Origin of the sequence: Muricoccus nepalensis (assembly GCF_006438825.1) — a bacterium.
GTDB lineage: Bacteria > Pseudomonadota > Alphaproteobacteria > Acetobacterales > Acetobacteraceae > Roseomonas > Roseomonas nepalensis.
This window is the reverse complement of the sequence record NZ_RCZP01000009.1, coordinates 113,240-166,263: the sequence shown is the minus strand read 5'-3', so window position 1 is coordinate 166,263 and position 53,024 is coordinate 113,240. Positions and strand designations below refer to the sequence as shown.

General features: G+C 74.6%; 57 protein-coding genes (2 of these 57 running past the window's edge). 23 read left to right on the top strand and 34 right to left on the bottom strand.

Annotated features, from left to right (window positions below):
• Positions 1-1,467 carry the 5' portion of a gamma-glutamyltransferase family protein gene (locus tag EAH89_RS12260; RefSeq protein ID WP_161993559.1) on the bottom strand. It extends 219 nt beyond the left edge of the window, so only the first 1,467 of its 1,686 coding nucleotides appear in the window; its start codon is at positions 1,465-1,467; its stop codon lies off the left edge, out of view.
• Positions 1,468-1,581: 114 nt separating this feature from the next.
• Here EAH89_RS12260 and mutM point away from each other — a divergent pair, with 114 nt between their 5' ends.
• From mutM to EAH89_RS12235, 5 genes are all read left to right on the top strand, one after another.
• A complete protein-coding gene (mutM, locus tag EAH89_RS12255) occupies positions 1,582-2,475 on the top strand; it encodes a bifunctional DNA-formamidopyrimidine glycosylase/DNA-(apurinic or apyrimidinic site) lyase (RefSeq protein ID WP_140883356.1) in 894 nt (297 codons plus the stop codon).
• A 110-nt stretch (positions 2,476-2,585) separates the two neighbouring features.
• On the top strand, positions 2,586-3,203 hold the full coding sequence (locus EAH89_RS12250) for a MarR family winged helix-turn-helix transcriptional regulator (protein ID WP_241666990.1): 618 nt from the start codon (positions 2,586-2,588) through the stop codon (positions 3,201-3,203).
• Position 3,204: 1 nt separating this feature from the next.
• A complete protein-coding gene (mdlC, locus tag EAH89_RS12245) occupies positions 3,205-4,818 on the top strand; it encodes a benzoylformate decarboxylase (RefSeq protein ID WP_140883353.1) in 1,614 nt (537 codons plus the stop codon).
• 18 nt (positions 4,819-4,836) lie between these two features.
• Positions 4,837-6,345 carry an aldehyde dehydrogenase gene (locus EAH89_RS12240; RefSeq protein ID WP_140883351.1) on the top strand — a complete coding sequence of 503 codons (1,509 nt, stop codon included), beginning with the start codon at positions 4,837-4,839 and terminating at the stop codon, positions 6,343-6,345.
• A 13-nt stretch (positions 6,346-6,358) separates the two neighbouring features.
• Positions 6,359-7,342, top strand: coding sequence for a Bug family tripartite tricarboxylate transporter substrate binding protein (locus EAH89_RS12235; protein ID WP_140883348.1), 984 nt, complete (start codon positions 6,359-6,361; stop codon positions 7,340-7,342).
• A gap of 9 nt (positions 7,343-7,351) precedes the next feature.
• Here EAH89_RS12235 and EAH89_RS12230 read toward each other — a convergent pair whose 3' ends face one another.
• From EAH89_RS12230 to EAH89_RS12220, 3 genes are all read right to left on the bottom strand, one after another.
• Positions 7,352-7,921, bottom strand: coding sequence for a histidine phosphatase family protein (locus EAH89_RS12230; RefSeq protein ID WP_140883346.1), 570 nt, complete (start codon positions 7,919-7,921; stop codon positions 7,352-7,354).
• An 80-nt stretch (positions 7,922-8,001) separates the two neighbouring features.
• Positions 8,002-8,628, bottom strand: a complete 627-nt coding sequence (locus tag EAH89_RS12225; RefSeq protein ID WP_140883343.1) for a glutathione S-transferase family protein — start codon at positions 8,626-8,628, stop codon at positions 8,002-8,004.
• Positions 8,629-8,746: 118 nt separating this feature from the next.
• A complete protein-coding gene (locus tag EAH89_RS12220) occupies positions 8,747-9,139 on the bottom strand; it encodes a hypothetical protein (RefSeq protein ID WP_140883341.1) in 393 nt (130 codons plus the stop codon).
• A gap of 121 nt (positions 9,140-9,260) precedes the next feature.
• Here EAH89_RS12220 and EAH89_RS12215 point away from each other — a divergent pair, with 121 nt between their 5' ends.
• Entirely contained in the window at positions 9,261-10,034 is a 774-nt protein-coding gene (locus EAH89_RS12215) for a helix-turn-helix domain-containing protein (RefSeq protein WP_140883339.1), read from the top strand.
• Here EAH89_RS12215 and EAH89_RS12210 read toward each other — a convergent pair.
• From EAH89_RS12210 to lgt, 5 genes are all read right to left on the bottom strand, one after another.
• Positions 10,031-10,963, bottom strand: a complete 933-nt coding sequence (locus EAH89_RS12210) for a ribose-phosphate pyrophosphokinase (protein ID WP_140883338.1) — start codon at positions 10,961-10,963, stop codon at positions 10,031-10,033. The two genes, EAH89_RS12215 and EAH89_RS12210, sit on opposite strands and share 4 nt — an antisense overlap.
• Before the next feature lie 191 nt (positions 10,964-11,154).
• Complete coding sequence (locus tag EAH89_RS12205) at positions 11,155-12,183, bottom strand: hypothetical protein (protein ID WP_140883336.1); 1,029 nt, start codon at positions 12,181-12,183, stop codon at positions 11,155-11,157.
• Between the two features lie 143 nt (positions 12,184-12,326).
• Positions 12,327-13,103, bottom strand: a complete 777-nt coding sequence (gene pgeF / locus EAH89_RS12200; protein ID WP_140883334.1) for a peptidoglycan editing factor PgeF — start codon at positions 13,101-13,103, stop codon at positions 12,327-12,329.
• Complete coding sequence (locus tag EAH89_RS12195; protein WP_140883417.1) at positions 13,100-14,065, bottom strand: class I SAM-dependent methyltransferase; 966 nt, start codon at positions 14,063-14,065, stop codon at positions 13,100-13,102. The genes pgeF and EAH89_RS12195 overlap by 4 nt, the downstream gene beginning before the upstream one ends.
• Positions 14,066-14,103: 38 nt before the next feature.
• Entirely contained in the window at positions 14,104-14,913 is an 810-nt protein-coding gene (gene lgt / locus EAH89_RS12190) for a prolipoprotein diacylglyceryl transferase (protein WP_140883332.1), read from the bottom strand.
• Between the two features lie 235 nt (positions 14,914-15,148).
• Here lgt and EAH89_RS12185 point away from each other — a divergent pair, with 235 nt between their 5' ends.
• From EAH89_RS12185 to EAH89_RS12160, 6 genes are all read left to right on the top strand, one after another.
• Complete coding sequence (locus tag EAH89_RS12185; RefSeq protein WP_140883330.1) at positions 15,149-16,144, top strand: TerC family protein; 996 nt, start codon at positions 15,149-15,151, stop codon at positions 16,142-16,144.
• A gap of 100 nt (positions 16,145-16,244) precedes the next feature.
• Entirely contained in the window at positions 16,245-16,652 is a 408-nt protein-coding gene (locus EAH89_RS12180) for an accessory factor UbiK family protein (protein WP_140883328.1), read from the top strand.
• 126 nt (positions 16,653-16,778) lie between these two features.
• Positions 16,779-17,282, top strand: coding sequence for a type III secretion system chaperone family protein (locus EAH89_RS12175; RefSeq protein ID WP_140883326.1), 504 nt, complete (start codon positions 16,779-16,781; stop codon positions 17,280-17,282).
• Between the two features lie 51 nt (positions 17,283-17,333).
• Entirely contained in the window at positions 17,334-18,146 is an 813-nt protein-coding gene (gene proC / locus EAH89_RS12170; protein ID WP_140883324.1) for a pyrroline-5-carboxylate reductase, read from the top strand.
• Between the two features lie 69 nt (positions 18,147-18,215).
• Complete coding sequence (locus EAH89_RS31960; protein ID WP_194152325.1) at positions 18,216-19,178, top strand: hypothetical protein; 963 nt, start codon at positions 18,216-18,218, stop codon at positions 19,176-19,178.
• 86 nt (positions 19,179-19,264) lie between these two features.
• The gene (locus EAH89_RS12160; RefSeq protein ID WP_140883322.1) at positions 19,265-19,699 is read left to right on the top strand and encodes a phasin family protein; all 435 of its coding nucleotides are present in this window, start codon (positions 19,265-19,267) and stop codon (positions 19,697-19,699) included.
• Positions 19,700-19,706: 7 nt separating this feature from the next.
• Here EAH89_RS12160 and EAH89_RS12155 read toward each other — a convergent pair whose 3' ends face one another.
• Positions 19,707-19,955, bottom strand: coding sequence for a DUF4169 family protein (locus EAH89_RS12155; protein ID WP_338325530.1), 249 nt, complete (start codon positions 19,953-19,955; stop codon positions 19,707-19,709).
• Positions 19,956-19,958: 3 nt separating this feature from the next.
• Between EAH89_RS12155 and EAH89_RS12150 the strand changes: the two genes are divergently transcribed.
• Positions 19,959-20,621 (top strand): dienelactone hydrolase family protein, encoded by a 663-nt coding sequence (locus tag EAH89_RS12150; protein ID WP_140883320.1) that lies wholly within the window; start codon positions 19,959-19,961, stop codon positions 20,619-20,621.
• A gap of 9 nt (positions 20,622-20,630) precedes the next feature.
• Complete coding sequence (locus EAH89_RS12145; protein WP_140883318.1) at positions 20,631-20,819, top strand: hypothetical protein; 189 nt, start codon at positions 20,631-20,633, stop codon at positions 20,817-20,819.
• 6 nt (positions 20,820-20,825) lie between these two features.
• On the opposite strand, the gene EAH89_RS12140 is transcribed toward EAH89_RS12145, so the two are convergent.
• From EAH89_RS12140 to petA, 4 genes are all read right to left on the bottom strand, one after another.
• Positions 20,826-21,710, bottom strand: a complete 885-nt coding sequence (locus EAH89_RS12140; protein WP_140883315.1) for an S-methyl-5'-thioadenosine phosphorylase — start codon at positions 21,708-21,710, stop codon at positions 20,826-20,828.
• A gap of 154 nt (positions 21,711-21,864) precedes the next feature.
• Complete coding sequence (locus tag EAH89_RS12135) at positions 21,865-22,644, bottom strand: cytochrome c1 (protein WP_140883313.1); 780 nt, start codon at positions 22,642-22,644, stop codon at positions 21,865-21,867.
• Positions 22,644-23,921 (bottom strand): cytochrome b, encoded by a 1,278-nt coding sequence (locus EAH89_RS12130; RefSeq protein WP_140883310.1) that lies wholly within the window; start codon positions 23,919-23,921, stop codon positions 22,644-22,646. The genes EAH89_RS12135 and EAH89_RS12130 overlap by 1 nt, the downstream gene beginning before the upstream one ends.
• A 12-nt stretch (positions 23,922-23,933) precedes the next feature.
• A complete protein-coding gene (gene petA, locus EAH89_RS12125) occupies positions 23,934-24,542 on the bottom strand; it encodes a ubiquinol-cytochrome c reductase iron-sulfur subunit (RefSeq protein WP_140883308.1) in 609 nt (202 codons plus the stop codon).
• 331 nt (positions 24,543-24,873) lie between these two features.
• Between petA and hemF the strand changes: the two genes are divergently transcribed.
• Positions 24,874-25,734: an oxygen-dependent coproporphyrinogen oxidase gene (gene hemF / locus EAH89_RS12120; protein ID WP_140883412.1), complete on the top strand. Its 861-nt coding sequence runs from the start codon at positions 24,874-24,876 to the stop codon at positions 25,732-25,734.
• A gap of 46 nt (positions 25,735-25,780) precedes the next feature.
• On the opposite strand, the gene EAH89_RS12115 is transcribed toward hemF, so the two are convergent.
• A complete protein-coding gene (locus tag EAH89_RS12115; protein WP_140883306.1) occupies positions 25,781-25,999 on the bottom strand; it encodes a hypothetical protein in 219 nt (72 codons plus the stop codon).
• Between the two features lie 2 nt (positions 26,000-26,001).
• The gene (locus EAH89_RS12110; protein ID WP_140883303.1) at positions 26,002-26,202 is read right to left on the bottom strand and encodes a hypothetical protein; all 201 of its coding nucleotides are present in this window, start codon (positions 26,200-26,202) and stop codon (positions 26,002-26,004) included.
• A gap of 103 nt (positions 26,203-26,305) precedes the next feature.
• Between EAH89_RS12110 and EAH89_RS12105 the strand changes: the two genes are divergently transcribed.
• Positions 26,306-26,968, top strand: a complete 663-nt coding sequence (locus EAH89_RS12105) for a tyrosine-protein phosphatase (RefSeq protein WP_140883410.1) — start codon at positions 26,306-26,308, stop codon at positions 26,966-26,968.
• A gap of 31 nt (positions 26,969-26,999) precedes the next feature.
• Here the strand turns inward: EAH89_RS12105 and EAH89_RS12100 are convergent, their stop codons facing one another.
• The 5 genes from EAH89_RS12100 to EAH89_RS12080 are packed head-to-tail and all read right to left on the bottom strand — an operon-like array spanning position 27,000 to position 31,439.
• On the bottom strand, positions 27,000-27,515 hold the full coding sequence (locus EAH89_RS12100; protein ID WP_140883301.1) for a HutD/Ves family protein: 516 nt from the start codon (positions 27,513-27,515) through the stop codon (positions 27,000-27,002).
• 9 nt (positions 27,516-27,524) lie between these two features.
• The gene (locus EAH89_RS12095) at positions 27,525-29,318 is read right to left on the bottom strand and encodes an ABC transporter ATP-binding protein (protein ID WP_140883298.1); all 1,794 of its coding nucleotides are present in this window, start codon (positions 29,316-29,318) and stop codon (positions 27,525-27,527) included.
• Between the two features lie 47 nt (positions 29,319-29,365).
• The gene (locus EAH89_RS12090; protein WP_140883296.1) at positions 29,366-29,779 is read right to left on the bottom strand and encodes a DoxX family protein; all 414 of its coding nucleotides are present in this window, start codon (positions 29,777-29,779) and stop codon (positions 29,366-29,368) included.
• Between the two features lie 44 nt (positions 29,780-29,823).
• On the bottom strand, positions 29,824-31,140 hold the full coding sequence (locus EAH89_RS12085) for a CCA tRNA nucleotidyltransferase (protein WP_194152324.1): 1,317 nt from the start codon (positions 31,138-31,140) through the stop codon (positions 29,824-29,826).
• A complete protein-coding gene (locus EAH89_RS12080) occupies positions 31,137-31,439 on the bottom strand; it encodes a hypothetical protein (RefSeq protein WP_140883294.1) in 303 nt (100 codons plus the stop codon). Before EAH89_RS12080 ends, EAH89_RS12085 begins: the two co-directional genes overlap by 4 nt.
• A gap of 141 nt (positions 31,440-31,580) precedes the next feature.
• On the opposite strand from EAH89_RS12080, the gene EAH89_RS33060 reads away from it, so the two are divergent.
• Together EAH89_RS33060 and EAH89_RS12070 are read left to right on the top strand one after the other, a co-directional pair.
• Positions 31,581-32,036, top strand: a complete 456-nt coding sequence (locus EAH89_RS33060) for an opioid growth factor receptor-related protein (protein ID WP_140883292.1) — start codon at positions 31,581-31,583, stop codon at positions 32,034-32,036.
• A 69-nt stretch (positions 32,037-32,105) separates the two neighbouring features.
• The gene (locus EAH89_RS12070) at positions 32,106-33,608 is read left to right on the top strand and encodes a protein adenylyltransferase SelO (protein WP_140883290.1); all 1,503 of its coding nucleotides are present in this window, start codon (positions 32,106-32,108) and stop codon (positions 33,606-33,608) included.
• A 4-nt stretch (positions 33,609-33,612) separates the two neighbouring features.
• Here the strand turns inward: EAH89_RS12070 and EAH89_RS12065 are convergent, their stop codons facing one another.
• The 7 genes from EAH89_RS12065 to EAH89_RS12035 are packed head-to-tail and all read right to left on the bottom strand — an operon-like array spanning position 33,613 to position 41,326.
• A complete protein-coding gene (locus EAH89_RS12065; RefSeq protein WP_241666989.1) occupies positions 33,613-34,581 on the bottom strand; it encodes a Bug family tripartite tricarboxylate transporter substrate binding protein in 969 nt (322 codons plus the stop codon).
• 60 nt (positions 34,582-34,641) lie between these two features.
• Positions 34,642-35,634, bottom strand: a complete 993-nt coding sequence (locus EAH89_RS12060) for a 3-hydroxybutyryl-CoA dehydrogenase (protein WP_140883288.1) — start codon at positions 35,632-35,634, stop codon at positions 34,642-34,644.
• On the bottom strand, positions 35,624-36,733 hold the full coding sequence (locus EAH89_RS12055; protein ID WP_140883286.1) for an NAD/NADP-dependent octopine/nopaline dehydrogenase family protein: 1,110 nt from the start codon (positions 36,731-36,733) through the stop codon (positions 35,624-35,626). The genes EAH89_RS12060 and EAH89_RS12055 overlap by 11 nt, the downstream gene beginning before the upstream one ends.
• Positions 36,730-38,205: a class I adenylate-forming enzyme family protein gene (locus tag EAH89_RS12050; RefSeq protein ID WP_140883285.1), complete on the bottom strand. Its 1,476-nt coding sequence runs from the start codon at positions 38,203-38,205 to the stop codon at positions 36,730-36,732. Before EAH89_RS12050 ends, EAH89_RS12055 begins: the two co-directional genes overlap by 4 nt.
• Entirely contained in the window at positions 38,202-39,470 is a 1,269-nt protein-coding gene (locus tag EAH89_RS12045; protein ID WP_140883283.1) for an acyl-CoA dehydrogenase family protein, read from the bottom strand. The genes EAH89_RS12050 and EAH89_RS12045 overlap by 4 nt, the downstream gene beginning before the upstream one ends.
• Positions 39,470-40,219 carry an alpha/beta fold hydrolase gene (locus EAH89_RS12040; protein WP_140883281.1) on the bottom strand — a complete coding sequence of 250 codons (750 nt, stop codon included), beginning with the start codon at positions 40,217-40,219 and terminating at the stop codon, positions 39,470-39,472. The genes EAH89_RS12045 and EAH89_RS12040 overlap by 1 nt, the downstream gene beginning before the upstream one ends.
• Positions 40,220-40,279: 60 nt before the next feature.
• Positions 40,280-41,326, bottom strand: coding sequence for a M29 family metallopeptidase (locus EAH89_RS12035; RefSeq protein WP_140883279.1), 1,047 nt, complete (start codon positions 41,324-41,326; stop codon positions 40,280-40,282).
• Positions 41,327-41,407: 81 nt separating this feature from the next.
• Between EAH89_RS12035 and EAH89_RS12030 the strand changes: the two genes are divergently transcribed.
• Entirely contained in the window at positions 41,408-41,827 is a 420-nt protein-coding gene (locus EAH89_RS12030) for a MarR family winged helix-turn-helix transcriptional regulator (RefSeq protein ID WP_140883277.1), read from the top strand.
• Here the strand turns inward: EAH89_RS12030 and EAH89_RS12025 are convergent, their stop codons facing one another.
• The gene (locus tag EAH89_RS12025) at positions 41,828-42,589 is read right to left on the bottom strand and encodes a 3-oxoacyl-ACP reductase (RefSeq protein WP_140883276.1); all 762 of its coding nucleotides are present in this window, start codon (positions 42,587-42,589) and stop codon (positions 41,828-41,830) included.
• Positions 42,586-44,262 (bottom strand): electron transfer flavoprotein-ubiquinone oxidoreductase, encoded by a 1,677-nt coding sequence (locus EAH89_RS12020; RefSeq protein WP_140883403.1) that lies wholly within the window; start codon positions 44,260-44,262, stop codon positions 42,586-42,588. Before EAH89_RS12020 ends, EAH89_RS12025 begins: the two co-directional genes overlap by 4 nt.
• A 118-nt stretch (positions 44,263-44,380) precedes the next feature.
• Here EAH89_RS12020 and EAH89_RS12015 point away from each other — a divergent pair, with 118 nt between their 5' ends.
• The gene (locus EAH89_RS12015) at positions 44,381-45,211 is read left to right on the top strand and encodes a uracil-DNA glycosylase (protein ID WP_140883274.1); all 831 of its coding nucleotides are present in this window, start codon (positions 44,381-44,383) and stop codon (positions 45,209-45,211) included.
• A gap of 346 nt (positions 45,212-45,557) precedes the next feature.
• Positions 45,558-47,615, top strand: a complete 2,058-nt coding sequence (locus EAH89_RS12010) for a lytic transglycosylase domain-containing protein (protein WP_241666988.1) — start codon at positions 45,558-45,560, stop codon at positions 47,613-47,615.
• Positions 47,616-47,639: 24 nt separating this feature from the next.
• Here EAH89_RS12010 and EAH89_RS12005 read toward each other — a convergent pair whose 3' ends face one another.
• The 3 genes from EAH89_RS12005 to EAH89_RS11995 form a co-directional block, all read right to left on the bottom strand.
• Entirely contained in the window at positions 47,640-48,611 is a 972-nt protein-coding gene (locus EAH89_RS12005) for a Bug family tripartite tricarboxylate transporter substrate binding protein (protein ID WP_140883272.1), read from the bottom strand.
• Between the two features lie 36 nt (positions 48,612-48,647).
• On the bottom strand, positions 48,648-50,099 hold the full coding sequence (locus EAH89_RS12000; RefSeq protein ID WP_241666987.1) for an FAD-binding oxidoreductase: 1,452 nt from the start codon (positions 50,097-50,099) through the stop codon (positions 48,648-48,650).
• A 110-nt stretch (positions 50,100-50,209) separates the two neighbouring features.
• Positions 50,210-50,668, bottom strand: a complete 459-nt coding sequence (locus EAH89_RS11995; RefSeq protein ID WP_140883270.1) for a MarR family winged helix-turn-helix transcriptional regulator — start codon at positions 50,666-50,668, stop codon at positions 50,210-50,212.
• Positions 50,669-50,865: 197 nt separating this feature from the next.
• On the opposite strand from EAH89_RS11995, the gene EAH89_RS11990 reads away from it, so the two are divergent.
• A complete protein-coding gene (locus tag EAH89_RS11990; protein ID WP_140883268.1) occupies positions 50,866-51,588 on the top strand; it encodes a class II aldolase/adducin family protein in 723 nt (240 codons plus the stop codon).
• A gap of 14 nt (positions 51,589-51,602) precedes the next feature.
• Positions 51,603-52,565 carry a Bug family tripartite tricarboxylate transporter substrate binding protein gene (locus EAH89_RS11985; RefSeq protein WP_140883266.1) on the top strand — a complete coding sequence of 321 codons (963 nt, stop codon included), beginning with the start codon at positions 51,603-51,605 and terminating at the stop codon, positions 52,563-52,565.
• Positions 52,566-52,588: 23 nt separating this feature from the next.
• Here EAH89_RS11985 and gtdA read toward each other — a convergent pair whose 3' ends face one another.
• A protein-coding gene (gene gtdA, locus EAH89_RS11980; RefSeq protein ID WP_140883264.1) for a gentisate 1,2-dioxygenase crosses the window boundary here: on the bottom strand, positions 52,589-53,024 show its 3' portion. 638 nt of this gene lie beyond the right edge of the window; only the last 436 of its 1,074 coding nucleotides appear in the window; its start codon lies beyond the right edge, outside the window; it ends in the stop codon at positions 52,589-52,591.

Below are 53,024 nucleotides of genomic sequence, written 5' to 3'. Positions count from 1 at the left end.
GGCGTCGGCGCCCCAGGCGAGGACCTCCACCACCGCGACGGCCACGGAATCGACGATCCGCGCGCCGCCCCCGGCGCCGACCACCAGCTCCGGCGCGCCGTCGGGGCCGAGGACGATGGTGGGGGCCATGGTGGTGACCGGGCGCTTGCCGCCGGCCATGGCGTTGAAGGCGGGGGCCTCGGCCGGGCCGGGGTTGGCCGCGAAGTTGGTGAGGCCGTTGTTGAGGGTGATGCCGGCGGCCAGGCGCTCCGCCCCGAAGTTGAGGTTGTTGGTCGTGGTGAAGGAGACCGCGTTGCCCGCCGCGTCCACGACGGCGACGTGGGAGGTGCCGGCCAGCGCCAGGGGGTCGGAGGCGGCGGGCAGGGCGCCGTGGCGCTCGAGGGGGTTGCCGGCGGGCGCCTCGGCCATGGCGCGGGCGGGGTCGACCAGGCCGGCGCGCGCGGCGAGGTAGGCGGGCGCGACGAGGGGGCCGGTGGGCACGGGCACGCGGTCGGGATCGCCCATCCAGCGGCGCCGGTCGGCGGTGGCGAGGCGGCTGGCCTCGAGGATCAGGTGGGCGGCCCCCGGCGAGTCCGGCGCGAGGCGGGAGATGCCGAGGCGGTCGAGCATCCCGAGCTGCTGCTGCACGGCGACGCCGCCGGAGGAGGGGGGCGCGGCCGAGCAGATCGCGCGGCCGAAGGCCGTGGCGCAGACGGGGTCGCGCCGCTTCGCCTCGTAGCCGGCGAGGTCCCCCTCGGTCATCCAGCCGGGCACGGGCTCGCGCGCGGTCGCCTCCAGCACGGCGCGGGCGAGCGGGCCGGCGTAGAGGGCTTCGGGGCCGTGCTCGGCGAGCGCGCGCAGGGCGGCGGCCTGGGCGGGGTTGCGCAGGGGGGTGCCGACCGGGAGGGGCTGGCCGTCCGGCCTGAGGAACAGCGCGCGGATCTCGGGGTCGCGGGCGAGTTCCACCGCGCGGGCGGCGAGGACGCGGTGGAGGGTGGGCGGCATGGGGAAGCCCTCCTCCGCCGCGCGGATGGCGGGGGCGAGGAGGTCGCGCCAGGGCAGGCGGCCGTGGTCGGCCCGGACGAGGGCGAGCATCCGCAGCGTGCCGGGCACGCCCACCGCGCGGCCCGAGCGCGCGACCGTCGCCGCGCCCACGCGGGTGCCGTCGGCGGCCTCCACCAGGCGGGCGGTGGCGGCCGCGGGCGCCGAGGCGATGCCCTCGTAGCCCGCGAGGCGGCGCGTCGCCGCGTCCCAGTGGAGCAGCAGGGCGCCGCCGAGGAGGCCGGTGGCGTTGGGCTCGACCACCGAGAGGACGGCCTGCACGGCGACGGCGGCGTCGGCCGCGCTGCCGCCCGCGCGGAGGATGCCGAGCCCGGCCTCGGCCGCCAGCGGGTGGGCGGCGGCCACCATCCGGCGGGCGGGCCCCTCGGCGGCGCGCGCGGCGAGGCCGAGGGCGAGGAGGGCGGCGAGCAGGAGGGCGGGGCGCATCGGGAGGGCTCCGGGGCCGAAAGGGGCGGCCATGGTTCCCCCGAATCGGGGAGGGGTCCAGCGGTCCCCTCCCCCGCCATCGTTCCCGCGCGGCGGCCGCCCTATATCCCCGCCATGCCCGAACTGCCCGAAGTCGAGACCGTGATGCGCGGCCTTTCCGCCGTGCTCACCGGCCGCACCATCGCCCGCGCCGAGACCCGCCGCGCCGGGCTGCGCTGGCCCTTTCCCGAGAACCTCGCCGAGCGCCTGGGGGGCCGGCGGGTGGAGGGGTTCCGGCGGCGGGGGAAGTACATGCTGATGCGGCTGTCGGAGGGGGAATCCGCGCTCATCCACCTCGGCATGTCCGGGCGGATGGTGGCGCGGCCGCCCGGCGAGGGACCGGTGCCGCGGATCGCGCCGCAGGGCGCCTTCTCGGACGCGCGGGGGTCGGGCGACGGGCTGGCGCACGAGCACCTGATGATGGAGACCGAGGACGGCTGGCGGGTCGGCTTCCAGGACCCGCGGCGCTTCGGCTGCCTCGACCTCGTGCCGACCGCGGCGGAGGACGGGCACCGGCTCCTGCAGGGCATGGGGCCGGAGCCGTTGGACGAGGGCTTCGACGCCGCTTCCCTCTCCCGCGCGCTCAAGGGCCGGGCCACGCCGATCAAGGCCGCGCTGCTCGACCAGGGCGTGGTGGCGGGGCTGGGGAACATCTACGTGGCCGAGGCGCTGTTCCGCGCGGGCATCTCGCCGCGCCGCCTGGCGGGCACGGTGGCCGGCGCGCGGGCCGCGCGGCTGGTGCCGGCGATCAAGGCGGTGCTGGGCGAGGCGATCGAAGCGGGCGGGTCCTCGCTGCGGGACTACGTGCGGAGCGACGGCGAGATCGGGCGCTTCCAGGACCGCTTCGAGGTCTATGATCGGTTCGGCCAGCCCTGCCCGCGCTGCCCGGGGCCGCCGGCCTGCGCGGGGGTGGCGCGGATCGTCCAGGCCGGGCGCAGCAGCTTCTTCTGCCCGCGCACGCAACGCTGAGGGGGCGCTGAAGGCGCCCGCCCGGGCCTTGCGGCGGCATCGTTGGATAACCTACCGTCCGCCCCGAGCGGCGCGCGTTCCACGACGCGCCGCCAGGAGGATCCGATCCCTTGTCCCAGACCTCGCGGGCAAGTCCCGGGCGTGCCGCGCCGCCGCGGCCGCGGCAGGGCGCCGCCTTCCTCGCGCGGCCGCCCGCGCCGGAGGCGGAGCGGCCGCCCCGGCCATCGCCCTCCGCCGGGGAGGCGGCGCGCGCCGCCCGCGGCGCGGTGAGCCTCGGCCCGCTCGGCGACACCATCGGCTTTCACCTGCGGCTGGCGCAGGAGGCCTCCTTCGCGGCCTTCGCGCGGCGCAGCGCGGGGGCGTGCCGGGGCGGGCAGCCCGCGGCGGCGCTCAAGCCCGGCCGCTTCGCCATGCTGGCGATGATCCACGAGAACCCCGGCCTGTCGCAGACCGCGCTCGGCGCCGCGGTGGGGCGGGACAAGTCCACCCTCACCCCCGCGCTGGTGGAGCTCGAGCGGCGCGGGCTGGTGCGGCGGGACCGGGGGGCGGACCGGCGGAGCTACGCCCTCTCCCTCACCCCCGCCGGCGAGGCCGCGCTGGACGCGCTCGGCCGCCACGCGGCGCTGCACGACCGGCTTCTCGACCGCCTGGTGGGCGCGGAGAACCGCGACGCCTTCCTCGACACGCTGCGCCGCCTGATCGCGGGGCTGGACACGGAGCGGCACTGACATGGACGTCAACGCGACCCCGGCCCGCGTGACCGTGCGGGAGGCGGTCTTCGACCTCCTGCGCGGCCTCGGCATGACGACGGTCTTCGGCAACCCGGGCTCGACGGAGCTGCCCTTCCTCGACCGCTGGCCCGCCGACTTCCGCTACGTGCTCGGCCTGCAGGAAGCGAGCGTGGTGGGGATGGCGGACGGCTACGCGCGCGCCACGGGGCGCTGCGCCTTCGTCAACCTGCACTCGGCGGCGGGCGTCGGGCACGCACTGGGCAACGTGTTCACGGCGCTGCGCAACGGCGCGCCGATGGTGATCACGGCGGGGCAGCAGACGCGGTCGCTGCTGCCGAACTTTCCCTTCCTGGGCGCGACCGAGGCGGCGGGCTTCCCCAAGCCCTACGTGAAGTTCTCGGTCGAGCCCGCGCGGGCGGAGGACGTGCCGGCGGCGATCGCGCAGGCGCACCGGATCGCGATGCAGCGCCCCTACGGCCCGACCTTCGTCTCCATCCCCTCGGACGACTGGGCGGCGGCCTGCCGGCCGGTGGCCGCGCGCGCCTGGTTCCCGGACGCGGCGCCCGACCCGGCGGCGCTGGAGGAGGCGGCGCGCGCCCTCGACGCCGCGCGGCGCCCGGTGCTGGTGGTCGGGCCCGAGGTGGACGCGGAGGGGGCGGGGCCGGCGATGGTAGCGCTGGCCGAGCGGATCGGCGCGCCGGTCTGGACGAGCCCGTTCTCCTCCCGCCTCTCCTTCCCGGAGGACCACCCGCTGTTTGCCGGGCACCTGCACGCCTCGCCGTCGCAGGTCTCGGACGCGCTGATCGGGCACGACCTGGTGCTGGTGGTGGGGGCGCCGGTCTTCACCTTCCACGTGCCCGGGGAATGCGCGCTGTTCTCCGCGGGGATCCCGATCCTCCAGATGACGACCGATCCGGAGACGGCGGCGTCCGCGCCTGTCGGCACGGCGATCCTGGGGGCGCTGCGGCTCGGGCTGCCGTCGCTGGCGGGGCTGCTGCGCGGCGAGCCGCGCCCCCCGCCCGCCCCCCGCGCGCGCCCGGCGCCGCCCGAGCCGAGCAGCCCGGTCGGCGCGGCCTACGCGCTGCACCGGTTGCACGCGGCGATGCCGCGGGACGCGATCCTGGTGGAGGAGGCGCCCTCGCACCGCCCGACGATGCACGCGACGATGCCGAGGCGCGACTGGGGCTCCTTCTTCACCATGGCGAGCGGCGGGCTTGGCTACGGGCTGCCGGGCGCGGTGGGCGTGGCGCTGGCGCATCGCGGGCGGCGCGTGGTGTGCCTCATCGGCGACGGATCCTTCATGTACTCGCCCCAGGCCGTCTGGACGGCGGTGCAGGAGCGGCTGCCGCTGGCCATCGTCGTGATGAACAACGCGGGCTACGGCGCCATGCGCTCCTTCTCGCGCGTGCTGCAGGTGCGGGACGCGCCGGGGATCGACCTGCCCGGGCTCGACTTCGTGGCGATGGCGCGCGGCATGGGCTGCCCGGGCCGGCAGGCGGGGACGCCGGAGGAGTTGGAGGACGCGCTGGCCGAGGCGATGGCCGCCGCGGGGCCGATGCTGGTGGAGGTCGCCATCGATCCCGTCATCCCGTCGCTCTACGACAAGAAATAAGAACCGCAGGAGACAGCCATGCTGGACGTGCCGCTGATCATCGGCGAGGGCGACCGCCCCGCGACGGGCTCGGCCACCTTCGAGCGCCGCAACCCCGTGACCGGGGAGGTCGCGACCCGCGCCGCCGCCGCGACGGTGGCCGATGCCGAGGCCGCCTGCAACGCGGCGGCCGCCGCCTTCCCCGCCTGGTCTGCGATGGGCCCGGGCGCGCGGCGTGGCGTGCTGCTGAAGGCCGCCGATGCCCTAGCCGCGAAGGCGCCCGAGTTCATCCGGCTGATGGCCGACGAGATCGGCGCGACGGCGGGCTGGGCGGGGTTCAACGTGCATCTCGCGGCCGGCATGCTGCGCGAGGCGGCGGCGATGACGACGCAGACGACGGGCGAGGTGATCCCCTCCGACAAGCCCGGCTGCCTCGCGATGTCGATCCGCGCGCCGGTCGGCGTGGTGCTGGGGATGGCGCCCTGGAACGCGCCGGTCATCCTCGGCGTGCGCGCGCTGGCCCTGCCGCTGGCCTGCGGCAACACGGTGGTGCTGAAGGCGAGCGAGCTCTGCCCCGGCACGCACAGCCTCATCGCGCAGGCGCTGCGCGAGGGCGGCGTGCCGCCGGGCGTGGTGAACGTGGTGACGCATTCGGCCGAGGACGCGCCCGCGGTGGTGGAGGCGATGATCGCGCACCGGGCGGTGCGGCGAATCAACTTCACCGGCTCCACCAAGGTGGGGCGGATCGTCGCGATGCACGCCGCGCGGCACCTCAAGCCCGTGCTGCTGGAGCTCGGCGGCAAGGCGCCGATGATCGTGCTGGAGGACGCGGATTTGGACGAGGCCGTGAAGGCCGCGGCCTTCGGCGGCTTCATGAACCAGGGCCAAATCTGCATGTCGACCGAGCGGCTGGTCGTGGTGGAGAGCGTGGCGGACGAGTTCGTGCGACGGCTGGCCGACTTCGTGGCGGCGCTGCCGGTGGGCGACCCGCGCGGGGGCAACGTGTTCCTCGGCTCGGTGGTGGACGAGGCCTCCGCCGTGAAGGTGGAGCGGATGATCCTGGACGCGACCTCCAAGGGCGCGGTGCTGCACGGGGGCGGCGCGCGGCAGGGCACGATCATGCCCGCCGCGATCGTCGACCGCGTGACGCCGTCGATGGACCTCTACGCGGAGGAGTCCTTCGGGCCGGTCGTGGCCATGATCCGCGTGGCGGACGCGGAGGAGGCGCTGCGGGTCGCCAACGACACGGAGTACGGGCTCTCGGCCGCGATCTTCACGCGCGACGTGGCGCGCGGGATCGCGCTGGCCCAGCGGATCGAGAGCGGCATCTGCCACGTCAACGGGCCGACCGTGCACGACGAGGCGCAGATGCCCTTCGGCGGCACCAAGTCCTCCGGCTACGGCCGCTTCGGCGGGCGCGCGGGAATCGCGGAGTTCACGGAGCTGCGCTGGATCACGGTGGAGACGCGGCCGGGGCAGTACCCCTTCCCGCCCGCGGCCGCGAAGGGTGCCGGGACGCCGCCCGCCGCCACGCCCGGCGCGCATTGAGGGGCGCGGGACCATGACCGGCATCCTCAACCGCCGCGCGGCGCTCGGCCTTGGCGCGGCGGCCCTGGCCGCGCCCGCCGCCCGCGCGCAGGGCGGCGGCTACCCGAACAAGCCCGTCCGGATCCTCGTGCCCTTCCCGCCGGGCGGGCTGGTGGACCTGCTGGCGCGCTCCGTCTCGCAGTCGCTGGCCGCGCGGCTCGGGCAGCCCTTCGTGGTGGAGAACCGCACGGGGGCGGGCGGCAACATCGGCGCCGACCTCGCGGCCAAGGCGGCGCCGGACGGCTACACGCTGCTCGCCTCCTCCATGGGGCCGCTGGCGGTGAACCAGTTCATCTACCCCTCCATGCCCTACGACACGAACACGGCCTTCGCGCCGATCACGCTGCTGGCGACGACGCCGAAGGTGGTCTGCGTCGCCAACGCGCGGCCCTGGCGGAACCTGGGCGCGCTGGTGGCGGCGGCGAAGGAGAGGCCGGGGCAGCTCACCGCGGGCTCGGCGGGGGCGGGCAGCAGCCTTCACCTGGCGCTGGAGCTCTTCAAGGGCGCGACGGGGACGGACATCCAGCACGTCCCCTACCGGGGCGCGGCGCCGGCGGTGACGGACCTCGTCTCGGGCAACATCGACCTCGTCATCGACAACGTGCCGAACATCCTGCCGCAGATCCGGGGCGGCGGCGTGCGCGCGCTGGCCGTCGCGACGGAGGCGCGGCTGCCGCAGCTGCCGGACGTGCCGACGACGGCGGAGGCGGGGGTGCCGGGCTTCCTCTTCGGCACGGCCTTCGGCATGGCGGCGCCGGCGGGCACGCCGGACGCGGTCGTCGCGGTGGTGGCGGAGGCGGTGGCCGCGGCGCTGCGCGACCCCGCGATCGGCGGGCGCCTGGCCGAGCAGGGCACCATCCTCGGCGGCACGGGGCCCCAAGCCTTCGCGGCGCTGATCGAGCAGGAGAAGCGGACGCTGGAGCCGGTGATCCGGCGGGCCAACATCCGCGCGGACTAGGGGCGGCCGCTACGCGCCCAGCTCGGCGGGGGTGAGGCGCCATCCCCCCTCGCCCTCCGGCGGCTCCACCCAGAGCGGCAGGGCGTTAGGCGTGCGGATGTTCGCGGGCAGGCCGGCGGCCTGGCGGAAGGCGCGCCAGAGGGCGCCGTGGGCCACCACCAGCACGGGGCCGGGCCGGGCGGTCGCGCGGTTGATGGCGGCGACCGCGCGGGCGCGGAGGTCGGCGAAGGGCTCGGCGCCCTCGGGGGTCGCGCGGCCGGCGACCCAGTCGTCGAACCAGTCGGACATCTCCTTGCCCTCCTGCACGCCGAAGCCGCACTCCACCAGGCCCTCGTCGAAGGTGATGGGCAGGTTCAGCCGGGCGGCCACGACCTCCGCCGTCACACGGGCGCGGCCGAGGGTGCTGGAATGGATGGTGCGGATGCCGCGCCCCACCAGCGCCTCCGCCGCGCGCCCGGCCTGGGCGAGGCCCACGGGGTTCAGCGGGATGTCCACCTGGCCCTGGGAGAGCATGCGGGCGTTCCAGTCGGTCTCGCCGTGGCGGAGGAACCAGAAGGGGATCGGGTTAGGGTCGGTCATGGGGCCTCGGGACGGGCCGGGGATGGCCCCAGCCCCTCCTCTCGTTGGAGTGTGCTCTGGACGCGCGGGGGCCTTCGGCCTCAGGCCGGCATGCCTTCCTGCTCCAGCACCCGCTTCACCGCCGGGCGCTCCAGCATCGCCTTCAGGTGGCGGTCGAGCTTCGGCGGCAGCGGCTTGCCGACGCGCTTGGCCTGCCAGTACTCGACGAAGAAGAGGGCGGCGTCGGCGACCGAGTAGCCTTCGGGCAGCACCCAGGTGTCGCCGGCCCAGTTCTTCTCGACGAGGTTGAAGAACTTCTCGGCGTTCTGCTGGGCCTGCTCGATCACCTGCGGGTGGTCCTCCTCGCGGACGGAGAAGTTCCCCGGGCGGAACTGGCGGGTGAAGGCGTTGGGGTGGATGGTGCCCGTGACGTAGTCGATCGCCTCCAGCGCGCGGGCCTGGGCGGCGGGGTCGCGGGGCATCAGGTTGGCCTCGGGGTTGCTGCCGGCGAGGTAGAGGGCGATGGCCGGCCACTCCGTCAACGCCCGTCCCTCCCCGTCGAGCTCCAGCGCGGGCACCTTCGACTTCGGGTTCACCGCCTGGAACTCGGGCTTGTGCTGCGCGCCCTCCTTCAGGGCGACGGGCGCCAGCTCGTAGGGCTTGCCGATCTCCTCGAGGATGACGTGGATGCCCATGGAGCAGGCGCCGGGGGCGAAATAGAGCTTCATCTGGCGGGTTCCTCAGCCTTTGCGGGGGCGGAGGGTGGCCCAATCGGCGGCGGGGCAGAAGGGGGGGGCGGGCGGCTTGCCGCCGCGCCCCGGGAATGCGTGGCGCTCAGGCCGGCCCTCAGGCCGGCAGGGGGGCGGCCCCGCGCAGCCCCGCGGCCTGGAGCCCCGCGAAGGCGAGGACCGCCAGCGCCTGGGCGAGGACGAAAGCGGTGCCGAGCGCGTTGGGCGAGACCCAGCCGAGGGCGAGGATCGCGACGCTCTCGACGGTCCAGAGCAGGTTGATGGCGACGACGGCGCGCACGAGCCCGCGCGGCGGCGCGGCGTGGCGGCCGAGCCAGAGGACGAAGGCGGTGTAGGGGATCAGCACCGCGCCCGCCGCGCGCAGCAGGCCCGGTGGCAGGAGGGTGAGCTCGGCCAGCGGGCTGGCCGCGAGCAGCATCAGCGCGCCGGTGGCGCCGCTCGCCGCCGCGTCGAGCAGCAGGGCGCGGCGGAGGAAGGGGGAGGCGTTCATGGGGTGGCTCCGGTCGGCCGGCGGGAGTGCCGGTGGGCGGACCCTGGTCCCGCGGCGGGCGGCGGGTCGATGACCTCGGAGGTCATGGAAGCGGCGCGCGGCGCGGCGATAGGCTCCCCCCATGAGCACGCGCCTGGCCCCGATCGGCGACCACCTCCGCAGCTGGCGGCAGCGCCGGCGCATGAGCCAGATGGACCTGGCGCTGGAGGCGGAGATCTCCACCCGGCATCTCAGCTGCCTCGAGACCGGGCGGGCCATGCCGAGCCGCGGGATGGTGCTGCGCCTGGCCGAGCAGCTCGAGGTGCCGCTGCGGGAGAGGAACCTCTGGCTGGCCTCCGCCGGATTCGCGCCGGCCTATCCCGAGCGGCCGCTGGAGGACCCCTCGATGCGGCCGGCGCGGGCGGCGGTGGAGGCGGTGCTCGCGGCCCACGCGCCGAACCCGGCGCTGGCGGTGGACCGGCACTGGAACCTCGTCTCGGCCAACGCCTCCGTCCCGCCGCTGATCGCGGGGGCGGACGCGTCGCTGCTGGTGCCGCCGGTGAACGTGATGCGGCTGGCGCTGCACCCGGCCGGGCTCGCGCCGCGGATCGGGGACTTCGGCGCGGTGCGCGCGCATTTCCTCGCGCGGCTGGCGCGGCAGGCGACGGTCTCGGGGGATCCGGCGCTGGCGGAGCTGCTGCGGGAGCTGCGCGGCTATCCCGCGCCGGCCGGGAGTGCGGAGGAGCCGGAGGCGCTCGCCCTGCCCTTCCGGCTGCGCGTGGGGGAGGCGGAGCTGTCCTTCCTCACGACCACGATGGTCTTCGGCACGGCGCACGAGGTCTCGCTGTCCGAGCTGACGGTCGAGACCTTTTTCCCGATGGACGAGGCGACGCGGGAGGCGCTGCGGCGCCTCTAGTTGAACAGCGTGGAGACCGAGGATTCCTCGCTGATCCGGCGCATGGCCTCGGCCAGCAGCGGCGCGATGGTGAGCTGCTTGATGTTGGACGAGATGCGGACCGCCTCCGTCGCCTGGATGCTGTCCGTGGTGATCATGTGCTGGATGGGCGCCGCGCCGATTCGCGCGACCGCGCCGCCCGAGAGCACGCCGTGGGTGACGTAGACCGAGGCGGAGCGCGCGCCGTTCTTCAGCAGGGCGTCGGCCGCGTTGCAGAGGGTGCCGCCCGAGTCGACGATGTCGTCCACGAGAATGCAGTCGCGGCCGTCCACGTCGCCGATGACGTTCATCACCTCCGACACGCCGGCGCGCGGGCGGCGCTTGTCGATGATGGCGAGGTCCGTGTGCAGGCGCGTCGCGATGGCGCGCGCGCGGACGACGCCGCCGACATCGGGCGAGACGACCATGAGGTCGCGGCCCTTGAAGCGCTCCTGGATGTCGCGCGCGAAGAGGGGGGCGGCGAAGAGGTTGTCGACGGGGATGTCGAAGAAGCCCTGGATCTGCCCCGCGTGGAGGTCGAGCGTCAGCACGCGGTCCGCGCCGGCCTGGGTGATGAGGTTTGCGACGAGCTTGGCCGAGATCGGCGTGCGGGGGCCGGACTTACGGTCCTGCCGGGCGTAGCCGAAATAGGGGATCACCGCCGTGATGCGGCGCGCGGAGGAGCGGCGCAGCGCGTCGAGCGTGATCAGCAGCTCCATCAGGTTGTCGTTCGCCGGGTAGCTCGTGGACTGGATGACGAAGACGTCCTCGCCCCGGATGTTCTCCTGGATCTCGACGAAGATCTCGAGGTCCGCGAAGCGGCGGACGGAGGCCTGGGTGAGCGGCAGGTTGAGGGCCGCGGCGACCGCCTCGGCGAGGGGGCGGTTGCTGTTGCAGGCGAGGATCTTCATCCGCGTGGAATCTCCGGGCGCGCCGTGGGCGGGCCTGGCGAGCCCACGGTTGGGCAGGTCAGCGGCCGGGCGGCGTGGGGCGGCCGGGGGATAGCAACCGGCCGCCGCCAAGTCCATGCCGGCCGAACGATCACGGCCCCCGCCGGGCGCATGCCAGGGTGACGCGCCGCACGACGGCGTGACCGGCGGGGCTAGGGCGCGACGGTGCGGGCGCGGGCGGGCGGGCGGGCCCGCGGCGGGGCGGGCGCGGCGGCGGGGATGGCGGGCGCGGCCCCGGTGCCGGCGGATTCGAGCGGCGGCGCCTCCCCTCCCGCAGCGGCGGGCGCCTCGCCGCGCCGGGTCGCGGCCTCGCCCAGGCCGCCGGCGTTGGCGATGATGTCCCGCACCGCCACCGAGGCCTCCTCCGCCACGACGTAGGCGACGTCGCCCCAGAGGCCGTTCAGGCTGCCCGTCGGCACCTCGTTGAGCTGCAGCGCGCGGCCGAGGTCGTGGCCGTCGCGGCGGGAGACCTTCCAGAGGATCTCCACGCGCTGCTTGCGGTCCGGCGCCGGGGCCATGGTGACCTCGCCCGAGACGGCAAAGGCGGCGCCCTCCGCGCCGTCCTGCACGACGAGCCCCTTGGTGGCCAGGAAGTCGCGCATGCGGGTGGCGAGCGCCTGGTTGCCGTCCCCGGGGGCGCCGCGGACGCCGGTGAAGCGCAGGCGGGGCGGGCCGCCGGCGCCGTTGAAGGCGACGGTCTCGGAGGCGCGGCGGGCCGCCTCGCCGCGGGAGAGGAGGCCGGCGACGACGGGGGCGTCGCGGGCGGCAACCTCGCGCAGCAGGGCGGGCTCGGACTGGCTCCAGTCGGCCAAGCCGACCGGGGCGCCGCGGGCCTGGCCGAGCACGCGGCCGTCGGCGTCGCGGATGGCGTAGCCGGGCACCACCCCCTGGCCCTCGCGGTCGGCGGTGATGTCGAGGCGCCAGTCGAGCGGGGCCGGCGGGCCGGCCACGGCCGGGACCTCGGCGGCCTCCAGCGCCTCCGACATGGCGACGGCGAGGTCGCTCGAGGCCAGGTCCGGGAGGAGGGCGGCGGTGGGGGACGGCACGGCGATCCGGTAGGCCGGCGGCGCGGCCAGGCGGCGCCCCTCCGCGCCCGGGTTGCCGCGGAAGGGCTGCGGCAGGGGGCCGCAGGCCGCGAGCGCGGACAGGGCCACCAGCAGGACGGCAAGGGACCTCAGCACGGGTCGCACGCGCTCAGCCCAGCACGCAGGAGGCGACCAGCGTCAGGAAGGCGAGCACGAGGAAGATGAAGAGGTAGGGCATGGGGCGCCCTTATCGCGAAGGCGGCGGCGCGGCGCCAGCGGGGATGCGGGGAAGCGTCCCCCTACCCCGGCAGGGCGATGGCCGAGAGCTGGTGGCCGATGGGGCCGCCGCCCTCCAGCGTGCGGCGCCGGTGGGAGAAGAAGCGGCCCTCGTCGGGCAGGGTGTCCTCCGGCAGGGCCTCGGCGGCGACGCCCGCGGCGCGGAGGCGGGCGAGGATGAGGCCGGCCATGTCGAACTGCCAGTGGCCCTCGCGCGCGCCGGGGGCGAGGAAGCGCTCGCCCGCGGGGTCGGCGGCCAGCAGGGCCTCGCGGAGGTCGGCGCCCACCTCGTAGCTCGGCTGGCGGATGCAGGGGCCGAGCGCGGCGGCGATGCCGGACCGGCGGGCGCCGAGGCCCTCCATGGCGTCGATGGTCGCCTCCAGCACGCCGGCCAGGGCGCCGCGCCAGCCGGCGTGGCAGGCCCCGACCACGCCCGCCCGCGCGTCCGCGAAGAGGACGGGGCCGCAATCGGCGGTGATGATGCCGAGGGTGACGCCGGGGCGGTTGGTCACGGCGCCGTCGGCGCGGGGGCGGGACTCGTGGGGGATGGGGGCCTCGACCACCGCCACCGCGGTGCCGTGGACCTGGTAGAGGCCCGAGAGGGAGGCGGGCTCGGTGCCGATCGCCCGCATGGCGCGCGCGCGGTTCTCCTGCACGGCCCCGGGGTCGTCCGTGCCGGAGAGGGAGCAGTTGAGGCTCGCGTAGCGGCCGGTGGAGACGCCGCCGCGGCGGGTGAAGAATCCGTGGGGCAGGCCGGCCAGGGAGGGGGCAGCGAGGAACTCGGCGGTGGGTTCGGTCATGCGGCCTCGAAGCCGGGCGGGGTGGGAAGGGCGGGGTGGCAGAGGGCGAGGGCCTTGAAGAGGCGGCCCATGGCCTCGGGCGCGGTGAGGCGCGTCGCGGCCTCGAGGTGGCGGGCGCCGCGGCCGGGGTCGGAGGCCGCGAGGGCGGCGGCGCGGCTGTGCAGGCCGAGGCGCGTGAGCAGGACCCCCTGCGGCACCGGCCCGTGGGCGGCGGCGCCGGCCGCGCGCGCCGCCGCGGCGAGGGCGGCGAAATCGACATGGGCGGTGAGGTCGGCGGTGCCGGGATCGGCGAGCGGGTCGGCGGCGGCGTGGCCGCGGATGGCCTGGAGGCTGCTGCCGGGGGCGCTCCGCTCCGGCCCGTAGTCGATGAGGAGGGCGGCGCCGCCGCTCGCAGCCAGGCGGGCGCCGAGGGTGGCGGCCAGGGCGAGGGCGGGCTCGTTCACCTCGCGGACTTCGCCCTCCTCGCCCTCGTCCGGCAGCGGGGCGTCCGGCGCGGGGCGCTCGGCGAAGGCGCCGCCGGCGACGAAGCGCTCCGCCCAGGCGCCGCCGCGGCGGACGAACTGGCGGATGGGCAGGGCGTCGAGAAACTCGTTGGCGAGCAGGATCAGCGGGCCGTCGGGCAGCGCCGCCACGTTGTCGTGCCAGGTGGCCTCGGGCAGGCGGGCGCGCTGGGCCTCGCGGAGCAGGGGCGAGGTCTCGACGAGGTGCAGCCGGGCGGCGCGGGCGAAGTCCGGCACCATGGCGCTGATGGCGCGGAGCGCGTCGGCCATCAGCGTGCCGCGGCCCGGCCCGGCCTCGGCGAGGAGGACGGGGTCGGGGCTTCCCATCAGCGTCCAGGTGACGGCGGCCCAGAGGCCGAGGCATTCCCCGAAGGCCTGGGTGATCTCGGGGGCGGTGGTGAAGTCGCCCGCCGCGCCGAAGGGGTCGCGCCCCGCGTAGTAGGCGGCGTTGGCGCGCGCCATGAAGGCGTCGAGGCGCTCCGCCCCCTCCCCGGCCTCGCTCAAGCGGCGGGCGCCTCGGCCACGCGGCGGCTGCGGGCCATCAGCCAGGCGCCGGCGAGGACCATGGGCAGGGAGAGGAGCTGGCCCATGGTGGCGCCGGCGAAGAGGAAGCCGAGCTGCGGGTCGGGCTGGCGGAAGAACTCGCCGGTGATGCGGGCGATGCCGTAGCCCGCGAGGAAGGCGCCCGAGGTGAAGCCGGGGCGGGCGCGGAGCGCGGGGGTGCGGATGATCCATTGCAGCACGACGAGGAGGATCACCCCCTCCATCGCCGCCTGGTAGAGCTGCGAGGGGTGGCGGGGCTCGGGCCCGGCATGGGGGAAGATCATCCCCCAGGGCACGTCGGTGGGGCGGCCCCAGAGCTCGCCGTTGATGAAGTTGGCGAGGCGGCCGAGGCCGAGGCCGATGGGGACGACGCTGGTGATGCGGTCCGCGAAGGGGAGCAGCGGCAGCCGGTTGCGGTGCGCGAACCAGGCGATGGCGACGATGACGCCCAGCGCCCCGCCGTGGAAGGACATGCCGCCGTGCCAGAGGTAGAGGACCTCCCAGGGGGCGGTGACGAGGATGTCCGGCCGGTAGAACAGCACGTAGCCGAGCCGCCCGCCGAGGATGATGCCGAGCGTCGCCCAGGTGACGAAGTCGTCCATCGCCTCGGGCGTGCCGGCCACGGGCGGGCGCGTCACGAGGCGGCGGGCGACCTGCCAGGCGATGACGATGCCGGCGATGTAGGCGAGCGCGTACCAGCGGATGACGACCGGCCCGATGGCGATGGCGACCGGGTCGAAGGCGGGGAAGAGGAGGGCGGGGATCATGCTTCGGCTTCGGACGGGGGCCCGGCGCGGGGCCGCGCGGGGTGGGGGCGGTATAGGCCCGAACCCCGCCGGCGGGAAATGGCGGGCGGCGCGTTGCGGCGGGTCTTGAAACGATGCCGGCGCCGGGCCAGTTCACCCGGCGACCCCTGATCCGGGCCCCTCTGGCGAGAGCAGCCGGCTGCATCGCGATGTCGGATCACTCTTCGGCTGAACAGCCGGCAAAGGAGTGACCCGCGTGGAATCCGCCCTTCTCTTCGCCGACTGGCTCGGCACCCCCGCCTGGATGTGGCTCGCCTTCCTCGGACTGGTGGCCGGGCTCCTCGCCTTCGACCTCGGCGTCCTGCACCGCGACAGCCGCGAGATCGGCGTGCGGGAGAGCCTGATGCTCTCCGCCCTCTACATCGCGCTCGGCCTCGGCTTCGGCGGCTGGGTCTGGTGGGCGCTGGGATCCGAGCCCGGGCTGAACTACCTGACGGGCTTCGTGGTCGAGAAGACGCTCGCGATGGACAACGTCTTCGTCATCGCGATGATCTTCTCCTTCTTCGCGGTGCCGCGCGCCCACCAGCACCGGGTGCTGTTCTGGGGCATTCTCGGCGTCATCGCGCTGCGCGCGGTCATGATCGGGCTCGGCGCGGCGCTGGTCACGAACTTCTCCTGGGTGCTCTACGTCTTCGCGGCCTTCCTGGTGGCGACGGGCGTGAAGATGCTGCTCTTCGCGGAGACGGAGCGGCCGGTGGGCGAGAACCCGCTCGTGCGCCTGATGAAGCGCCGCCTGAACGTGACCGAGGAGCACCACGGCGAGCGCTTCTTCGTGCGCCGGCCGCACCCCGTGACCGGGCGGCCCGCGCTGTTTGCCACGCCGCTCTTCATGGCGCTGGTGATGATCGAGGTGGCGGACGTGATCTTCGCGGTCGATTCCGTGCCGGCGATCTTCGCCATCACGACCGACCCCTTCATCGTCTACACCTCCAACATCTTCGCCATCCTCGGGCTGCGCGCGCTCTACTTCGCGCTGGCCGCGATGATCCACCGCTTCGCCTACCTGAAGGTCGCGCTGTCGGTCGTGCTGATCTTCATCGGATCGAAGATCTTCGTCGCGGACCTGCTGGGCATCGGGAAGATCCCGCCGGCGGTCTCGCTGGGGGTCACCTTCGGCATCCTCGCCGCGGGCGTCGCCTACAGCCTGTGGCGGACGCGGCCGGGCGCGGCGCCGGGGGAGGCCGCGCGCTAGGCCGGCGCGCCCTCGGCGGCTCCCCGCGGAAAAATGGGCGGGGGACTACGCCGGGGGGGCCGCCGGGGCCATGTTGGGGGGAGAGCGGCAGGAGGTTGGCATGCAGGACGGTGGACAGGGCTCCTCGGGTCCCGGCGGGTCGGGGAGCGGTTTCGGGGGCGGGTTCGGCGGCGGCGGCCTCGGGGGCGGTCCCGGCGGGCGGGGCAAGTTCTTCGACGACCTCGCGGGCATGGCCGGCGGCGCCTTTTCCGTGCTCTCGGGCCTGCGCGCCGAGATCGAGAGCGCGGTGCAGGCCCAGGTCGAGGCGCTGACCGCGCGGCTGAACCTCGTCAAGCGCGAGGAGCTGGACGCGGCGCTGGAGGTGGCCCGGCGGGCGCGTGAGCAGGCCGAGGAGCTGGCCGTGCGGGTGGCGGCGCTGGAGGCCCGGATGAACACCGCCCCCGCGGACGCGACGCCCTTCGAGACGGGCGCGGGCACCGATCCGACGGAGGCCGGCGGGGGGATCTGAGATCCCCCTTGAAGCCTTCGGGGTTGTCGCGGCGTTCGGCATCGCAGTATCAACCTGTTGGGGCTGGCCCGACCGATTCGCTACCAGACTCGGAGGGTCTGTCCGTCTCGGATAGGAGGTGACGCCATGTCAGCCACCCTCGCTGCCACCCGGGACAGGGCCGCCAACCCGCTCGACGTCGTCGAGCAGATCGTGGCCGCCAACGAATGGGCCTTCGATCGCCGCTCCGACGGCGAGATGGCCGCGGAAGCCCCGGGCAAGTGGTGCGACTACGGCCTTCACTTCGCCTGGTCCACCGAGATCAGCGCCATGCACTTCACCTGCGCCTTCGACATGAAGGTGCCCCCCCACGCCCGCGGGCGCCTGCACGAGCTGCTGGCGCTGGCGAACGAGAAGCTCTGGATCGGGCATTTCGGGCTCGAGGGCGAGGAGGGCGTGCCGGTCTTCCGCCACGCGGTGCTTCTCCGCGGCGCCCGGGCGGCGAGCGTCGAGAGCCTCGAGGACATGGTGGACATCGCGCTTACCGAGTGCGAGCGCTTCTTCCCCGCCTTCCAGTTCGTGCTCTGGGGCGGCAAGCCGCCGGCCGAGGCGCTGGCGGCGGCCATGCTGGACTGCGTCGGCGAAGCCTGAAACCCTCGGGCGGGCCCGCCTCCTGGCGGGCACTCCCTGAGGAATTGCCCGATGTCGTCTGATCTCCTGCCGCCCGTCCTGCTCGTCGGCTGCGGCAAGATGGGGGGCGCGCTGCTCCACGGCTGGCTGGAGCGCGGCCTGTCCCACGCGGTGGTGGTCGAGCCGCACAAGCTCTCGACCGAGGCCTTTGCCCACCGGGTCGAGGTGGTGCCGGACGCCGGGGCCATCCCCCACGCCTTCGTGCCCGAGGCCGTCGTCTTCGCCACCAAGCCGCAGCAGGCGGAGGCGGTGCTGCCCTCCTACAAGCCCTTCGCGCGCGGGGGGGCGCTGTTCCTCTCGATCATGGCGGGCAAGACGATCTCGGGCCTGGACGCGATGCTGGACGGCGCGGCGGTGGTGCGGGCCATGCCGAACACGCCGGCCGCTATCGGCCAGGGCTTCACCGTCGCCTGCGCCGGGCGGCGGGTGACCGCGGGGCAGAGGGCGCTGGCGGACCGGCTGCTGGCGGCCACGGGGGAGGTCGCCTGGGTGGAGGCGGAGAGCCTGATCGACCCGGTGACGGCGGTCTCGGGCGGGGGGCCGGCCTACGTGTTCCTGCTGACGGAGCTTCTCGAGCGGGCCGCGGCGGAGCAGGGCGTGCCGCCCGACCTCGCGCGGCGCATGGCGCGGGCGACCGTCATCGGCTCGGGCGCGCTGCTGGGGCGGAGCGCGGAGGACGCGGCGGTGCTGCGGCAGAACGTGACCTCCCCCAAGGGGACGACGGAGCGGGCGCTGGCGGTGCTGATGGCCGAGCGCGCCTGGCCTGCCCTGGTGCCGGAGGCGATCGACGCCGCGACGAAGCGCTCCCGCGAGCTGGCGGGCTAGGGGCCGCCGCGCGGCGGAAGCCGCGCGGGATCATCCCATGAGGTTGATAGCCCGGGGGAACGCGCCATCTTGGCCACGATGAGCACGCGCGACGCCCCCTCCCCGGCCCTTCTCGATGCCTTCTGGCGCGTGGTCGCGCGGGAGGGATGGCACGGCACCACCTTCGCCCGGATCGCGGCCGAGAGCGGGGAGACGCTGTCCGACCTCCGCGGCCGCTACCCGACGCCGGTGGACCTGCTGCGCGCCCACGCCCGGGTGGTGGACCAGGCGGTGCTGGAGGGCACGGTGCCCGGCCAGCACGGCTTCGGCAGCGCGCGGGACCGGATCTTCGACCTGCTGATGCGCCGCCTGGACGCGCTGGCGCCGCACCGGGAGGGGGTGCTGCGGATGCAGCGCGACCTCATGCGCGACCCGATCTCGGCCCTGCTGCTCTCGCCCATCCTCATGGCCTCCATGGCCTGGACGCTGGAGGGGGCGGGGATCTCCACCGCGGGCGTCGCGGGGGCGCTGCGGGTGCAGGGGCTGGCGGGCGTCTGGATCGCGACGGCCCGCGCCTGGGAGGGCGACGAGAGCGTCGACCTCGGCACGACCATGGCCGCCCTCGACCGCGCGCTGGACCGGGCGGAGAGCCTGGCCCGCACGCTGCGCCTGACGGACGAGGAGGCCGAGCCGCCCGCGGACGCCATGCCGATGGAGCGCTACGAGGAGCCGCCGATCGGCGACACCGGCATGATGGTGGCGGAGGCGGCCACGGGGTTGGACGCCGGCACGTCGCCGGATGCCGGCCTCCCGGACGCAGACCCGTTGGACGCGGACCTCTCGGACACGGGCGTGGCGGGGTCCGACCCCGCGGACGCGGGCCTGGCGGGCTCGGGCCTGTCGGATTCCACCCTCGCCGAGACCGACCTGGCGGAGCCCGGCCCGGCGGCGGATGGCCCGAAGGCCGCACCGGCAACCGAGGCGCCCGGCGAGGGCGCGCGCCCGGCGAAGGCGAACGGCAAGGGCGGGGCGGGCAAGTCGTCCCTCGCCTGAGGGCGGGCGCGCGGCCCTGCGGTTGCGCTTGCAGCCGCAGGGCATGACGCCCAGGATGATCAGAGGCTCACATTGGAGGAAAATCCATGTCCGATCGTCCCACCCTTCCCGCGGAGATGGACCCGATGCGCATGCTCGCCGAGATGAAGGTGCCGATGGTGGACGTGCAGGCCCTCGCCGCTGCCCAGCGCCGCAACCTCGAGGCGCTGTCCACGGCCAACCGCGTGGCGCTGGAGGGCGCGCAGGCGATCGCGCGGCGGCACATGGAGATCCTCCAGCAGTCCATGACCGAGATGACCGACGCCGTGCGGGGCGTCTCCTCCGCCGGCAACGATCCGTCCACGCGGGCGGCGCAGCAGGCCGAGATGGTGAAGGCCACCTACGAGCGCGCGGTCGGCAACATGAAGGAGCTGGCCGACCTCATCCAGAAGTCCAACGCCGAGGCGCTGACGGTGCTGAACCGCCGCTTCTCGGAGGCGATGGATGAGGTGCGTGGCATGGTGACGAAGAAGGGGGCCTGAGCGGGCCTCAGCCCGGCTCCTCCGGGGCCGGCTTCCCGGTTGCCGGCCCGTCCAGGCGGGCGCCGTCGAGCAGGACGTTGCGCTCCCGCTCCGCCGCCGCGTCCCGCGCGCGCTCGGCCTTCGTGCGGCCGTGGGCGGCGCGGTTGGCGGCGGCCTTCTCCCCGGCGGCGGCTCGGTCGCGGGCCTTCCGGGCGCGGTTCAGGTTGACGATCTCGGCCATGCGGCCAGGATAGCCCTCCCCCAGGACCGGAGCCATCCCATGCGCATCGAGTTGACCGCGGCCGATGGCCATCGCCTCTCCGCCTGGCGGGCCGGGCCGTCCGACGCGAAGCGGGCGCTGGTGGTGATCCAGGAGATCTTCGGGGTCAACGCGCATATGCGGCGGCTGTCGGACCACCTGGGCAGCCTCGGCTGGGCGGTGGTGACGCCGGCGCTGTTCGACCGGGCCGAGCGGGACGTGGAGCTTGGCTACGAGGCGCCGGACCGGGAGCGGGGCATGGCGCTGCGCAAGCGGGTGAGCGACGAGGCCGTGATGCTCGACGTGGAGGCCGCCGCCGCGGCCCTGCCGCCGGAGGCGTCGCGGGGGATCATCGGCTACTGCTGGGGCGGGACCATCGCCTGGTGGGGGGCGACGCGCTCCTCGAGCTTTGGCGCGGCCGTCGGCTACTACGGCGGCGGCATCGCCGGCACGCGGGGCGAGGCGCCGCGCTGCCCGGTGCAGCTGCATTTCGGCGAGAAGGACGGCGGCATCCCGCTTTCCGACGTCGAGTTGGTGCGGCAGGCGCAGCCGGGGGTGGAGGTGCATGTCTACCCCGGCGCCGGGCACGGCTTCGCCTGCGAGGACCGTTCGAGCTATGATCCCGCGGCCACCGCGCTGGCCGAGGAGAGGGCGCTCGCCTTCCTCGCCGCGCATCTCCGCTAAAGGGAACGCATGCTCCGGTCGGTCCTCGCCGTCGTCGTCTTTCTTGCCCTGCTCTCGGCGATCCCTTGGTTCTGGCCGGACGGCTTCTCGGAGCCGCCCTTGCTCATGATTGCCCTGCTCGGGGTCGCCGCCCTGGTGGCGCTGCTGGCCGGCGGCGGGCGGCGGCGCAAGGGATGGGGCACGGCCGCCGGCGGCTGAGGCCGGTCAGGCCGCCAGCACGCGGCCGGCGACGGCATCGAGCTTCGCCATGAGGGCGGGGTCGCGCTTCTCGGGCGGGGTGACGAGGGCGGCGTCGAGCGCGCGGTCGCAGCCGGCGGGGCAAGGGCCGCGGGGCTTGCCGAGCATCGGCACCACGGCGCGGACAAGGCTCTTCGCACGGTCGGCGTTCTCGAGCAGCACCTTCACCACGGCGTCCACGGTGACGTGGTCGTGGCCGGGGTGCCAGCAGTCGAAATCGGTCACCATGGCGACGGTCGCGTAGCAGAGCTCCGCCTCCCGGGCGAGCTTCGCCTCGGGCATGTTGGTCATGCCGATCACGTCGCAGCCCCAGGCGCGGTAGAGCTCGCTCTCGGCGCGGGTGGAGAACTGCGGGCCCTCCATCACGAGGTAGGTGCCGCCGCGCTTGTGGTTGAGCGACAGGCCGCGCGCCGCCTCCTCCAGCGCGTCGCCGAGGCGCGGGCAGAGGGGGTGGGCCATGGAGACGTGCGCCACGCAGCCCGTCTCGAAGAAGGACTTCTTGCGGGCGAAGGTGCGGTCGATGAACTGGTCGGCGATGACGAAGGTGCCGGGCGGCAGGTCGGCGTTGAGGCTGCCGACGGCCGAGAGGGAGAGGATCTCGGTGCAGCCCGCGCGCTTCATGGCGTCGATGTTGGCGCGGTAGTTCAGCTCGCTCGGCGGCACACGGTGGCCGCGGCCGTGGCGGGGGAGGAAGACGCAGGAGACGCCGTCCAGCGTCCCGAAGAGGAGCTCGTCGGAGGGCTCGCCCCAGGGGCTCTCCACCCGCTGCCAGCGGCGGTCCTCCAGCCCCTCGATGTCGTAGAGGCCGGAGCCGCCGATAAGGCCGATGACGGGGGTGATCGTGTCGGGCATGACGCGCTCCGCGTGACGAGGTGGCGTGGGGGCGCCCGCTCTAGCCGAGGCGCCGCCGCGGGAACAGGGCGGGCGCCCTGAACGAGAAAGGGCCCCGCCCCGGTCTCGCCGGTGCGGGGCCCCCTTCAGGCTTGCGGCCGGTGGCCGGGCCGGATCAGTGCAGGTCGGCCCAGATCTTGCGCTTCACGGCGTAGGCGAGGCCGCCGAGGATGGTCAGGAAGATCACCATCCGCACGCCCATGGCGCGGCGCTGCTCGAGCTCGGGCTCGGCCGCCCAGGAGAGGAAGGTGACGACGTCGGTCGCCATCTGGTCGATGGTCCCCTTCGTGCCGTCGACGTACTCGACCTGCCCCTCGGTGTTCAGCGGCGCGGCCATCGCGATCTGATGGCCTGGGAAGTACTTGTTGTAGTTCATGCCCTCGGCGACGGTCACGCCGGGCGGTGGGTCCTCGTAGCCAGTCAGCAGAGCGTGGATGTAGTCGGCCCCACCCTCGCGCGCCTTGACCATCACGGACAGGTCGGGCGGGAGCGCGCCGTTGTTGGCGGCGCGCGCGGCGGCGTCGTTCGCGAAGGGGCGGCGGAAGCGGTCCGAAGCGCGGGCGGGGCGCTCGAACATCTCGCCGTTGTCGTTCGGGCCGTCCTGCACCTGGAACTGGGAGGCGATGGCCGCGATCTGCGCCGCGCTCAGGCCGATGCCGGCGAGGTGGCGGTAGGAGAGCTGGCGCATCGAGTGGCAGTTCGAGCAGACCTCCTTGTAGACCTGGAAGCCCCGCTGGGCGGAGGCGCGGTCGAAGGTGCCGAAGGGTCCCTCGAAGGAGAACTTGGTGTCCGGCAGGTGGATCACCTCGTGCTCCTGCGCGGAGGCGACGGCGGGCGCGAGGAGGAGGGCGGCCGCAACGGTGGCCGCCTTAACGCTGGTCAACAGGGGGCGCATCACGCCTTCTCCATCGGCTTGGCCGTTGCGCCGGCCGGCAGTGGGCCGCCGCCGCGATGCTTCAGCACGGCGCGGCTGATGCTCTCGGGCAGGGTCAGGGGTCGCTCGAACTTCGCCAGCAGGGGCAGGATCACCAGGAAGTAGGCGAAGTAGTAGGTCGTCGCGATCTGCGCGATCAGGATGTAGGGCTGCTCGGCCGGCTTGCCGCCCGCCCACATCAGCACGAAGAAGTTCGCGGTGAAGAGGAGGAAGGCGATCTTCCCGATCGGGCGGAAGCGCATGGAGCGCACCGGCGAGGAGTCCAGCCAGGGGAGGAAGAACAGCACCACCAGCGCGCCGCCCATCATCGCGACGCCGCCGAGCTTGTTCGGGACCGCGCGGAGGATCGCGTAGAAGGGCAGGAAGTACCACTCCGGCACGATGTGCGCGGGCGTCACCAGCGGGTTCGCCGGGATGTAGTTGTCGGGGTGGCCGAGCATGTTCGGCGCGAAGAAGACCAGCAGCGCGAAGACGAGCAGGTAGACGACGATGCCGATGCTGTCCTTCGACGTGTAGTAGGGGTGGAAGGGGATCGTGTCCTGCGGGCCCTTCGGCTCGATGCCGAGCGGGTTGTTCGAGCCCGTGATGTGCAGCGCGGTGATGTGGAGGAAGACCACGCCCGTGATCACGAAGGGCAGGAGGAAGTGGAGCGAGAAGAAGCGGTTGAGCGTGGGGTTGTCGACCGAGAAGCCGCCCCAGAGCCAGGTCACGATGCTGTTGCCGACCACGGGGATGGCCGAGAACAGGTTGGTGATGACGGTCGCGCCCCAGAAGGACATCTGGCCCCAGGGGAGCACGTAGCCCATGAAGGCGGTGGCCATCATCAGGATGAAGATGACGACGCCGATCATGAAGAGCAGCTCGCGCGGGGTCTTGTAGGAACCGTAGAAGAGGTTCCGCCAGATGTGGATGTAGACCACGATGAAGAACATCGAGGCGCCGTTGGCGTGGATGTAGCGCAGCAGCCAGCCATAGTTCACGTCGCGCATGATGCGCTCGACGGAGTCGAAGGCGAGCCCCGTGTTGGCGGCGTACTGCATGGACAGGACCACGCCGGTCGCGATCATGATCGCGAGGCTGATCATGGCGAGCGCGCCGAAGTTCCAGAAGTAGTTAAAGTTACGCGGCGTCGGGAAGGTGCCGTACTCCCGTTGCACCATGGAGATGACGGGAAGCCGCTGGTCGACCCAGCGGAGGACGGGGTTCTTGACGTCGGACTCGTGAAGGCCCTCGGGCATTTTCGTGGTTCCTCAGCCGATCCGGATCTTGGTGTCGGAGGTGAAGGCGTAATCAGGGAGCGCGAGGTTCGCCGGCGCGGGGCCGTGGCGGACGCGCCCGGAGGTGTCGTACTGGCTGCCGTGGCAGGGGCAGAACCAACCGCCGTACTCGCCGCGGTTGTCGGTCGGCTTCTGGCCCAGCGGCACGCAGCCCAGATGGGTGCAGATGCCGATGACCACCAGCCACTGGTCCTTGCCCGGCTTCACGCGGGACTGGTCCGTCGCGGGGTCGATCAGGCGGTTCTGCGGGACGGCGCGGGCCTCCTCGATCTCCTTGGCCGTGCGGTGGCGCACGAAGACCGGCTTGCCGCGCCACATGGCCGTGATGGCCTGGCCCTCGGCGATGGGGGCGAGCTCCACCTCGGTGCTGGCGAGCGCCAGCACGTCTGCGCTGGGGTTCATCGAGGTGATGAAGGGCCAGGCGACCACGCCGACTCCGACCGCCGCGAAGGAGCCGGCGGCAAGTTTCAGGAAGTCCCGGCGGGGCGGGCCTTCCTCGTGGTGGGTGCCGACCGGGTCGGCCTGACGCGGGCCCGCTTCGGAGGGGCTCGTCTTGGGCGGGGAAGCCAGCACATCGGCCATTCGATCGCTCGTCCTGTTCTCCGTCCCCTCCCGCGCGCCGCACCGGGTCGCCTGGGGGTCGGTTGCACTGTCTCTGGCGCTTCCGGGGCCCGGACGCGGGGTCCGGGCCGGATGGCCGCGCGAGGCGGGGCGCGCGCGCGGGTGCGCGGTGCCAAGCCGGTTCTCTGGCCATATAAAGGTTGGGAACGCAGAGTGGCAACGGCGCGACCCGCACCGCAACACGACGATGAAGCAGATGACACGCAGCACAGACCCCATCGCGCCCGAACAGGCCACCCCGCAGGCTCCGGGGAGGGCGCCCGGACACGCCGCCGACGCCGGCTTCAACCCCATGGCCGGGCCCGCCCGGGCCTGGTTCGAGGGGCTGCGGGACCGGCTCTGCGCCGCCTTCGAGGCGATCGAGGACGAGGGGGGCACGGGGCCGCACGGCGGGATGGCGCCGGGCCGCTTCGTCCGCACCCCCTGGGAGCGGCCGGAGGGTGGGGGCGGTGTCATGTCCGTCATGAAGGGGCGCGTCTTCGAGAAGGTGGGGGTGAACGTCTCCACGGTCTGGGGCGAATTCAGCCCGGAGTTCCGGCGCCAGATACCGGGCGCGGAGGAGGATCCGCGCTTCCTCGCCACGGGGGTCTCGCTGGTGGCGCACATGCGCTCCCCCCGCGTGCCCGCGGCGCACATGAACACGCGCTTCATCACGACGCGGCGGAGCTGGTTCGGGGGCGGGGGCGACCTGACGCCGATGTTCCCCCATTCCCCGGAGGCGCAGGAGGACGCGGCCGGCTTCCACGCCGCCTACCGAGCGGCCTGCGAGCGGCACGACCCCGGCTACTACCCGCGCTTCAAGGCCTGGTGCGACGAGTACTTCTTCCTGCCGCACCGGGGGGAGCCGCGGGGGCTGGGCGGCATCTTCTACGACTGGCTGGGCCGGGACGAGCCCGACGGCGTGCGGCTGGAGGACCACTTCGCCTTCACCCGGGACGTGGGAGGGGCCTTCCTCGAGTCCTACCCGGCGATCGTGCGCCGGCGCATGGGCGAGCCCTGGACGGAGGCGGAGCGCGAGGCGCAGCTCATCCGCCGCGGGCGCTACGTGGAGTTCAACCTTCTCCACGACCGCGGCACCCTCTTCGGGCTGAAGACCGGCGGCAACGTGGAGGCGATCCTCATGTCGATGCCGCCCGAGGTGCGCTGGCCCTGAGGGACGGCCGCGGGGCCGGGGCGGCGGACCGCCCCGGCCGGTGACGTCAGCGGCCGGTCCGGTCGCCCTTGAGCGTCTCGTCGTGCGTGTGGTGGCTGTCGCGCTCGCCGCCGCCGCCGGAGACGCCGCTCTTGCCGCTGTTGGTGGGCGCGCCCGGCTCGGTGTGGCCCTTCTCCCGGTGGGCGTGCCCGTGGCTGCTGCCCTGGTGGCTGCTGCCGGGCCCGCCGGCCGAGCGGTCGGTGGATTCCTCGTTTCCCTTCGGCATGATCAACGGTCCTGCTGGTAGCCCTGGTGGTGGGTGTTGATCCCGGTGCTGCCCTGCTGGCCCTGCTGGCCGGGATCGAACTTGCCGCGGTTGTCGGCGGTGTTGCGGGCGTCCTTGGGGTTCACCTCGCCCTCGCCGGGGGTGTTGCCGCCGTGCGGTGCCTGGTTGGCGGGCGGAACTGGCGGCAGATGGGCTTTCGACATGGCGGGCCTCCTCGTTCTTCGGTGGGGAATGCTAACGCGGGGCCGGAGGGGGATGTTTCCCCCGAGATTGCCGCGGCCCCCCTGCCCGCCCTATCTCCGCGCCATGCCGCAGGACCTGACGACACCGGCCGGCCGCCGGGCCGCGCTGGTGAACAGCCTTTTCATCGATCACGCGATCCTCCGGCAGGGCTGGCGGAACTGGGGCGTGGTCGCGCCGGGGCGGCTCTACCGCTCGAACCACCCCTCCCCCTGGCAGCTGCGCGACGCGGCGCGGCGGCTGGGGCTGCGGACGGTGATCAACCTGCGGGGGGAGCGGGTGGACTGCGGCTCGGACGCCCTCTCGCGGGCCGAGGCAGCGCGGCTGGGCCTTGCCCATGTGGACGCCCCCTTCGAGAGCCGCGGCGCCCCGCACCGGGACCGGCTGCTGCGCTTGGCTGGGATCTTCGAGGGGATGGCGGAGCCGGCGCTCATCCACTGCAAGTCGGGCGCGGACCGGACGGGGCTGGCGGCGGGGGTCTTCCTGATCCTCCAGGGCGGGACGAGCGCGGCGGCGCTGGCGCAGCTCCACTGGCGGCACGGGCATGTCAGCGCGTCCCGCACGGGCATCCTGGACGCCTTCTTCCGCCTCTACGCGCGGGAGGCGGAGGGGCGGGCGCCCTTCCTCGACTGGGTCAGGGACGGCTACGACGAGGCGGGGCTGCGCGCGGCCTTCCGCAGCAAGGCCTGGGCGGACCGGGTGGTGGACGGGGTGCTGCGGCGGGAGTGAGGGGCGGCGCCTCCCGAGGGCCGCCCGCCCCTCAGAGATCCACCAGGATCGCGATCCCCGGCCCCTCGATGGCCGCCGCGCCCGGGTGCAGCATCGTGTCGCCGGCCTCGAGGCGTTCCCCGCCGGCCATCAAGCTGCCCGCGGCGCAGAAGACGGCGGCGCACCGGGGGGTGGCGTGCACCGCGTGGCCCGCGGCGAGGCTGCGGACGGCCACGCGGGCCTCGTGGCCGCGGCGGGCCATGACGTTGAAGGCGCGGGCGGGGCCGCCGCCCATGCGGCAGAAGGTCGGGACGTCGCCGGGGAAGCCCGCGGGCACCCAGGGAAGGCAGGCCAGCGGCGGGCGGCCTTCGAGCTCCAGGGTGACGCCCGCGCCGCCGAGGAGGGTGAAGATCCGGTCGGTGTCGGGGAAGCGGGAGAAGGCGGCGTCGCCGGCCAGGTCGGCGACGGTGATCAGCCAGCCCTCCCCCGCCGCGATGTCGCGGGTGATGCCGAGGCCGTTGGGCCAGGGGCGGGGCTCTAGGTCGGCGGCGCGGATGACGGTCGGCATGGCGTCCTCTCAGGCGGGGGCGAAGGCCTGGGCGCGGACCAGGCCGGCGTAGAGGCCGCCCGCGTCCAGCAGCGCGGCGTGGGTGCCGGATTCGGCGACGCGGCCGGCCTCCATCACCACGATCAGGTCGGCGTCGCGTACGGTGGAGAGGCGGTGGGCGACGACGAGGGTGGTGCGGCCGGCGCGGAGCGTGGCCAGCGCCGCCTGGACGGCGGCCTCGCTGGTCGTGTCAAGGGCGCTGGTCGCCTCGTCCAGCAGCAGCACGCGGGGGTTCCGCAGCAGGGCGCGGGCGAGGGAGATGCGCTGGCGCTGGCCGCCCGAGAGGCGGGCGCCGCCGGGGCCGAGGACGGTGCCGTAGCCCTGGGGGAGGTCGAGGATGAAGTCGTGCGCGGCGGCGGCGCGGGCGGCGGCCACCACCTCGGCCTCGGTGGCGCCGGGGCGGCCGCAGGCGATATTGGCGTGCGCCGTGTCGTCGAAGACTGTCGCGTCCTGGCCGACATAGGCAATGGCGTCGCGCAGGCTCTCGAGCGAGACCTCGCGGAGGTCGGCGCCGTCGATCGTCACCCGGCCCCGGCCAGGGTCGTAGAGCCGGGGGACGAGGGCCAGCGCCGTGGACTTGCCGGCGCCCGACGGGCCGACGAGGGCGACCGTGCGGCCGGGCTCGGCGGCGAAGGTGACGCCGTGCAGCGCGCCGCGGTCGGCCTCGTAGGCGAAGTGGACCCCCTCGAAGGCGATGCGGCCGCGGCCGGGGGGCAGGGGCGGGGCGCCGGGGGGGCTGGTGATGCGGCGCGGCGCGTCGATCACCGCGTTCACGCGGGAGAGGCCGGCCAGCCCCTCCTGGAGGGCGGCGTTGAGGCTGCCAAGCGCGCGCACGGGGCGGGCCGCGATGAGGAGGGCGGCGACGAAGCCCGTGAACTCGCCCACCGTCCCCTCCCCCTGCGCCACGCGCCAGCCGACGACCGCGAGGATGGCCGCGACGGCGACGCCGCCGATGGCCTCCAGCATGGGGTCGAGGCTCGCGCGGGTGCGGGCGATGGAGAGAAGGCTGGCGCGGAGGTTGGCGAAGAGGCGGGCGGCGCGCGTCTCCTCGGCCTCCTCCAGCCGGTAGGTGCGGACGACGCGGGCGGCGGCGAAGCTCTCGGTGAGGCTCGCCGCGGCCTCGCCCACCTTCTCCTGCATGCCGCCCGAGGCGCGGCGGATGCGCTTGCCGAGGCGCAGGATGGGCACGACCGCGAGCGGGTAGAGCGCCGCCGCGATGAGCGACATCTTCCAGTCGAGCCAGACCATGGAGGCGACGAGGCCGACCACCGTCAGCACGTCGGCGATGGCGTTGATGGCCTTCGTCAGCGCCTCCCGGATGGCTGCGGCGTCGGCGGTGAAGCGGGCGGCGTGGCGGGCGGGGGCGTCGTGGGCGACCATGGCGAGGTCGGCCCGTGTGAGGGCGCGGAAGAGGCGGTTCTGCAGCCCCTCGATCACGCGCAGCACGGTGGACTGGATGGAGACGGCCTGGCCGTACTGCGCCAGCGCCTTGGCGGCGGTGAGCAGCACGATGGCGGGGGGGATGGCCCAGACGATCTGGAGGCCGCCGTCGGCGCCGGGCTTGGCGAAGAGGTCGAAGGCCTGCTGGATCATCACGGGGTAGAGGGCCGTGAGCCCCGCGACGAGGGCGGTGCAGAGGAGGGCGAGGGCGATCCGGCGCGGGTGGCGGCGCAGCTCCTCGCGCCAGAGGCGGCCGAGAAGCGCGCGCGCCGCCTCGGGGTCGAGGCGGCGCTTGCCGGGTTGGTTGGTCCGGGGATTGGCCATGGCGGGCGGTTACAGCACCCGCCGCGCCAGGGCCAGGAGGCTCCGCGTCAGAGGCGGTCGGTCGCGTCCGGGTCGCGGGCGGCGTCCACGCTCCAGGGGCCGGGGCCGGCGAAGAAGATGTAGAAGAAGACGAAGCAGTAGAGGATCGCCGCGTCGCCGCCGTTCAGCGTGGGCCAGAGGTTCCGCGGGAAGTGGAACTGCCAGTAGGCCACCGCCATCTCGCCGGCGAGGAGGAAGGCGACGGGGCGCGTGAAGACGCCGAGGAGCAGGAGGAGGCCGCCGACGAGCTCGATCACGGCGCCAATGCCGTACTGGGAGAGCAGCGGCGGCAGGTTGCCGCCCGCCGGCGGGCCGGGGAAGGCGAAGAGCTTCTGCGAGCCGTGCAGCAGGAAGATGAAGGCCGCGACGATCCGCAGGATCGAGAGGACGCGCGGGGCCCAGAGGGCGAGGTTCGCGTTCATGCCGTTGGTTCCGAAGACGTGTGATCGATCCGTAAACCGATCCGTCAGCCCTCCGGAAGGGCCTTGCCGTGAATGTCGCCCATCAGTTCCGCCAATCGGGCGCGGCAGGCCGGGCCGTCGGCGGTGCAGCCGCCCTCCATCCACCAGGCGCGCACCGCGGCCAGGAGGCGGCCCAGGGCGGGGCCGGGGGGCACCCCCAGGGCCAGGGCGTCGCGGCCCAGGAGGGGGAAGACGGGGCCGGGCATGGCTTGCAGCCGGGCGCGCAGCCGGTCCCAGGCGGCGTCGTCCGGGCCCTGCCAGGACCAGGCGCGGTTGACGGCCTGGCGGTGCCAGGCGGCGTCCAGCAGGCGGTCGCGCGGCTGCTCGGCCAGCAGGCGGCGGAGGGCGTCGTCGCCGGGGCCGCCGGCCGCGACCTCGGGCTGCAGGGGGAGGAGGTCGTGGCCGGCGCGGTAGCGGGCGACGAGGCGGGCGACCTCCTCGTTCGAGGCCTTGAGGCGGCGCGCCGCGGCGGCGGCCCCGTGGGTGAGGAGCGCGTCGAAGCGGAGCATCGGGTCCGCGGGGGCGCCGATCGCCGCCAGCGCCCGGAGGTGGCGGGCGGCGCCGAGCGAATCGGGGCCGAGGATGGCGGGGAGGACCCCGGTCTCCTCCATCAGCGCCACGGCGCCGGCCGGGTCGGGCGCGGCGAGGAGGCGCTTGAGCTCGCTCCAGACGCGCTCGGCCGAGAGGCGGGCGAGGCTCGGCACGGCGTCGCGGATGGCGGCGATGGCGGCGGGGTCGGGCTCGCCCCGCCCGTAGCGGGCCTGGAAGCGGAAGTAGCGGAGGGCGCGGAGATGGTCCTCGGCGAGGCGGGTCGCGGGGTCGCCCACGAAGCGGACGCGGCCGGCGGCGAGATCCTCCCGGCCGCCGAAGTAGTCCCAGAGGTCGCCCCCGGCGGAGAGGGAGAGGGCGTTGATGGTGAAGTCCCGCCGCGCGGCGTCCTCGCGCCAGTCGGTGGTCCATTCCACCACCGCGTGGCGGCCGTCGGTCACGACGTCGCGGCGGAGGCTGGTGACCTCCACGGGCTGGCCGTGGAGGACGGCGGTGACGGTGCCGTGGGCGAGGCCGGTCTCGTGCACGCGCAGCCCCGCGGCGGCGAGGCGGGCGGCGATCTCCTCTGGCGGGAAGGGGGCGGCGACGTCCACGTCCGCCACCGGGCGGCTGGCGAGCGCGTCGCGCACCGCCCCGCCCACCGCGCGGCCGCCGGGCAGGGCCGCGAGCACGGCCGCGGGGGCGGGGTCGGCGAGGAAGGCGGGCGGGTCGATCCGCGCCGCGGGGGGATCGGCGGCGGGGCGGCCCGGCGGGGCGGGGTCGGGCGCGCTCACCGCCGCGGCGGCCCCGGCTCGGGGGCCCGGAGGGTGGGCCAGGCGCCGGTGGAGCGCTCCTCGCCGGCGTGGCCGGGGGCGATGCCCTCCGAGGTCACGCGCGGGGGGACATAGGCGGTGTAGGGGTCCATGCCGCGGGAGAGGCCGTACCAGATGGCGGCGCCGATGGAGACGCCGAGGCCCAGCAGCGCGAGGACCACGACATGGGCGGCCACCGCGCGCCCGGGGTTGAAGCGCAGCCAGACGGCGTAGAGGGCGAAAGGGGCGAGGAAGAGAACGGTCTCGACGAGATAGGGCATGAGGGTTCCGAAGGGGCGGACAGGGCGGGGCGTCCGGCGGCCGGCCCTTCCTGTCTCCGGTGTCATGTCGGGGCGGGGCGTGCTTAGACCAAGGGCAGGTGGCCGCGAAGCCGTGCGGTTGCGCAACGACGGGAGGCGGGCGTGGACGAGCCCATCCGGGACTTCCTCCGCGGCGAGGGGCGCGACGGGCGGGGGCGGCGCCTCGCGGAGGTGCTGGCCTTCGACGACGCGCGGCTGGAGGCGGTGCACGACTTCATCCAGTGGCTGTTCCCCCTGCCCGACCCGAGCCAGGCGGTGCCGGGCTCGCCGGTGCTGGGGGCGGCGGAGGCAGCGTCGATCCGTGCCGACCCGCGGGCGCGGGAGGGGCTGCGGGCGGCGCTGGCGCGGATGGCGCGCTTCTACGCCGCGACCGACCACTGGCTGGTGCGGCACGACCACAACCACCGGCGGATCACCCGGATCATCGCGGCCGCGCGGGACCTGCTGGGGCGGGAGGCGGCGGCGGCCTTCCACGCGGCGGTGCTGGCGCGGGACCGGGAGGCGGGCGGGGTGATCGACCCCGTGAGCCTCGGCTACTGGGAGCGGGCGCTGGGCTAGGCCCTTCCTCGCGCCGACGCGATGGCCGGCGGCCTTGTTTCGGGCATCGCCGGGCCTGATCTGGGGGGCATGACGACGACCCTCGAGGCGACCCGGGAGGGCGGTACCGTCCGCTTCCCCTTCGACAACTCTTACGCCCGCCTGCCGGACCGCTTCCGCGCGCGGCTGGACCCGACGCCCGTGGCCGCGCCGCGGCTGCTGAAGGTGAACGCGGCGCTGGCGGAGCGGCTGGGCCTCGACCCCGCGGCGCTGGCGTCCCCGGAGGGGGTGCAGATCCTCGCGGGGAACCGCGTGCCGGAGGGGGCGGAGCCGCTCGCGGCGGCCTATGCCGGGCACCAGTTCGGCGGCTTCTCGCCCCAGCTCGGCGACGGGCGGGCGATCCTGCTCGGTGAGGTCATCGCCCCCGACGGGGCGCGCTTCGACCTCCAACTCAAGGGCTCCGGCCGCACGCCCTTCTCGCGCAGCGGCGACGGGCGGGCGGCGGTCGGGCCGGTGCTGCGGGAGTACCTCGTCAGCGAGGCGATGGCGGCGCTCGGCGTGCCGACCACGCGGGCGCTGGCGGCGGTTTCCACGGGGCAGGCGGTGATGCGCGAGACGCCGCTGCCGGGCGCGGTGCTGGCGCGCGTGGCGTCGAGCCACATCCGCGTCGGCACCTTCCAGTTCTTCGCGGCGCGCCGGGACGTGGAGGCGCTGCAGGTGCTGGCCGACCACGCCATCGCCCGGCACTACCCGGAGGCGGCCGGGGCCCCCTCCCCCGCCCGCGCGCTGCTGGAGGGGGTGGTGGCGCGGCAGGGGGCGCTGGTCGCGCGCTGGATGCTGATCGGCTTCATCCACGGGGTGATGAACACCGACAACACCTCGATCTCCGGCGAGACGATCGACTACGGGCCCTGCGCCTTCCTAGACGCCTACGACCCCGCGACCGTGTTCAGCTCGATCGACCACGGCGGGCGCTACGCCTACGGCAACCAGCCGGGGATCATGCAGTGGAACCTGGCGCGCCTGGCCGAGGCGCTGCTGCCGCTGCTGGCCGAGGACGAGGAGGCGGCGGTGGCCGTCGCGCAGGAGGCCCTGGCGGGCTACGCGCCGGCCTTCGAGGCGGCCTATCTCGGGGGCCTGCGCGCCAAGATCGGGCTGCCGGGCGAGCGCGCGGGGGACCACGCGCTGGCGGGGGAGCTGCTGAAGGCGATGGCGGAGAACGGGGCGGACTTCACCCTCGCCTTCCGCCGTCTCTGCCGCGCGGCGGAGAGCGAGGCGGGCGACGAGGCCGTGCGGGCGCTGTTCGCCGACCCCGCGGCCTATGACGCCTGGGCGTCCCGCTGGCGCGGGCGGCTGGCGGAGGCGGGCGGCGACGCGGCCGTGCGCGCGGCGGCCATGCGGGCCGTGAACCCCGCGGTGATCCCGCGCAACCACCTCGTGGAGGCGGCGCTGGAGGCGGCGGTGCGGCGCGACGACCTCGGGCCCTTCGAGGCGCTGCTGGCGAGCGTGACGCGGCCCTTCGAGGACCAGCCGGGCGCGGACGTGGTGCCGGGCGCGCCCGAGACGCCCTACATGACCTTCTGCGGGACCTGAGGGTTCAGGCGTCCAGCCGGATGCCGAGGTCGCGGATCAGGGGGCGCCAGGCGGCGTTCTCCGCCCGCACGAACTCGGCCATCTCGGCGGGGCTGCGGGGGACGAGCTCGGCGCCGACGTCGCGCATCTGCTTCGAGACCTCGGGGCTCTCGATGGCGGCGCGGAGAAGGGCGTTCAGGCGCTCCACCACCGCCGGCGGCGTGCCGGCGGCGACCGAGACGCCCTGCCAGCCGTAGGCGACCGCGCCGGGGTAGCCGAGCTCCACGGCGGTCGGCACCGCCGGCAGCGCGACGGCGCGGCTGTCGCCGATCACCATCAGCGCGCGGGCGCGGTTGGTGGAGAGGAAGGGCAGGCCGTTGGTCACGTCCACCACCACGCAGTCCACCTGGCCCGCGACCATGTCGTTCATGGCGGCGGGCATGCCGCGGTAGGGGATGTGGGTGGCGTCCAGCCCGGAGCGCCGCTTCAGCACCTCCATCGCGAGCTGGTGCGGCGAGGCGACGGCGGGGGTGCCGAAGGTGATGCTGCGTGTCTTCGACGCCGCGAGCAGGGAGGCGAAGTCCTGGAAGGGGCTTTCCGGCCGCACCACCACCAGCATGGGGAAGCGGCCGATGAAGCCGACGCTGGTGAGGTCGCGGTCGGGGTCGAAGGGCAGGCGGGCGTAGAGGGCGGGGTTGTAGACGAGCACGCCGTTGTCGACGTGCAGCAGGCTGTAGCCGTCGGCGGGGGAGCGGACGACGTTCTCGGTGGCGACGATGGCGCCGCCGCTCGGGCGGTTCTCGACCACGATGCTCTGGCCGAGCGCCGGGCCCATCTGGCGCGCGATGAGGCGGGCGAAGATGTCGCTCGCGCCGCCGGGGGCGTAGCCGACGACCCAGCGGATCGGGCGCTCCGGCCAGGAGCCCTGGGCGCGCGCTCCTGTGGCGGCCGCCCCGGCGAGGGCCAGTGCCGATAAACCCCGTCGACCGATCATGCAGCGTCTCCTGATGCCTGCGGCCGTGGTCCCGCGCGTTGCCCCCTGTCGCGCCCCGGTTCAGTCCGGGAGCACCGGTGGCTTGGCGAGCCCCTCGGCCCGCAGCCTCTCCACCAGGGCGCCGAGGCGCTGGCGGCGGTAGGAATCGATGTCCCGGCCGGAATAGTCCAGGAAACCCTGGCCGGTGCGAAGCCCGATTCGGCCCTCGCGCATGTTGCGCTCGATGACCTCGGGCGCGCGGTAGCGCTCGTGGCCGAGGGCACCGGTGAGGTAGCGGCTGGCGTGGTAGAGGATGTCGCCCCCGCCCCAGTCGATGAACTCGAGCATGCCGAGGACGCCGAAGCGGAAGCCGAAGCCGTAGCGCACCGCGCGGTCGATCTCCTCGGCGCTGGCGACGCCTTCCTCGACCATGCGCGCGGCCTCGTTCATCGCGAGCGTCTGCAGGCGGGGGACGATGAAGCCGGGGCTGGCCGCGCAGGTGACGGGGACCTTGCCGATCGATTCCAGCAGGGCGTTCAGCCGCGCGAGCGTATCGGACGCGGTGGCGCGGCCGGGGGAGACCTCCACCAGGGGGACGATGTAGGCGGGGTTCAGCCAGTGGGCGTTGAGGAAGCGTGACGGGTCGGCCACGGCCGGGGAGAGGTCGTCCACCAGGATGGTGGAGGTGGTGGAGGCGAGGATCGCGCCGGGCGCCATCCGCGCGGAGGCGCGGGCGAGGGCCTCGCGCTTGAGGTCGAGGATCTCGGGCACGCCCTCGAAGACGACCGCCGCCGCGTGCAGCGCCTCCGCCGCCGCGGCCTCGGGCACGACGCGCACGCGGGCGAGCAGGGCTTCGGCATGCGCGGGATCGAAGAGGCCGAGTTCGGCCAGGGTGCGGAGCGCGTCGCCGATCTCGGCGAGGGCGTCGCGCTCCAGGGCGGCGAAGGCCTCGGGCGGGCGGGGCTTGGCGTCCACCAGCGCGACCGCGTGGCCGGCATAGGCGAAGCCGACCGCGATGCCGCGGCCCATGCGCCCGGCGCCGAGGCAGGCGATGGGCGGGCGCTCAGAAGCCATGCTGGAGGACCCGGGCGAGGCCCGCGCGGTCGAGGCCGCCGAGGCCGGCGTCGGCGAGGGTGCGGCCGCTGAAGTCCGGCGCTTCGCCGCGGATGGCGGCGCCGATGGCGGAGAAGGCGCGGGCGAGCGGGACCGGCACGCCCGCGAGTCCGGCCGCGGAGATGATGAGGGAGAGGCCGAGGCGGAGGTCCTCCATCATGTAGCGGTGCCCGGTGAGGACGATCCGCTCCCGCCAGTCGCCGGATTCGGTCAGGCGGTCGTGCGAGGCGCGGCCGTACATCCATTCCTCGCCCGTCTTCGCGTAGTGGTGGGCGAGCGGGAAGTGCGGGGCGCCGTAGCCCAGCGCCTCGCGCACGGCCACGCGCTCGGCGTCCAGCGCGTCCGTGGTGCGGCGGATGGCGGGGACGGTGCCCTCGTTGTGGATGTCCCATTTCTCGAAATGCTCGAGCGGGCCGGCGTTCATAACGATGAGCGGGGGATGGATGATGGCGCCCGCGTTCATCAGCGCGCCGGACAGGGCGTCGCCGCAGGGCTCGATCACGCCGGGGAAGGCGGCGCCGACGGCGTCCAGCGCCATTCCCGCGCGGTCCAGCGGGAAGACGCCGACGGGAAGCCGCGTGGCGCGCACGGTGATGGCGACCTGGTGCGGGCCGTGCTTGCGGGCGAGCCAGGGCAGCGTGCCCGTCTCCGCGAAGGCGACCCGCGGCGCGCGGCCGGCCTCGTGCAGGGCGCGGGCCATGAGCACGGTGCCGAGCGTGCCCGGGGGAAGGAAGACCACCTGCCCGTCCGCGAGGAGGGGGGCGAGGAGCCGGGCGATGTCGGGCTGCGCGGTGGCGGGGGCGGGGCAGAGGATCAGCGCCGCGTCCTCGATCGCCGCCGCCATGTCGGTGGTGACGAGGGCGAGGCGGGCCTCCCGCGTGCCGCGCGCGTCCTTCACGGCGATGGTGCCGCCGGCCGCGCGGTGGGCCTTGACCGCCGCCGCGTCGCGCCGCCAGAGCCGGACCTCGTGCCCCGCGAGCGTCAGGTCGCCGGCGGCGGCGAAGGAGCCGTTGCCGCCCCCGAGCACGGCGATGCGGAGGCGGCGGGCGGGTGGCGTCATGCGCGGGCGGTCTCCATCAGCGGGCGGAGCTCGAAATGGCGGACCTTGCCGAGCGCGGTGCGCGGCAGGGCGTCGGTGAAGACGACGCGGCGCGGCACCTTGAAGCGGGCGAGCCCCGCCGCGACGTGGTCGCGCACCGCGTCCTCCGTGAGGCAGGCGCCCGGGCGCAGCACGAGGAAGGCGACGGGGACCTCCTGCCACTTGGGATCGGGCGCGCCGAGGACGGCGGCCTCGGCGATGGCGGGGTGCTCGAGCAGCACGCGCTCGACCTCGGCGGGGTAGATGTTCTCGCCGCCGGAGATGATGAGGTTCTTGCGGCGGTCGTGGACGTGGAAGTGGCCGGCGGCGTCGCGGGTGGCGATGTCGCCCGTGCGGTACCAGCCCTTCGTCACGCAGGCGGCCGTCGCGGCCTCGTCGCGCCAGTAGCCGCGGAAGAGGTTGCGGCCGCGGAGGAGGACCTCGCCCGCCGTGCCGTGGGGAAGCTCGCGCCCCTCGTCGTCGGCCACGCGGGCCTCGCAGAGAAGGCCGGGCAGGCCGGTGGAGGTGGGGGCGGGCGCGGCGTCGCCGAGGCGCGTGTAGATGGCGATGGGGCAGCTCTCCGTCGCGCCATAGACCTGGAGCAGTGGCAGGCCGCGGGCGGTGACGGCCTCGACCAGCGCGGGGTGCACAGGCTCCGAGCCGGTGCTGATGGCGCGGAGGGAGGAGAGGTCGGCGCCGTGCCATCCGGGCGCGGCCAGGAGGGCGCGCAGCGTGGCAGGAACGGTGAGGAGGAGGCTCGGGTGGTCGGACTGCACCGCCGCCAGTACGGCGTCGGCCGCGAAGCGCGCGTGGATGGTGACGGTGGCGCCGGCCTGGAGGGCGGGCGTCGTCTGGATGTTGAGGCCGCCGACATGGAAGAAGGGCAGCACGGCGAGGACGTGGTCCGCCGCCGTCATGCCGTGCATGTGGTGGCTCATGACGGCGTTGTGGAGGATTGCCTCCTGCGCCAGCAGCGCGCCCTTGGGGCGGCCGGTGGTGCCGGAGGTGTAGACCAGCAGGAGCGGGTCCTCGAGCGTGCCGGGGCCCTCGGCGTCGCCCTCGCCGTCGGGGATGACGAGCGGGGCCGCGGGCAGGCCGGGCGCGGCCTCGCGCAAGGTTTCGGTGAAGGCGGGCTCGGCGAAGGCGACGCGCGGCTCCGCGTGCTCGAGGATGTAGCGAAGCTCCGGCGCGGCGAGGCGCCAGTTCAGCGGCAGCAGGATCGCGCCGAGGCGGGCGCAGGCGTAGAGCAGCGAGAGGTAGGCGGGGTGGTTCGCGGCCAGCACCGCCACGCGGTCGCCGGGGCGGACGCCGTGGACGGCGCGCAGCATCCGCGCGGCGCGGGCGATCTCCTGCGCGAAGGCCGCGTAGGAGATCGCGGCGCCCTCGAAGCGGAGCGCGGCCTTGCCGGGCGCGAAGGCGGCGTTGCGGTCGATGTGGGCGGCGAGGTTGCTCACTCGTAGCGCTCGCCGGGCTTGTAGAGCGTGTCGCGGCCGAGGCGGTCGAGGCAGATCTCGGCGGTCCAGGGCAGCATGAGGGAGCCGCAGCGGCTGTCGCGGTAGATCCGCTCCAGCGGCAGGCTGCGCAGCATCGCCTGGCCGCCGCAGGTGCGGATGGCCTTGGTGGCGATGGCGTTGGCGTTCTCCATCACCGTGTGCTGGGCGGCGTAGGCGCGCATCACCTGCTCGCGCGTGGGATCGGGGCGGGCCTCGCGGATGGCCTGGAACCAGAGGGCCTTGGTCTGCTCAAGCATGACCCGCATCTCGGCGACGGCGATCTGCTTCGTCGGGAACATGCGGCGCTTCACGGGCGGCGTGCCCGGGACCTCGCCGCGCAGGTAGGCGACGGCGAAGTCGTAGGCGGCCTGGGCGAGGCCCATGTAGGTCGGCGTCAGCGTCATGAACATGTGCGGCCAGCGGCCGGCGGCCTGGAAGTACACGCCGCGCGGCATGAGCATGGCGTCCTCCGGCACGAAGACGTCCCTTAGCAGCAGCGTGCGGGAGACGGTGCCGCGCATCCCCAGCGGGTCCCAGTCGCCGGTGATGCTGACGCCCTCGGCTGTCGCGGGGATGGCGAGGTAGAGGGTGTTGCGGCGGCTCGCGGCCTCGTCGCCCGCGCGCTCGGTGCAGAGGATGCCGTAGTAGTCGGCGGCGCCCGACAGGCTGGCGAAGATCTTCTTGCCGTTGACGAGGTAGCCGCCCTCCACCGGCCGCGCCTCGGTGCCGAAGGCGATGGCGCCGGCAGCGGCCGCGCCGCCCTCGGAGAAGGGCTGGGAGTAGATGGCGCCCTCCTCGACGATGCGGCGGTAGTGGCGGGCGCGGCGGGCGCGGTGGGTGGCGCGGTCGGTCTCGGTCATCTCCAGGTCCTCCGACAGCAGGCCGGACCAGAGGGTGGAGCAGACGTGCATGTTCCAGGAGAGGGCGGTCGCGCCGCAGTAGCGGCCGAGCTCGGCGGCGGTGAGGCAGTAGGTGGTGAAGTCCGCGCCCTCGCCGCCGTCCTCCTCGGGCACGCAGATGCGAAGCAGGCCCTCCGCGTGCATGTCGCGGAAGTTCTCGATGGGGAAGCGCGCCTCGCGGTCGTAGGTGGCGGCGCGGGGGGCGAGGACCGCCTTGCCGAAGCGACGGGCGCGGGCGGTGAGCTCGGCCTGCTGGGGCGTGAGGCGGAAGGCCTCGGGCGCGAAGATCGGCTCGTCCTGCAGGAGGTCGGCGGGGAGCGTGTCCATCAGCGGGGCCCTTTCAGGTGGCGGTCCAGGAAGTCCAGGACGGCGGCGTCGAAGGCATCCGGCGCCTCGATGTTCGGCAGGTGGCCGACCTTGGGAAGGCAGATGTAGGCGGCGCCGGGGATCTTGCCGGCCATGCGCTGCATCATCGGCGCGGGGGCGTTGGTGTCGACCTCCCCGGCGAGGCACAGGACGGGGACGCGGATGGCGCCGAGATTGGCGCGCTCGTCGAAGGTGACGAGGGCCCGGACCGCCGCGCGGAAGGTGGCGGGCGGGGTGGCGGAGAGGGCCTCGAGGGCCAGGTCGCGGAAGGGGGTGCCGTTCGGGCCGGTGAGGGCGGCGAGGGTCTCGGGCGCGATCTCAGCAAGGGTCCGGCCCTCCTCCAGCGGCCGCAGGCGGGCGGCGACGAAGTCGCGCTGGAAGTCGCCGGAGGGGTTCCCGAAGGCAGGGCTGGTCGCGCAGAGGATGGCGGCGGCGTAGGCGTCCGGGCGGCGGCGCAGCAGGGCCTGGGCGACCATGCCGCCCATGGAGTGGCCGAGCAGGACCGGGCGCTGCAGGCCGCGGGCAGCGATGGCGGCCTCCACGTCGGCGGCCATGGTCTCGAAGTCGAGCGCCTCCACCTGGGGGCGGGCGCCGTAGCCGGGCAGGTCGAGCGGGACGGCCTCGTAGCCGCGCGCGGCGAAGGGCGCGCGCTGGGGGTGCCAGAGCCGTCCGTCCGCGCCGATCCCGTGCAGCATGACGACGGGGGTCATGGGTCGCCCTTCGTTGACATGCCGATCATATGAAAAGGAATGGATCTGTCCAGCACGGGATCAGCCGAAGACCGGCTGGACCTCGCCGCCGAGCACCACGGGGGTGCCGTCGAGGAGGATGTCCGTGCCCATGACGGGGATGTCGAAATGGCCGGGGGTGTAGCGGCCGGCGAACTCGTTGGCGCCGGTGGAGAAGAGGAAGTTGCCGGCGACGGCGCGGAGCTCCGTGCCGTTGGTGTCGCGCTGGTCGTACATCGACAGCGCCTCGTAGCGCGCGGCGGGGTTCAGGCCGAACCCGACATGGGAGACGGCGTAGGCGTCGCGGTCGCCCCACGCGGCGAAGCTGCGGCGGAGCATCTCGGCGTCGGGGCCGGTGCCGTCGATGGCGGTGACGTAGTCGGCCTCGATGGTCAGGCGGATGGGGGCGGCGAGGTAGCGCTTGAAGGTGAGGTTGATGTCGCCGGTGTCGAGCACCAGCGTGCCGTTGACGGTGCCGGCGGCGGGGAAGCTGACGACGATACCGCCGGGCCAGTGGGCCAGCGTTCCCGGCCGGTCCGTCCAGCCCCAGACGCCGACGGTGGCGGCGCCGGCCATATCGACCTCCAGCGCGGTGCCGGCGGCGGAGCGGACGGTCATGCGGCGCGATCCGCGCAGCATCTTCGTCGCGGCGCGGACCCGGGCGGCCAGCGCGTCGTCCGGGCGCATCCGCTCCAGCGCCTCCGGGTGCTCGTTGGAGATGGAGAGGATGCGGGCGCCGGCCTTGAGGATGGCGGCGGTCTCGCGCGCGTGCATCAGCCCTTGCACGGTGAGGTCCACGACGAGGGAGCTGGCGGAGAGCGCGCCCACCACGGGCGCCAGGCCCTCGATCGCCTCGCTGGCGCCGGTGGAGCGGATGGGGACGGGGTGCGGGTTGCGGGCGGTGGGCAGGACGAGGTGGAAGGGGCGGGCGCCGAGGCGCAGCAGGGCGAGCTCGGCCAGGTGGACGTTCAGGGCGCGGGACTGGGTTTCCGAGAGGATGGCGACCGCCTCGCCCTCGCGGACGGCGCATTTGGCGAGGACCTCGGCGAAGGCCTCGATCCACTTGTGCTCGATCCGGTCCGCAAACATGCTGCCCCCTCCCCTGCTCGCGGCGCATTCGGGCGCGGACGAGGCGGCGCGTCAAGAAATATGAAAAGGGATGGGTTTTCCGTGGCCTTCACCGAGACCTACCTGCCCTACCTGCTGGCCCGCGCCAGCCATTCGGTGTCCTCCTCCTTCCACGCCTCGCTGAGGACCTGGGACCTGTCGGTGCCGGAGTGGCGGGTGCTGGCCTGCCTGGCGGAGGCGGACGGGCTGGCCGTCGGGCAGCTCGCCGCGATGGTCATGATGAAGCAGCCGAGCATGACCAAGGTGCTGGACCGCATGGAGGCGGAGGGGCTGGTGCGCCGGCGCGGGGCGCGGGAGGACCGGCGGCGGGTGCTGATCCACCTGACGCCGAAGGGGCGCGCGCGGGTGAAGCCGGTGCTGGCGGCGGCCCGCGCGCATCAGCGGGAGAGGCTGGCGCCCTTCGACGAGGCCGAGCGCGCGCTCATCCTGCGCGCGCTGCAATTGCTGATCGGGGAGGGCTGATCAGTCCCGGACGAGGCCGCCGTCCACCACCAGGTTCTGTCCCGTCACCGCGCGGCTCCAGGGGGAGGCGAAGAAGAGGACGGCGTCGGCGAATTCCTCGGGCGTGGTGACGCGGCGGAGCGGGGTGGACTGGGCGATGATGTCGAAGACCGCCTCAGGGGTCGCGCTGCTCGCGTCCGTGGTGCGGAGGAGGCCGCCCGAGAGCATGTTCACCGTGATGCCCTGCGGCCCGAGGTCCGCCGCGGCGGTGCGGGTGAGGGAGATCAGCGCGGCCTCGGCGGCGGTGTAGTCGTGGTAGGGCACCACCGGGTTCTGGAAGAGGTTCGTGCCGATGGTGACGATGCGGCCGAAGCCGCGCGCGGCCATGGCGGGGGCGGCGGCCTGGATGAGGTTGAGGGCGCCGTGGAGGGAGACCTCCAGCTGCGGCGCGAAGTCGGTCCAGGCGATCTCGCCGATCTTCGGCCGCGCGTCGCCGTTGAAGCGGAAGTCCGAGAGGGCGTTGTGGACGACGGTGGTCACGCTGGTGCCGAAGTGCTTCTCCGCCTCGCCCAGCATCGTCGAGACGGCGGCCGCGTCCGTCACGTCCGCCTGCACGGCGGCCGCGCGGTTGCCGAAGGGCGCGGCGACGGCGGCCGCGGCCTCGGCGCTGCGGCGATAGTTCACCATGACCCGCGCGCCGGCGCGGCCGAAGGCGGTGGCGATGGCCGCGCCCAGCCCGCGGCCCGCGCCGGTGACGAGGACGACCTGCTCGTCGATCCTCACATGCCACCGATGTAGTTGGGCCCGCCGCCACCTTCCGGCGTGCGCCAGTCGATGTTCTGCGTGGGGTCCTTGATGTCGCAGGTCTTGCAGTGCACGCAGTTCTGCGCGTTGATCACGAGCTGCACGGCGGCGTCGCCCGCCTCGGTGCTGGCGCCCTGGCCCGTCGCCTCGGCGTCGGGCGTGCCGCGCAGCTCGCGCTCCGCCTCCGGCCCCACGGCCTCGTAGACGGCGGCGGGGCAGTAGCGGCTCTCGGGGCTGCGGAACTGCTCCCAGTTCACGGCCTTCCAGCGCGTCGGCTCGCGCAGCACGAGATGGCTCGGCTGGTTCTCCTCGTGGTTCGTGTTCGAGAGGAACACGGAGGAGAGGCGGTCGAAGGTGAGCTTGCCGTCGGGCTTGGGGTAGTCGATGCGCTTGCTCTCGGCGGCGGGCTTGAGCGTCTCGTGGTCGGCGTGGTGGATCCAGGTCCAGGGCGCCTTACCGCGGAAGACGTAGGTGTCGAGCGCGGCCGCGGCCATGCCGCCCCAGAAGCCGTACTTCGCGAAGCCCGGGCGGATGTTGCGCACGCTGTGCAGCTCGTCCCAGACCCAGGAGTGACGGATGGCCTCGGGGTAGCTCTCCAGCACCGGGGGGCGGTCCTCGGTGGCCAGCGCCGCGGCGACGGCCTCGGCGGCCACCATGCCGCTCTTCATCGCGGTGTGCGTGCCCTTGATCTTCGGCACGTTGAGGAAGCCCGCGGTGTCGCCGACCAGCATGCCGCCCGGAAAGACCAGGCGCGGCACGGACTGCGCGCCGCCCTCGTTCAGCGCGCGGGCGCCGTAGGCGATGCGCTTGCCGCCCTCGAGGAAGCCGCGGACGGCGGGGTGGGTCTTGAAGCGCTGGAACTCGTCGAAGGGCGAGAGCCAGGGGTTCTTGTAGTCGAGGCCGACGACGAAGCCGATGGAGACGAGGTTCTCGCCGAGCATGTAGAGCCAGGAGCCGCCGTAGGTGTCGCTCTTCAGCGGCCAGCCCGTGGAGTGCCACACCAGGCCGGGCGTGTGCTTCTCCTTCGGGATCTCCCAGAGCTCCTTCATGCCCAGCGCGAAGGTCTGCGGCTGGCAGTCCTTGCGCAGGTCGTACATCTCGAAGAGGCGCTTGGTGAGCGAGCCGCGGCAGCCCTCGGCGAAGATCGTGTAGGTGGCGCGGAGCTCCATGCCCGGCTGGAAGTCCGGTCCCTCCTCGCCCTCCTTGGTGATACCCATCACGCCCGCGACCACGCCCTTCACCTGGCCGTCCTCGACGACGAGGTCGGAGGCGGCGAAGCCCGGGTAGATCTCGATGCCCATGGCCTCGGCCTTCGCACCCAGCCAGCGGCAGACGTTGCCGAGCGAGACGACGTAGTTGCCGTGGTTGTTCATCGCGGGCGGCGTTGGCAGCTTGATGGCGCGCTTCTCGGTCAGCAGCATGAAGCGGTCGTCGCCCGCGGGCGTCATCAGCGCCGGCGGGTCGTCGCGCCAGTCGGGGAAGAGCTCGTCCAGCGCGCGCGGCTCGAGCACGGCGCCGGAGAGGGTGTGGGCGCCGATTTCCGAGCCTTTCTCCACGAGGCAGACGGTGGCGTCCGGCGCGACCTGCTTCAGCCGGATGGCGGCCGCCAGCCCCGCGGGGCCGCCGCCGACCACCAGGACGTCGAATTCCATGCTCTCGCGGTCTGACACGGGGGCTCCTCCTGAGATTGACCGGGATGTAGCGTCGCCCCGGGCCGGCTGTAACCCCATGCCATTGCACGAAGGCCCGCCGGGGGGCGATACCGGGGGCATGGAGCTTGACCAGGCCGAGACCGCGGCCCTGCTCGCCGCGCTGGAGCTGCAGATCGCCTGGGGCGCCGACGAGGCGCTGGAGGAGGCGCCGCAGGACCGCACCCGCGCGCGGGCGCCGGCCGCGGCTGTCCCGGCCGCCCTGCCGGCGGCGGCCCCGGCCGCGCGGGCGGCGCCGTCCCGCCCCACCCCGGTCCTCGCGCCCGCTGCGGCCTTCGCCCCCGCCTCCCGCCGGGCGGGGGAGCTGGCGGCGGGGGCCGACAGCCTGGAGACGCTGCGGGCCGCGCTGGCCGCCCTCGAGCACCCGCTGCGGGAGACGGCGGGGAACCTCGTCCTCGCCGACGGGGTCGCCGATTCGGGGCTGGTGCTGGTCGGGGAGGCGCCGGGGGCGGACGAGGACCGGCAGGGCAAGCCCTTCGTCGGGGTGTCCGGCCGGCTGCTGGACCGGATGCTGGCGAGCATCGGCGTGGAGCGGGCGCGGAACGCCTACCTCACGAACATCCTTCCCTGGCGGCCGCCGGGGAACCGCACGCCGACGGACGCGGAGATGAACGTCTTCACGCCCTTCGTCCTGCGGCACCTGGCGCTGGTGCGGCCGCGCCACATCGTGCTGCTGGGCGGCACGGCCGCGAAGGCGCTGCTGCGGCGTAACGAGGGGATCACCCGGCTGCGGGGGAAGTGGCACAGCCTGGAGGTGCCGGGGCTCGGCCCGGTGCCGACCCTGGCCACGCTCCATCCCGCCTACCTGCTGCGCCAGCCCGCGGCCAAGCGGGAGGCCTGGACGGACCTGCGGCTGCTGCGGCGGGCCCTGGACGGGGCGCCGATTCCATAACGCCGCGTTACCAGTGACCGGAACGTGAACGGCGGCGCGCGGCCAAGCCTTTGATTCACGCGCCGGGGGGCCGGGCATCACGCGCTCGCGGGTTGCCCCGCCCGGCCCCGGCGCTTAACGCCGACCCTCCATGCGAGCTTCCCCCCCCGGGCTCGATCGCCGTCCCCCCCGGCGACAGCGCGCGGCATGGCTGGTTCTGCTGCTGGCCCTCGCCCTGTGCGGGGCCGGGGCCGAAGCTGCCCCGTCGCGCGCATCGGAGAGCCATCCGCGCCGCGAGCAGGCCTTGCCGCGCGACAGCCACCGCACGACCCGCGCCGCGCCGGCACGGCAAGGAACCCTCCGCCCGGTGGAGAGGCCTTCCGCGCGGCCGCCGGTGGCGTCACGCCGCGAGGCGCGCGAAGGAGTGCGCCGGGAGGCGCGCGCGGTGCCAGGCCGCGAGGTGCCGCACCGGGTGGCGCGCGACGGTTCCCGCCGGGAGCCGGCGCGGGCGGGCGGGCGGGGCGCGGCCGAGGCGTCGCGGCGGTCGGGGCCGGCGCCGTCCCGGGCCGTGGGCCGCGCGCCCCCCGCAGAGCGGGCCCGGACGGCGATGATCGAGCCGCACGAGCCCGAGCCGATCGCGATCTCCCGCCCCCTCTCCGGGCGGCTGCCGGAGATGCGGACCCCGCAGGAGATCGCCCTCTCCTTCGCCCGCACGCCGCTCGCCGGGGCGCAGCCGCGGATGCCGGCGGGCCTGCCCCAGCCCCTCGCCCCTTCCGAGGCGGCCCGGCTGCGGCGGATCTTTGACCTGCAGGCGCGGGGCGACATGGCCCAGGCGGCGCGGGAGGCCGAGCGGCTGGAGGACCGGCGGCTGATGGGCCACGTCCTCGCGGACCGCTGGCGGCCCGGCGGGGTGGAGCCGACGGTGGCGGAGCTTCGCGCCTGGCTGGCCGAGCACGCGGACTACGCGGACGCGCCGCGGCTGCACGCCCTGCTGGTGGCCCGGCTGCCGAAGGGCGCCGAGGTGCCGCCCCTGCCCGGCGAGCCCGCCGCGGAGGCGGTGCCGGCCCCCGGCCAGGAGGTTCCCCCGGAGGAGCGCGAGCCGCCGGCCGCGGCCCGGGCGCCGCTGGCCCGCAACCCCGCCCTCGACCGCACCGTCCGCGAGATGGCGGGGCGGGGCGAGATGGCGGAGGCGCTGCGCCACATCGCCGGCACGCGCGGCATAACCCCGGCCTATGCGGCGGCGCTGCAGACGGACGTGGCCTCGGCGCTCTTCACCTCCGGCAAGGACGCGGAGGCCTTCCGCGTCGCCTCTCTCGCCGCGCGGGCCGCGGGGGCGCCGGCGCAGGCGAGCTACCTGGCCGGGCTCTCGGCCTGGGGGCTCGGGCAATACGAGGCCGCCCTGCCCTTCTTCGAATCGGCCGCCCGCAACGAGGCGGCGCCGGCGGTGCTGCGCTCGGCCGCGGCCTTCTGGACGGCACGGGCCGCCGTGCGCTCGCGCCGGCCGCAGGGCTACGTGCCCTGGATGCTCCAGGCCGCGCAGGAGCCGCGGACCTTCTACGGGCTCGTCGCGCGCCGCGCGCTCGGCCTGCCGCCGGGCTTCGCCTGGGAGAGCGACGTGGCCGGGGAGGCGGAGGGCGCCGTGCTGGCGGAGACCGCCGGCGGCTGGCGGGCGCTGGCGCTGATCCAGGTCGGGCAGAAGGCGCGGGCGGAGGCGGAGCTTCGCCGGCTGTGGTCGGTGGCGCAGGGCAACCCGGCGCTGGCCCGCGGGATGCTGGCGGCGGCGACGGCCGCGGGGATGCCGGAGCTGTCCACGATGCTCGCCTCCCAGGCGCAGGCCGCGGACGGGCGGCCGCGCGACTACGCGCGCTTCCCGGTGCCGCGGCTGGAGCCGCAGGGCGGGTGGCGGGCGGACCCGGCGCTGATCTACGGGCTGGCGCGGCAGGAATCGAACTTCGACCCCGACGCAGTCTCCCCGGCCGGGGCGCGCGGGCTGATGCAGGTGATGCCGGCGACGGCCGCCTACATCACCGGCGACGCCGCGCTGCGCGACGGGTCCAGCCGGCGGCTGCACGACCCCGGCTACAGCCTGGAGCTCGGGCAGCGCTACCTGCTGCAGCTCTCGGGCCAGGAGAACGTGCAGGGGAACCTCATCCGGCTGCTCGCGGCCTACAACGCGGGGCCGGGGAACCTCTCGCGCTGGATGCCCGCGAACGGGCACCGGGAGGACCCCTTCCTCTTCATCGAGAGCATCCCCTTCAACGAGACGCGGGCCTATGTGCAGCGCGTGCTCGCCTATTCCTGGATCTACGCGAGCCGGCTCGGCCTGCCCTCGCCGAGCCTGGACGCGCTGGCGGCCGGCAGCACGCCGCGCTTCCTGGGGGTGGACGAGCTCGCGCGGATGGTGGCGCGCGGGCGGGGGTCCTGAGGGCGGCCGCCCCTCGTCCGGCCCTTAGTCCGCCTGGGCGCCGGACTTCTCGATCGTCTCGCGCCACATCGGGCGCTCGCGCGCGGCGCGGGCGGCGGCCTCGGCGGGCGTGGTCCAGATCGGCTTCGCGCCGACGCGGGCGAAGCGGTCCCGCTGGGAGGCGTCGTCGACCGTCGCCTTGAGGGCGGCGCCCAGGCGCTCGACCACGGCGTCCGGGGTGGCGGCGGGGGCCACGAAGCCGCCCCAGACGGTGACGACGAAGTTGTCCATGCCGCCCTCGGCCATGGTCGGCACCGCCGGCAAGGTCGGCCAGCGCTCCGCGCTGGTGACGGCGAGGGCGCGGATCTGCCCGGCCTCGACGAGCCCCTGGTAAGAGGCGACGCCGTCGATCGCGAAGTCGATGTCGCCGCCGAGCAGCGCCGGCTGGATCTGCGCCGCGCCGCGGTAGGGGACGTGGACGGCCTCAATGCCGAGGCGGCTGAACAGCATGGCCGAGGAGAGGTGGGTGGTGGTGCCGACCCCCGTGGAGCCGTAGGTGACGCCCCCGCGCTTCGCCCGCGCCCAGGCGATGAACTCGCCCAGAGTCCGCGACGGCACCTTGCCCGGCGCGACGACGGCGATGTTCGGGAACTCCCAGGCGAGCGCGAGCGGGCGGAGGTCGCGCTCCACGTCGTAGGGGACGGACTTGTAGAGGTACTGGTTGATGGAGAAGTTGCTGACGGTGCCGGCACCGATCGTGTGGCCATCGGGCGCGGCCTTCGCCACCGCGTCGATCCCGATGTTGCCGCTGGCGCCCGGCCGGTTTTCGATAACGACGGGCTGGCCGAGGGTCGCGCCCATGTGGTCGGCGTAGATGCGCGCGATCACGTCCGTCGCGCCGCCCGGCGGATAGGGGACGATCAGGCGGACGGGGCGCGTGGGCCAAGCCTGGGCGCGGGCGGCGGGGATCGCGAGCGCGGAGCCGAGGGCGGTCCCGAGGAGCGTGCGGCGGTTCATGGGCATCTTTCTTTACGTTGGGCGGGGCGCAGCCGGTCAGGCGCCGGGCGGGTGCACCTTGCCGGGGTTCATGATCCCGGTGGGGTCGAGCAGGTCCTTTACGCGCCGCATGAGGAGGAGCTCGACGGGGTCCGTCACCCGGCCGAGGCGGTCGCGGTTGCTGATGCCGATGCCGTGCTCGGCGCTGATGACGCCGCCGAGCGCCGCGGTCTCGTCGTCGACCACCGCGTTGATGCGGCGCGCGACCGGCGCGGCGGTGACGGCATCCGGGAACTGCCGCGCGTCGAGGATGGCGAGGACGTGGAGGTTGCCGTCCCCGACATGGCCGTGCATCACGACGCGCGCGCCCGGCACCTCCTCGAGGATGCGGCGCTCCACGTTGCGCGCGAAGAGCGGCGCGTTCTCGATCGGCACGACGCTGTCGTGGCTGACGACGTAGCCGGCGCGCTTGCTACCCTCGGAGACGGAGTGGCGGATCTTCCAGAGCGCGCCGGCCTGGGCCCCGCTCTCGGCGAGGACGGCGTCCGTCACCAGACCTTCCTCCAGGGCGGCGGCGAGCACCTCCTCGAGCGGGGTGCGGAGGTTGGTCGAGGCGAGCGTGTCCGTCAGCTCGATCAGCAGGTACCAGGGCGCCTCGAGGGCGAAGGGGATGGGGACGTCGGGCACGTGCTCGGCGATCACCTCGACCTGGCCGCGCGACATGGCCTCGAGGCTGGTCAGGCGGTCGCCGACGGCGTCGCGCAGGCGGCCCAGCAGCGTCAGCGCTGCCTCGATCTCCGGCAGCGCCACCATGGCGAGGGCCGAGACGCGCGGGCGCGGGAAGAGCTTTAGCGTGGCCGCGGTGACGACGCCGAGGGTCCCTTCAGCGCCGATGAAGAGCTGCTTCAGGTCGTAGCCGCTGGAATTCTTCCTGAGGCCCTGCAGCCGGTCGAGCCGGCTGCCGTCGGGCAGCACGACCTCGAGGCCCAGCACCAGCTCGCGCGTGTTGCCGTAGCGGAGCACGGCGGTGCCGCCGGCGTTGGTCGCGATGTTGCCGCCGATTTGGCAGCTCCCCTCCGCGCCGAGGCTGAGGGGGAAGAGGCGGTCCACGCCGGCCGCGGCCTCCTGGATCGCCTGCAGGATGCAGCCGGCCTCGACCGTGATGGAGTTCGCGAGCGGGTTGACGGCGCGGACGCGGTTCAGGCGGTCGAGGCGGAGCACGACGGAGCGTCCCTCCGCGTCCGGGGTGGCGGCGCCGCACATGCCGGTGTTGCCCCCCTGCGGCACGATGGCGATGCCGCGGCGGGCGCAGAGCGCGACCACGGCGGCGACCTCGGCCGTGCTGGCGGGCTTCACCACGGCGAGGGCCTTGCCGTGGTAGCGCCCGCGCCAATCGACGACGTAGGGCGCGTGGTCCTCGCCCGGCGCGAGGACGTGCGGGCGGCCGACGAGGCCCGCCAGCTCCTCGACCAGACCGTCGTCGGCGGCCACGGCCATCGGAACGCTCATGCTGCTGGGCCTCCATCCCGGGCGCGCGAGGAGCCGGGCGCGATCCCGGCTGCCTTCTTCCCGATCCGGGCGCGCGCTTCAAGCGCGGGGCCGCGGGCGGACGGCGATGACTACCCCGCGGCGCGGCGGAGCGGGGCGGGCGTCACCTCGTTGTGCACCTCCGCGAGTTGGGCGAGGAGGCGCATGAAGGTGACGCGGTCCGCGGGGGAGAGGGGGGCGAGGAGGCGGTCCTGCACGCGCCGGACCGCGGGCTCGACGCGGCGGAGGAGGGCGGCGCCCTCCGCGGTGAGGCGGAGGCGCTTCGCGCGGCGGTCGCCCTCGGCGTGGCTGCGCCCGATCCATCCCTTGGCCTCCAGCCGCTCGAGCACGCCGCCGAGGGTGGAGCGGTCGAAGGCGATGAGGGCCGAGAGCCGCGTCGCGTCCACCTCCGGGTTCTCGCGGATGGCGTAGAGGGCGGCGAACTGCACGGAGGTGAGCTCGTGCGCGCCGGCCTCCTCGGCGAAGAGGGCGCCGGAGATCTGCTGGGCGCGGCGGATGAGGTGCCCGGGCATGGCGTAGAGGTCGTGCATCGGGGCGGGCTCCGTGGCGGGAGGGGATCGGGCGGCCGATTGACGGCATGCTGAAAGACCGCATACTGCCTTTCAACAAGAATGGGGAGGGCCGCGCGACCGCTCCTCCCGGCCCGGCAAGGCCCCGCGCACGATCCAGGTTGCGGATCCAGGGTGCGACCTGGGGCACGATCCGGCAGAGGATGGGAGGCGACGGCTTGACGCAGGACCTGCACGGCGTGCTCGGCGATCTCGTGATCGCCAACCGCATCCTCGCGCACGAGGGGGTGCTGGACGATTTCGGGCATGTCGCCGTGCGGCATCCCGGGCGCGCGGACCGCTTCTTCGTGTCCCGCTCCCGCTCGCCCGAGATCGTCACCCGGGACGACCTGCTGGAGTTCACGCTCGACGGCGTGCCGGTCGATCCCAAGGGGCTGCGGCCCTACCTCGAGAGCGTGCTGCACGCGCGGATCTTCGCGGCGCGCCCCGACGTGCAGGCGACGGTGCACCACCACTCGCCGGCGGTGCTGCCCTACACGGTGGTGGACGACGTGCCGCTGCGGCCGGTGTTCCACATGGCTTCCGTGCTCGGCGGGCCGGTGCCGGTCTGGGACAGCCGGGACGAGTTCGGCGACACCAACATGCTCATCGACGACGTGCCGAAGGCCGACAGCCTGGCGCGGGCGCTCGGTGGCGGGACCTCGGTGCTGCTGCGCAACCACGGCGCCGCCTGCGCGGCGCAGTCCCTGCCCGCGGTGGTCTTCGTCTCCGTGCGCATGAAGGACAACGCGGAGTTGCAGTCCCGCGCCATGGCCATGGGCAAGCCCCGCTACCTGACCGAGGGCGAGACCCGGATGACCGCCGAGATGCTGATGGGCGAGCGGCCGCTCGACCGCGCCTGGAGCTACTGGCGGGCGCGCGCCGGCTACGGCGGCATCTAGAGGAGGGGCCGGGCATGGGCATCCGTCGCCGCCACCTTGGGGCCGCGGCCCTGCTGCTCGGCCTTCCCGGCGTCGCGCGCGCGCAGCGGCGGCCGGTGCGGCTCGTCGTCCCGGCCGCGCCGGGCGGGGCGATCGACGTCATCGGGCGGATCTACGCCTCGCGCCTGGGGGACGTGTTGGGCACCACCTGGGTGGTGGAGAACCGCTCGGGCGCGAACAACACGCTCGGCGCGGCGGAGGTCGCGCGCTCGGCGCCGGACGGGCTGACCTATCTCGTCAACGCCGACATCCAGCTCATGGCGAAGCGGGTGATGAAGGCGGTGCCCTACGACCCCGTGGCGGACTTCACGCCGATCTCGCGCCTGGCAACGGCGCCGATGGTGCTGGTGGGCAACCCGCGCGCGACGCCCGAGGGCGGGGTCGCCGCGCTGATCCCGGCGATGAAGGCGCGGCCGGACGGCTTCACCTTCGCCAACTCCGGCCTCGGCTCCATGGGGCATCTCGCGACCGAGGGCTTCAAGCGCGAGGCGGGGCTCGAAAGCCTTATCGTCACCTATCGCGGCACGGCGCCGGCGCTGACGGACGTGATCTCGGGCAACACGGCGCTGATGGTGGCGCCGCTCGGCTCGGCGCTGCCACAGATCGAGGAGGGGCGGCTGCGCGCCTTTGCCATCATGGGGCCGCGGCGCTCCCCCCGCGCGCCGGCGATCCCGACGATCGTGGAGCAGGGGATGCCCTCGCTCGACTTCACGCTGTGGTACGCGATGTGGGCGCCGAAGGGCCTGCCCGACGCCGAGGCGGACCGCGTGAACGCGGCGGTGCAGGCGATCTCGCGCGAGCCCGAGATCCGCGCCCGCATCGCCGAGCAGGGCGCGGAGCCGGTGACGGAGGACCGCGCCACCTTCGCCCGCTTCATCGCCACCGAGGACGTGCGCAGCGGGCAGATGGCGCAGGTGGCGCGGATCGAGCCGGAGTAGCCCCCGGCCCGTCTCGCGGCGCCTCAGGCGTTGCCGCGGTCCTCGCGCCAGAGGTGCAGCGCCTCCTGCACGGGGCGGTCGGAGAAGGAGAAGAGGACGCTCTCCTCCGCCGCCTCGTGGCGGACCTTCTTCCAGGAGGGGACGACGAAGACGTCGCGCTTGCCCCAATCCACCACGAAGTCGTCGCCGATGAAGCTGCGGCCCTGGCCCTCCATCGGGACGAAGATGGTGGCGTCGGTGGAGCGGTAGGCGGCGGTGGAGAAGCCCTTCGGCAGGAGCTGGATGAAGGTGCCCATCGTCGCCATGGCGTGGTTGCCGGTGATGGGGTTGGTGTAGCGCATCTTCAGGCCGTGGCAGGGGTCCCAGGCCTCGGCGCGGCGCATGCGCTCCAGCGCGTCGCGCGTGCGGGCGTAGGGGTAGTTGAAGACGGGGGAGCTGCCGCCGCCCGCCTTGTGGTCC

What these genes read in the sequence shown, in the direction of transcription:
- mutM (WP_140883356.1), top strand. Translation starts at nt 1,582, where the DNA reads ATGCCCGAACTGCCCGAAGTCGAGACCGTGATGCGCGGCCTTTCCGCC.
- mdlC (WP_140883353.1), top strand. Translation starts at nt 3,205, where the DNA reads ATGGACGTCAACGCGACCCCGGCCCGCGTGACCGTGCGGGAGGCGGTC.
- EAH89_RS12240 (WP_140883351.1), top strand. Translation starts at nt 4,837, where the DNA reads ATGCTGGACGTGCCGCTGATCATCGGCGAGGGCGACCGCCCCGCGACG.
- EAH89_RS12235 (WP_140883348.1), top strand. Translation starts at nt 6,359, where the DNA reads ATGACCGGCATCCTCAACCGCCGCGCGGCGCTCGGCCTTGGCGCGGCG.
- EAH89_RS12230 (WP_140883346.1), bottom strand. Translation starts at nt 7,921, where the DNA reads ATGACCGACCCTAACCCGATCCCCTTCTGGTTCCTCCGCCACGGCGAG.
- EAH89_RS12225 (WP_140883343.1), bottom strand. Translation starts at nt 8,628, where the DNA reads ATGAAGCTCTATTTCGCCCCCGGCGCCTGCTCCATGGGCATCCACGTC.
- EAH89_RS12220 (WP_140883341.1), bottom strand. Translation starts at nt 9,139, where the DNA reads ATGAACGCCTCCCCCTTCCTCCGCCGCGCCCTGCTGCTCGACGCGGCG.
- EAH89_RS12215 (WP_140883339.1), top strand. Translation starts at nt 9,261, where the DNA reads ATGAGCACGCGCCTGGCCCCGATCGGCGACCACCTCCGCAGCTGGCGG.
- EAH89_RS12210 (WP_140883338.1), bottom strand. Translation starts at nt 10,963, where the DNA reads ATGAAGATCCTCGCCTGCAACAGCAACCGCCCCCTCGCCGAGGCGGTC.
- pgeF (WP_140883334.1), bottom strand. Translation starts at nt 13,103, where the DNA reads ATGACCGAACCCACCGCCGAGTTCCTCGCTGCCCCCTCCCTGGCCGGC.
- EAH89_RS12195 (WP_140883417.1), bottom strand. Translation starts at nt 14,065, where the DNA reads ATGGCGCGCGCCAACGCCGCCTACTACGCGGGGCGCGACCCCTTCGGC.
- lgt (WP_140883332.1), bottom strand. Translation starts at nt 14,913, where the DNA reads ATGATCCCCGCCCTCCTCTTCCCCGCCTTCGACCCGGTCGCCATCGCC.
- EAH89_RS12180 (WP_140883328.1), top strand. Translation starts at nt 16,245, where the DNA reads ATGCAGGACGGTGGACAGGGCTCCTCGGGTCCCGGCGGGTCGGGGAGC.
- EAH89_RS12175 (WP_140883326.1), top strand. Translation starts at nt 16,779, where the DNA reads ATGTCAGCCACCCTCGCTGCCACCCGGGACAGGGCCGCCAACCCGCTC.
- proC (WP_140883324.1), top strand. Translation starts at nt 17,334, where the DNA reads ATGTCGTCTGATCTCCTGCCGCCCGTCCTGCTCGTCGGCTGCGGCAAG.
- EAH89_RS12160 (WP_140883322.1), top strand. Translation starts at nt 19,265, where the DNA reads ATGTCCGATCGTCCCACCCTTCCCGCGGAGATGGACCCGATGCGCATG.
- EAH89_RS12155 (WP_338325530.1), bottom strand. Translation starts at nt 19,955, where the DNA reads ATGGCTCCGGTCCTGGGGGAGGGCTATCCTGGCCGCATGGCCGAGATC.
- EAH89_RS12150 (WP_140883320.1), top strand. Translation starts at nt 19,959, where the DNA reads ATGCGCATCGAGTTGACCGCGGCCGATGGCCATCGCCTCTCCGCCTGG.
- EAH89_RS12145 (WP_140883318.1), top strand. Translation starts at nt 20,631, where the DNA reads ATGCTCCGGTCGGTCCTCGCCGTCGTCGTCTTTCTTGCCCTGCTCTCG.
- EAH89_RS12140 (WP_140883315.1), bottom strand. Translation starts at nt 21,710, where the DNA reads ATGCCCGACACGATCACCCCCGTCATCGGCCTTATCGGCGGCTCCGGC.
- EAH89_RS12135 (WP_140883313.1), bottom strand. Translation starts at nt 22,644, where the DNA reads ATGCGCCCCCTGTTGACCAGCGTTAAGGCGGCCACCGTTGCGGCCGCC.
- EAH89_RS12130 (WP_140883310.1), bottom strand. Translation starts at nt 23,921, where the DNA reads ATGCCCGAGGGCCTTCACGAGTCCGACGTCAAGAACCCCGTCCTCCGC.
- petA (WP_140883308.1), bottom strand. Translation starts at nt 24,542, where the DNA reads ATGGCCGATGTGCTGGCTTCCCCGCCCAAGACGAGCCCCTCCGAAGCG.
- hemF (WP_140883412.1), top strand. Translation starts at nt 24,874, where the DNA reads ATGGCCGGGCCCGCCCGGGCCTGGTTCGAGGGGCTGCGGGACCGGCTC.
- EAH89_RS12115 (WP_140883306.1), bottom strand. Translation starts at nt 25,999, where the DNA reads ATGCCGAAGGGAAACGAGGAATCCACCGACCGCTCGGCCGGCGGGCCC.
- EAH89_RS12110 (WP_140883303.1), bottom strand. Translation starts at nt 26,202, where the DNA reads ATGTCGAAAGCCCATCTGCCGCCAGTTCCGCCCGCCAACCAGGCACCG.
- EAH89_RS12105 (WP_140883410.1), top strand. Translation starts at nt 26,306, where the DNA reads ATGCCGCAGGACCTGACGACACCGGCCGGCCGCCGGGCCGCGCTGGTG.
- EAH89_RS12100 (WP_140883301.1), bottom strand. Translation starts at nt 27,515, where the DNA reads ATGCCGACCGTCATCCGCGCCGCCGACCTAGAGCCCCGCCCCTGGCCC.
- EAH89_RS12095 (WP_140883298.1), bottom strand. Translation starts at nt 29,318, where the DNA reads ATGGCCAATCCCCGGACCAACCAACCCGGCAAGCGCCGCCTCGACCCC.
- EAH89_RS12090 (WP_140883296.1), bottom strand. Translation starts at nt 29,779, where the DNA reads ATGAACGCGAACCTCGCCCTCTGGGCCCCGCGCGTCCTCTCGATCCTG.
- EAH89_RS12080 (WP_140883294.1), bottom strand. Translation starts at nt 31,439, where the DNA reads ATGCCCTATCTCGTCGAGACCGTTCTCTTCCTCGCCCCTTTCGCCCTC.
- EAH89_RS12070 (WP_140883290.1), top strand. Translation starts at nt 32,106, where the DNA reads ATGACGACGACCCTCGAGGCGACCCGGGAGGGCGGTACCGTCCGCTTC.
- EAH89_RS12065 (WP_241666989.1), bottom strand. Translation starts at nt 34,581, where the DNA reads ATGATCGGTCGACGGGGTTTATCGGCACTGGCCCTCGCCGGGGCGGCC.
- EAH89_RS12060 (WP_140883288.1), bottom strand. Translation starts at nt 35,634, where the DNA reads ATGGCTTCTGAGCGCCCGCCCATCGCCTGCCTCGGCGCCGGGCGCATG.
- EAH89_RS12055 (WP_140883286.1), bottom strand. Translation starts at nt 36,733, where the DNA reads ATGACGCCACCCGCCCGCCGCCTCCGCATCGCCGTGCTCGGGGGCGGC.
- EAH89_RS12045 (WP_140883283.1), bottom strand. Translation starts at nt 39,470, where the DNA reads ATGGACACGCTCCCCGCCGACCTCCTGCAGGACGAGCCGATCTTCGCG.
- EAH89_RS12040 (WP_140883281.1), bottom strand. Translation starts at nt 40,219, where the DNA reads ATGACCCCCGTCGTCATGCTGCACGGGATCGGCGCGGACGGACGGCTC.
- EAH89_RS12035 (WP_140883279.1), bottom strand. Translation starts at nt 41,326, where the DNA reads ATGTTTGCGGACCGGATCGAGCACAAGTGGATCGAGGCCTTCGCCGAG.
- EAH89_RS12020 (WP_140883403.1), bottom strand. Translation starts at nt 44,262, where the DNA reads ATGGAATTCGACGTCCTGGTGGTCGGCGGCGGCCCCGCGGGGCTGGCG.
- EAH89_RS12015 (WP_140883274.1), top strand. Translation starts at nt 44,381, where the DNA reads ATGGAGCTTGACCAGGCCGAGACCGCGGCCCTGCTCGCCGCGCTGGAG.
- EAH89_RS12005 (WP_140883272.1), bottom strand. Translation starts at nt 48,611, where the DNA reads ATGAACCGCCGCACGCTCCTCGGGACCGCCCTCGGCTCCGCGCTCGCG.
- EAH89_RS12000 (WP_241666987.1), bottom strand. Translation starts at nt 50,099, where the DNA reads ATGAGCGTTCCGATGGCCGTGGCCGCCGACGACGGTCTGGTCGAGGAG.
- EAH89_RS11995 (WP_140883270.1), bottom strand. Translation starts at nt 50,668, where the DNA reads ATGCACGACCTCTACGCCATGCCCGGGCACCTCATCCGCCGCGCCCAG.
- EAH89_RS11985 (WP_140883266.1), top strand. Translation starts at nt 51,603, where the DNA reads ATGGGCATCCGTCGCCGCCACCTTGGGGCCGCGGCCCTGCTGCTCGGC.